The sequence below is a fragment of the Streptomyces sp. NPDC050619 genome (assembly GCF_040654815.1).
Classification (GTDB): domain Bacteria; phylum Actinomycetota; class Actinomycetes; order Streptomycetales; family Streptomycetaceae; genus Streptomyces.
The window spans coordinates 1-56460 of the sequence record NZ_JBFAIR010000015.1; the positions used below are offsets into that span (position 1 = coordinate 1).

Consider the following 56460-nt stretch of genomic DNA (forward strand, 5'->3'; position numbering starts at 1 on the left):
GGTGACCTGCTGGCCACCGGCACCACCGGGGAGCAGGGGGAGTTCTCCTTCGCCGAGTTGGTGCCGGGGGCGGTGACCCTCGCGGTGAACGCCGCCGGATACCGGCCGCGCGCGCTGCCCGTCGAGGTCGGCGGCGCGGGGGTGACGCGGATCGAGGTCGACCTCGATGCCGGAGCCCAGCTTGAGGGCGTCGTCCGCGCTCCGCACGGTCCTCTCGCCGATGCTCGCGTGACGCTGGTCGACGCGGCGGGCAACGTGGTCGCCACCGCCACGACCGGGACGGACGGGGCGTACGCCTTCACCGACCTGGACGGCGGCGAGTACACCGTCATCGCCACGGGGTACCCGCCGCGGGCCACCGCACTGACCCTCAACGGCCACGGCGTCGACGGCCACGACATCGAACTCGCCCACCCCAGTGAGTAGTTGAGTCCGGCCCGTGATGGGCACGCTCTGAACGGAGGCGTGCCTGTCACGGGCCGGTCTCGTGATGACCAGCGTTATGACCAGTGTTTTGACCAGTGTTTTGACCAGTTCGCAAGGCTTTTGCAGGGAGAAAACGGGATGGGACTGACCGCGAGGATTCGTACGCGGGACGGATGGGCCGTGTCGCACGCGGTGGTCACGGTGACCGACATGACCGGCTCACAGGTGCTGCGCGCCGAGGCCGACCACGAGGGTGCCGTACGGGACGCGACCGAGCTCGCGCCGGGGGCGTACACCGTCATCGTCACGGCCGTCGGGTACGCGCCCGCCGCCGCCAGCGCCCTCGTCACCGCCAGTGGGCGGGCCGAGGTCGGCACGGTGACGCTGGCCCGGCAGGGCGGGACCGAGCTGCCGCCGCCCGGGCCGTGGACGATCGACCCGGCGCACTCCAGCGTGGCCGCCGTCGCCCAGCACCTGGGGATCTCCAGCGTGCACGGCCGGTTCACCCAGTTCACGGGGGCGATAGAGATCGCCCCCGACGACGTGACCAAGTCCCGCGTGGAGGCGGTCATCCGGGCCGCGTCCATCGACACCGGCAACGACATGCGCGACACGCATCTGAGGTCCGCGGACTTTCTCGACATCGAGCGGTTCCCGGAGATCACGTACCACTCGACCGGGCTGACGACGGCCGGTTCGGACCGCTGGACCGTGCACGGCGAACTGACCCTGCACGGCATCGCCCGGCCGGTCGACCTGGACCTGGCCTACCTCGGCACGGGCGCGGACCCGTGGGGCGGCACACGGGCGGCGTTCCGGGCGACGACCCAGCTGCGGCGCGAGGACTTCGCCATCGACTACAACCAGGTCGTCCAGGCGGGCATCGCCGCGATCGGTACGACGCTGAGAGTGGAGCTGGACGTCCAGGCGGTGCAGGGGGAGTCGCTGCCGCAGGGCTGACCGTTATTACATGAGGCCGACGATGCGGGGCGGGGCGAACAGGTGGCGGGCCCGGTGCTCCTCGGCCGCCATGACCGCGCCCGGCAGTAGGTCCGGTGCCTTCTTCTCCCACTTGGCCAGGGTGTCCCGGTGACCGGCGCAGGTCCCGCAGGCGAGGTCCCAGTCGGGCAGCGCCTCGCGGTGGGCGTCGGCCAGATGACGGCTCAGGCTGATCTGCGTCCCGACGATGCTGTCCGTGACGTCCCAGTCGACACCGGGGTCCTCCACAGTCAGCCCGGCGATGACGGCCTGCACATGCTTCATCGCCTCGTAGCGGCGGACGCACTCGACGCAGTCCCACATCCAGGCGGGCGGCAGCGGCCACTGGTCCTCGGGGCTGAGGTCTTCCGCGCTCATGCCGGTCACGGTAGGCGCTCGGGGCACGGCCTCGCAGCCGTCCGCACGAACTGAGCGCCCGCCTCGGGAGTCGTGGACCGGTGTGCGGTCGGTGGACCGGTGTGCGGTCGGTGTCCGGTCGGTGTCCCGCGCCGGACTCCGGGGCCGGGGGTCCTAGGCTGACCCCCATGGCACCGAACATCGCGACCAATACCGCCGTATCCCTGGACGAGTTGCTGGACTTCGTACGGCCCCGGCACCATGCGATCCTGCTGACCCGGCGGGCCGACGGCGGCCCTCAGGGATCGCCGCTGACCTGCGGGGTCGACGACTCCGGACGGATCGTCGTCTCCACCTATCCCGAGCGGGCCAAGACCCGCAACGCCAAGCGGGATCCCCGGGTCAGCCTGATCGTGCTGAGCGACGACTGGAACGGGCCGTGGGTGCAGATCGACGGCACCGCCGAGGTCATCGACCCGCCGGACTCCGTCGAGCCGCTGGTGGAGTACTACCGGAACATCGCCGGTGAGCACCCGGACTGGGACGAGTACCGGGCGGCCATGACGAAGCAGGGCAAGTCGATCATCCGGGTCACGCCTCAGCGGTGGGGGCCGGTGGCGACGGGAGGCTTTCCGGCGCGGCTGGTGGAGGGCTGAGCGTACGGCCTGCTCCTAGGCCAGGCCCCGTAAGGCAACGGCATTGGGCCTAGGGCCGCTCCCTCTCCACCATCGCCTCGATTCCCGCCACCAGCAGCTCCAGCGCGAACTCGAAGTCGCGCTCCATCATCTCCTCGACCGTGTCGCCGCCGCGGGCCTCCATGATCTCCGTGGACTCCTGGATGACCTCGGCGGCCTCCGGGGACTGCGTGACCGCGCTCATGGCGTGCCGGAAGTAGTCGTCCTGGCTCATGCCGGCCTCGGCGCAGCGCGCGATGAAGTGGCCCTCGATCGTGCCGTAGCCGTAGACGAACTGGAAGACGGCCGAGATGGCGCTGGTCAGACGGCGCACGGGCAGGCCGGTCCGGCGCATGACCTGCTGGACGGCACGGGAGAAGGCGAGGTAGTTCGGGCCGATGTTGAGGTAGGTGCCCGCGAGCGGCGACAGCCAGGGGTGGCGGATCAGCAGGGCACGGTATCCCCGGGCCAGGGCGCGCAGCTGGTCCCGCCAGTCCTCGTCGGCGGCGGCCGGGTCGGGCAGGCTCAGTTCGCCGAAGGCCGCGTCCAGGGCGAGCTCGAGGAGGTCGTCCTTGGTGTCGACGTACCAGTAGACGGACATCGCCGTGACGTTCAGCTCGGCGGCGAGCCGGCGCATGGAGAACTTGGCCAGCCCCTCGGCGTCCAGCAGCCGGACGGTGACCTCGGTGATCCGGTCCCGGTCGAGCCCCGACGGCTGCCCGCCCCCACGCCCGCTCCGCCGCGCCTTGCCCTCCAGCCACACACTGGTCCGCCCCGCCCGCTGGGCCGCTTTCACCATGGCGCACCTTCCTCAACTTTCAAACGCCGACCAGCTTAGGCGCCCCTTTTAGGGGCGCGGGGAACTGCGCGATCAACCACACACGACGTGCAGTCGCGCATCCACCACGCCCCCCGAGCTCTTAGGCGAAGTCTGCCCGCTCAGCCCGACGCAACAACGCCGCAGCAACCAACCCCCCAAGCAACACAGCCACAGCCCCCACCAACTGACTCGTCTCCAACCCAGAGGCAAACGCGTCAGTGATACGCCCTCGCTCCTCCGCCGACGACGCCGAAGCCAACGCAGCCGGCAACGAAGAAACCCCCACCGGAATCAACGCCGCGAACCGCGAGTTCAGCACAGCCCCGAGCACCGCGACCCCCAGCCCCTGCCCGAACTCCGTCACCGTGCCGTTGATCCCCGCGCCGACCCCGGCCTTCTCCGGCGGGATCGCGCTCATGATGGCGTGCGCCATCGCCGGGCTGGCGACCGCGGTCCCCGCACCGATGAGCAGCAGCCCCAGCAGCGTGCCGCCGTAACCGCCGGAGGAAACCGTGGCGATCGAGGCGAGGCCCGCTGCCATCACCGTCATGCCCAGGCCGATGGAGACGGGAGTCCCGAGCCTGGTCGACCACTTCGCCGCCAGACCGGTGAAGTTCAGCGCCACGATCATCAGGGCGAGCGGTGCCGTACGCAGCCCCGCCTCCAGGGGGCCGTAACCGAGCACGAACTGCATGTGCTGGGTGAGCAGGAAGAGCGACCCGCCCATCCCGAAGGCGATCAGTACCGCGCCGCCGACCGCTCCCGTGAATCGCCGGTTGCTGAAGAAGTGCATGTCGAGCATGGGGTAGGGGATCCGGCTCTCCCAGTAACCGAAGGCGGCCAGTACCACGACCGCGACGGCCGCCGGAGCCATCACCCGGCCGGAGGTCCAGCCGTGCTCCGGCCCGGAGATGATCGCGAACACCAGGGAGGCCATCCCTATCGTGGACAGCACGGCACCGAGCAGATCGGGCCGGTCGCCCTGGGGGTTCTTGGACTCGGGGACGAGTGCCACGACCGCCACCAGGCCCAGCGCCGCGACCGGCAGGTTGATCAGGAAGATCGCTCCCCACCAGAAGTGGTCCAGCATGAAGCCGCCGATGAGCGGTCCGGTCGCGAAGCCCAGCGAGTTCACCGCGGCCCAGATGCCGATCGCCTTCGCCTGCTCCTCGGGCGCGAAGATCTGCATCGCCACGGCGAGCGTGGTGGTCATCAGCAGCGCGCCGCCGATGCCCATGCCGGCCCGTGCGGCGATCAACTGGGCGGTGGAGTCCGCGAGGCCGGCCACCAACGAGCCCACACCGAACAGGACCAGCCCCGCCGCCAGCATCTTCTTACGGCCGTAGCGGTCGGCGGCGCTGCCCGCGGTGAGCAGCAGGCCGGACTGCACCAGCGAGTACGCGTTGATCATCCACTGGATGTCGGACGTGGCCGCGTCCAGCTCCCGGGTGAGCGAGGGGATCGCGACGTTCAGGACGGTGTTGTCGAGCAGCACGGTGAGCTGTGCGAGGCAGATGACACCGAGGATCAGCCAGCGTTGGGGATGGCCGCCTGTCTGAGTCTGCGCAGAGGCTTGTTCCTGGGGAGACGTCGTCATGCTGTACACCGTAGAACAGTTCCCATACGGCGTACAACAGAGATACGGAGATACGAGGAAGGGCGGTGGCCGTGGCCACCGCCCTTCTGTTTTCCCGTCAGCCCGTTACGCCTTCTGCGTCAGGTCGTAGAAGGTGGCCGAACCGACCGTCACCTTCTTGAAGTTGGCCTCGATCCAGGAGGTGATCTGCGAGGACGTGCCGCTGTCGCTGCCGCCCATGCCGCCGCCGCTGGTGCCGGAGGAGATGAAGTAGTGGATCTTTCCGTCCGCCACGTACTTCTTGAACTGGGCCAGCGTCGGGGACGGGTCGGTGCCGTTGAAGCCGCCGATCGCCATCACCGGGTCGCCGGTGGCGAGTTGGTAGCTCGCGGCGTTCTGGGAGCCGATCGCGGCGGCGGCCCAGGTGTACTGGTCGGCGTCCGTCTCCAGCAGCTTCTTGGCCTCGGAGGTGACGGTGGCGCCGTTGAGCAGACCGCCCATGCCCGCGCCGCCGCCCATCCGGCCGCCCTCGCCGGTCTGACCGCCGCCGGGAACGCCGTTGCCCTGCTGGTTCTGGCCGGGCATACCGGGGAGGGTGCCGGTGCCGCCGCCCGGGAAGCCGTTGCCCTGCGTGTTCCCGTTGCCGTTCTGCTGGTTCTGGCCGCCGCCCGGCATTCCACCGCCGAAGCCGCCACCGCCACCGGCACCGCCGGGACCGCCGCCCCGCCCGCCGCCGAAGCCCATCATGCTCGCCCGCGCCGGACCCGCCGTCGGAATGGACCCGGTGTGCGCGGAGTTCACCGTGCTCAGCGTGAACGCCGTCGGACCGGCCAGCGAGGCCACGATGCCCAGGCCCACCGCGGCGAGCGCGAGCTGCCGGCCGAGCCGGGCCACGAAGATCAGGCCGAGCGCGGCGACCAGGCCGCCGATCAGGACCAGCCACTTCAGCCAGGGCAGGTAGTCCGGGGTGCGGTTGAGCAGGACGTAGCCCCAGCCGGCCCTCGCCACGACCGCGGCCGCGAGGGTGAGCGACGCCCAGATCGCGGCCCGCTTCTCCCACAGGGTCGCCGCGCCCATGCCGATCACGGCGGCCATGTAGGGGGCGAGGGCGATCGTGTAGTACTGGTGGAAGATGCCCGCCATGTAGCTGAAGACGATCAGAGTGATCAGCAGCGAGCCGCCCCACACCAGGAACGAACCGCGGGTCGCCGACGTCCGCTTGAGCTTGCCGGTGGCCACCAGGCCCGCGACGAGCAGGATCAGCGCCGCCGGCAGCAGCCACGAGACCTGGCTGCCGATCTCGGAGTTGAACATCCGGTCCCAGCCGGTCTCGCCCCACTGCCCGGTGCCGCCACCCGCGCCGCCGCCACCGCCGCCGACGCTGCCGGTCTCGTCGCCGCTGAGGCGCCCGAAGCCGTTGTAGCCGAAGGTCAGTTCAAGGAAGCTGTTGTTCTGCGAACCGCCGATGTAGGGGCGGGAGGAGGCGGGCCACAGCTCGACGATCGCGACCCACCAGCCGCCGGAGACGACCAGCGCGGCCGTCGCCAGGGCCAGTTGCCCGAACCGCTTCTTCAGCTTCACCGGCGCGCACACCGCGTACACGATCGCCAGCGGCGGCAGGATCAGGAAGGCCTGGAGGGTCTTGGCGAGGAACGCGAAACCGATCGCGACACCGGCCCACACCAGCCACTTCGTACGGCCGTCCTCCACCGCCCGGGCGACGAAGTAGCAGGCGAGCGCCATCAGCAGCGCCAGCATCGCGTCCGGGTTGTTGAACCGGAACATCAGCGCCGCGACGGGGGTGAGCGCGAGCACGGCGCCCGCGATCAGACCGGCCGCGGGGCTGAACCGGCGGCGCACCGACGCGTAGACGACGGCGACCGTGCCGACCCCCATGAGGACCTCGGGGGCGAGGATCGCCCACGAGTTGAGGCCGAAGATCCTCACCGACAGCTCCATCGGCCACAGCGAGGCCGGCGGCTTGTCGACGGTGATGGCGTTGCCCGCGTCCAGCGAGCCGAAGAAGAAGGCCTTCCAACTGTCGCTGCCGGCCTGGACGGCCGCGGAGTAGAAGGAGTTGGCCCAGCCGGAGGCGCTCAGGTTGTACAGGTAGAGCACGGCCGTCGCGAGGAGCAGACCGAGGAACGCGGGGCGCGCCCAGCGGGGGTCCTCGGGCCGGCCCCGCCACAGTCTCCGTACGAAGGGCTGCTGGGGCTCGCCGGATTCGGGCGCCGTCGGCGGAACCACCGGCTCCTGTACGGCCGTATCCGTACTGGCCTTGTCCGTACCGGCTGTCGGTGGGCCCCACGCCGAGGGACCCTGCTGGGTCGGCTGGTCGGTGTGCGTGGTCATCGGGAGTCCCTGGAGTAGGTGGGCGAGGACGGGACGGGCGTGCGCGAGGTGACCATGGCCGGCTCACGCTGGTCCGGGAACACCCACGCGCGGAAGAGCAGGAAGCGCAGCACCGTCGCCGCGAGGTTGGCGGCGATGAGGACCGCCAGTTCGGTGGAGTGCGCGGGGTCGGAGGTCGCCGCGCCCAGGGCCGCGAGGGAGCCGCTGGTCAGCACGAGGCCGATGCCGAAGACGACCAGACCCTGCGCCTGGTGTCGGACGGCGCCGCTCCGCCCGCTCACCCCGAAGGTCAGTCGTCGGTTGGCCGCCGTGTTCGCGACCGCCGAGACGAGCAGCGCGAGCGCGTTGGCCAGCTGTGAGCCGCCGAACTGGCGGAAGACGCTGTACAGCAGCAGGTAGAAGAGCGTGGACAGACCGCCGACCACACAGAAGCCGACGAGCTGGCGGGCCAGCCCCTTCGGTACGTCCTGGATCTCGCGGTCGCGCGGATCGTCGCCGAACGGCCGGGTGATCCGGTCCAGCGGCAGCGAGCCGCTGGCCAGGGCCTTGCCCACGCGCCACACCCCCTTGAGGTCCTCGGTCGCGGTCTTCACGATGTGGACGGTGGATTCCGGGTCGTCGACCCAGTCCACCGGCACCTCATGGATCCGCAGCCCGGCCCGCTCGGCGATCACCAGCATCTCGGTGTCGAAGAACCAGCCGGTGTCCTCCACGAGCGGGAGCAGCACCTGCGCCACGTCCCGGCGAATCGCCTTGAAGCCGCACTGCGCGTCCGAGAAGCGGGCCTGGAGCGAGCCGCGCAGGATGAGGTTGTAGGCGCGGCTGATGAACTCCCGCTTCGGCCCGCGCACCACCCGCGAGCTGCGGGCGAGCCGGGAGCCGATCGCCAGGTCGGAGTGGCCCGAGATCAGCGGCGCCACCAGCGGCAGCAGGGCGTTGAGGTCGGTGGACAGGTCCACGTCCATGTAGGCGAGGACCGGGGCATCCGAGGAGGACCAGACGGTCCGCAAGGCCCGGCCGCGGCCCTTCTGTTCAAGGCGGTAGGCCCGGACCTCGGGAAGCTCCGCCGCCAGCCGCGCGGACACCTGGGGGGTGGTGTCCGTCGACGCGTTGTCCGCGATCGTGATCCGAAACGCGTACGGGAACGTGCGCTGGAGATGGTCGTGCAGTCTCAGCACACACGGCTGGAGGTCCTTCTCCTCGTTGTAGACGGGGATCACTACGTCCAGGACAGGCGTACCGGCGTCTGTGGCCGGGAGGTGCTCCCGCGCCGGCAGCGGGCCGGGAGAAGTGTCGGTTCGCATGGAAGCGACTCAACTCAAGCCCGCTGTCGCACCCATATGGCGGCGCTGTGCTGTGCCTGTGAGTGCGATTGCCAGTTGGTTTCGGGCGCCGGATGGGGCGTCGAAGGGCCCAGTGCGGGCAGGTGAACGGTGAAGACGGTGCGACCCGGAACGCTGTCCACAGTCACCGCTCCGTCGTGCGCGGTCGCGACCGCCTGCACGATCGCGAGGCCCAGACCGGTGGACCCGGAGGCACGCGAGCGCGAGGAGTCGCCGCGCGCGAACCGTTCGAAAACCCGCGGGAGCAGCTCGGGCGGGATGCCCTGGCCGTCGTCCTCGACGTCCACGCACAGCCACGTCCCGCTCCGCCGCACGCGCGCGGTGACGGTCGTACCGGGCGGTGTGTGCTTGCTGGCGTTGGCCAGCAGGTTGACGAGCACCTGCTGCAAGCGGGCCGCGTCCGCGGACACGAGGGCCGGTTCGTCGGGCAGGTCGAGCCGCCAGGTGTGGTCCGGTCCGGCCGCGCGCGCGTCGCTGATGGTGTCCACGACGAGCGGTACGAGGTCGGTCTGCTCGAACTGGAGCGGCCGCCCGGCGTCCAGGCGCGCGAGCAGCAGCAGGTCCTCGACGAGGAAGGTCATCCGCCCGGCCTCGGACTCGATACGGCCCAGGGCGTGCCGGGTGTCGGGCCCGATCTGCTCCCTGCCGCGCCGGGTCAGCTCGGCGTACCCGCGGATCGAGGCGAGCGGCGTTCTCAGCTCGTGGCTGGCGTCAGCGACGAACTGCCGTACCCGCATCTCGCTCTGCTGACGTGCGTGCAGCGCGCCGTGGACGTGGTTCAGCATCCGGTTGAGCGCGGCGCCGACCTGGCCGACCTCGGTGTGCGGGTCGGTCTCGGACTCGGGGACGCGCTCGCTGAGGTTGACCTCGCCGGTGTGCAGCGGGAGTTCGGAGACCCGGGTGGCGGTGGCGGCGACCTTGCGGAGGGGGCGGGTGGCGACGCCGACCAGCACATAACCGGCGATGCCGGCGGCGACCAGGCCCGCGGCGGTGACGCTCAGCTCGACGAGGATCAGCGTGTTGACGGTGCTGTCCGTGTCGGCGGTGGGGATGGCGACGTAGTAGGCGCCGTTGGGGCCGTCCGCGTACATGACGCGGTAGTCACCGAGCCCGGGGATCTCCACGGTGTGCGCGGCGGCGTCCTTGGGGTTCGTGGCGACCTTGGGGACGGAGTCGAGCGCCTTGAGCTGGGCCGCGGTCAGCCGCACCGCGTTCATCTCGTAGTTGTCGTTGGACTTCTCGCCGACCCTGCCCTCGGTGACGGCGCCGTTCTTGACCTCTGCCGCGACGGTGCCGATCGGTTGCGGGCCCTTCTCGACGAAATCGTCGAGGCTGCCCATGAGCTTCGGCTGGACGCGGCCGGCATTCGCATCGGCATCGGCATCGGCATCGCCGGGCGGCTTGAACTGGCCCGACGCCCGCGCCGCGACCTCGCGCACCTGCCCGTCGAGCTGCTCGTACAGATGCGAGCGCAGCGCCAGTGTCGTCACGGTGCCGATCACCGCGCAGACCACCGCGATCAGCACGAGCGAGGCGACGACGAGCCGGCTCCGCAGGGTGCGCGGCTTACCCGCTCGCTTCTTCTGCGTACGCGGCCGTCGTCGCCCGCTCATGAGGCGGCGGGCTTGATCAGGTAGCCGGCGCCGCGCCGGGTGTGGATCATCGGCTCACGACCGGCGTCGATCTTGCGGCGCAGGTAGGAGATGTAGAGCTCGACCACATTGGCCTGGCCACCGAAGTCGTACGACCACACACGGTCGAGGATCTGCGCCTTGCTGAGCACGCGGCGCGGGTTGCGCATGAGGAAGCGCAGCAGCTCGAACTCGGTGGCGGTGAGGTGGATGTTGTCCCCGGCCCGCGACACCTCGTGGCTGTCCTCGTCCAGCGTGAGGTCACCGACGACCAGCACGGACTCCGAGCGCCGGTCGGCGGCACCGGCGCGCCGGATGAGCCCGCGCAGCCGGGCGACCACCTCTTCGAGACTGAACGGCTTGGTGACGTAGTCGTCACCACCGGCCGTCAGGCCCGCGATACGGTCCTCGACGGCGTCCTTCGCGGTCAGGAAGAGGACGGGCACGTCCGGCAGGTCACGGCGCAGCCGGCCGAGGACGGCCAGCCCGTCCATGTCGGGCAGCATCATGTCCAGCACGACGGCGTCGGGCCGGAACTCACGGGCGGTCTGGACCGCCCCAGTCCCGTCACCCGCGCTTCGAATCTGCCATCCCTCGTAGCGAAGGGCCATGGACAGCAGTTCGGTGATCGACAACTCGTCGTCCACCACAAGCACTCGGACGGGGCTCCCGTCCGGCCTGAGCAGTTCGGTGCGCCCCTGGGGCGAGGTCGTGGTCATGATGAACACCTTGTCGGCGCCCCCTGAGAACACCCTTTCGGCAGTCTGTGATTTTCCTGAGAAACGCACAGGGGACTCTCAGGGAACGCCTGGGTGACCCATGACTAGGGCCTGTCGTTTGGATCAGGTCGCAGGAAATCGACAGCGCTGTTCAGTGCCGGTGAGCGGGGTCTGGTGCGTGCAGCTGCAAGGCGGAGGAGGGCGTCGACGCGGAGCGTCGGCAACCGACGACAACGCGGCAGATGCGCGTGCCAGACCCCGCGTCTGCGGCGTGATCCAAACGACAGGCCCTAGGGACCGGTGGCCTTACGGCCCGTCCACCGCCGCGGCGGGCGCGAAGTGGACCGGGATGTACTGGTCGTACAGCCGCTCGTTGGTGGCCGTGAAGTCGGCACGGGTGACGACCGCGCACTCCACGGTCTTGTCGCAGACGACCCCGTCCGCGATCTCGGGCCGCACGTTCTCCAGCGTCGTGCTGAACCGGCCGCCGTCCTCGTACGGGAGCGTGATCCCGGGCGTGCCCGTGCCGGTGTCGGTGATCCAGCGCGAGGATCCGTCCTTGGTCTCCCGGCCGGGGAGACAGGGACCGGGCAGGGAGGTGTACGTCGTCGGGTCACCGACGACCACGCCCTTGGGTATCGCACAGAACGCGAGGAAGACGCCCTGCGCCCGGTTGTACCCGGCGGCCTTGACCTTGACCGTGCCGCCGGAGGCGGGCAGGACGGTCGGGCCGGCGGCCAGCCGCAGGTCGAAGGTCGCGCCGTCGGCGGTGGTGACGGTGCGGTGCGCGTATCCGCCGAAGGGTGTCGCACTCGCGGTCCCGGCCAGGGGGAGTATCGCGGCGAGCCCGGCGGCAGCAGCAGCGGCGAGGGTGGGGAGTTTCGTCTTGCGGGTGGGGGGTTTCATGACGCGGAGGTCGTCCTCTTCCTTATGCGTTCCTTGTGAACGCCCTTGATCACCCATGCCTAGGACACGACTGACCAGTAGGCAACAGTGGCCGCATTCCTTCACATCCATCCCGCTACATCCCTACACCCCTCCTGATGAACATCGGAAAAGCCCGGCCGAACGTCAGAAAAGCCCGGCCTGCACACTCGGCGGCACCTTGAACTGCCGTACCGGCACGGTGACTTCCCCACCCCCGGCCGGAACCAGCTCCCATCCCGTCATCAACCGCGTGTCGAGGACGACCACCCCGGCATCCGTCTCCAGGTGCAGGTCCGGCCCGGCGGCCGCCACCAGCCGACCGCTCACCGCGCCACCGGCGACGAGCTCACCCACTGCCCCGACAGCGGCCGACAGCCCACCGAGACCGAACACCCGGGCGTGATCGACCGGTTGGCACAGCGCCGGGACGAGCGACTCCGGCCACCCGCCGAGCGCCACGGCCCGCGCGTGCAACTCCGCGATCTCAGCCGCCCGTTCGGCCTCCGTCTCCGGCAACGCGGCCCGCACCGCGCGCTTGTCGAGGTACGGAATCCGATCGGGCACCCCGAGCGCGGCGCGCAGCAACTCCTCGGTGCGCCGCGCGGCCATGAGCGGACCGGTGCCCAGCCAGCTGAAGCAGACGGCCCCCTGCTCAAGCAGCCGCGCGGAGCCCCGCTCTTCGGCGGTGATCCCGACCTTGACCATGCCGGGCCCGAACCACGCCAGATATACGCGGTACGGCCGCGGATCGTCCGCGAAGGTGTCGGCGGCGACGGAGTGCGCCCGGTCCAGCCGCGCGCACTCCTCGCAGCGCGCTCCCGTACTCCGCCCCGGCACGGCCGCCCGCACCGGACACGCATGCCCCCGCGCTCCCACACATGTCCGCCCGCCCCCTTCCGCGACCCCGAAGGCCACCCGCTTCCCCCAGGTCAGCGCACTGCGCCGCCCGCTGTCCCACACCAGCACGGGACCGTCCGCCGACCACCGCAGTCCCGAGCACTTCCATGCCTGTGCCATCGCTCTCGAGAGTAGAGGGCGGCACTGACAATGGCGGTTTCGGTGCTGGTCAGCTCCCGGCGTCGGCGGTGGCGGAGGCAGTAGCGGTGGCATCGGTGGTGGCTGTGGTGGTGGCCGTGGGTGTCGACTCACCGCCCGCGGGGACGGCGACCTCGCCCACCGCCGCCGTACGCCGGCCCCCCCGCCCCGCCAGCCGGCACCCGACACACCCGGGATGCCCGGCCCGCGCCCCCGGATCCTTCACCCGCATCCCCCACTGCTCCCTGGGCCGCCGCCCCGGTGGCTTGCCCCAGCCGGTGAGGTGGAGCGCCCAGGTGACGAGGACGCTCACGACCGCGATCCCGAGCCCGGCGGCCAGGATCGGCACCGACACCATGCACACCCCCAGTCCCAGCACCGCGGTTCCGACGGTCGCGATGCCGAAACCGGTCCAGCCTGCGACCGTGTGCCCCTCGTCATACTGGTGTGCGCTCATGTGCCCGCCCCTCTCCCGTACGGATATCTCCCGGGTATCTCACGGCGTAAGTAATTTACTACAATATCTCTCACGAGCTAAGGGAAACAGAGGAAACGCAATGCAAGCCAAGCCGCGCCCCGCCGCCACCGCGGAACAGGCGCTGTCGGCGATGGACTTCTTCATCGCCACCGCCCACCTCGGCCAGCAGGAGATGGCCCAGCGGCTGGGCCTGAACGTCACCGACCTCCTGTGCTTCGCCTGCGTCCTGAAGGCGGGCGAGAACCTGCTCACGGCCGGCGACCTCGCGGAGCACGCCCACGTCACGACGGGCGCGGTGACCGGCATCCTCAACCGCCTCGAAGGCAGGGGCTTCGTCACCCGCGTCCCCGACCCCACGGACCGCCGCCGCGTCCGCGTGGCCGCCCAGCCGGACGCGGTCGCCCGCGTGTACGCCCTCTACGGCCCCTACTACGCCCGCCTGGACGAGATCTTCGCCGACTACTCCGCCGACGAAATCGCCGTACTCACCGACTGGTTCGCCCGCACGACCACCCTCGCCCTCGACTACATCGAGGAACTCCGCACCCGGGACGCCGAAGGCAACTGACGCGCCCTCGGGGGATACCTGCCTGGGCACGGTATAGCCAGCCCTACCTCCAGTTCGGTAGGGCACTCCATCGTTCCCGCGACCGTACGACGGCATCGTTGATCCCAGCCGATCCCAGCCGATCTCGACTGATCCGAACACATCCGAGCGAATCCGAGCGGATCCGAGCGGACGCTCGGCTGAAGCCCGCTGTGAAGCCCGGCTGAAGCCGGGTTGAAGCCCGGGAGGGGTCAACTGATCCCCCTGGTTCAGGGATTGAAGCCGTCGCCCGGAAGGAAACGCCATGGAGTCGCTGGTCGCCTCGAAGCCGCAGTCGACGGCGCCGGGTCCCCTCTCCTCCTTCGTCCGCTTCGTGGTCTGCGGCGGCGGCATCGGTGTCCTGTCCAGCCTCGCCGTACCGCTGGTGGCCATGACGATGCCCTGGGCGGTCGCGAACGCGGTGATCACCGTCGTGTCGACCCTCCTCTGCACCGAACTGCACGCCCTCTTCACCTTCGGCACGGGCCGCCGCCCCGCCTGGCGCCAGCACCTTCAGTCCGCGGGCTCGGCCACCGCCGCGTACGTGGTGACCAGCGCGGCGGTGTTCATCCTGCACGCGGTGCAGTCGTCGCCCGGGATGCTCACCGAGCAGATCGTCTACCTCGGCGCGTCGGGCCTGGCCGGGGCCGGCCGCTTCCTGGTCCTGCGTCTGGTCGTCTTCTCGGTCGGCGGCCAGAAGCAGGTTGTGGCGACGGCGCCGACGACGACGAAGCAGCGGACGTCGAGCGAGTGGAACGTTCCGTTCGTGCGGGCTGAGGCGTTCGCCGGATGAGGGGTGAGGTGCGGGCTAACGTGCCCATGTCATTGACTGGCCCTCGCACCCGCGATGACGGTCCGAGAGGAGAAGCCGGAGAGATGAGATGACCTCAGTCGCCGAATTGACCTACTACCCCATCAAGGGATGCGCCGGCACCTCCCCGAGCGAAGCGATGCTGACACCCGCCGGCCTCGCACACGACCGCAGCTTCATGGTCGTCAGCAGGGAGGGTGTGTACCGGACACAGCGCAAGGATCCACGCCTCGCACTGATCCGGCCGCACATGAGCCCCGACGGCGATCAACTCACGCTCACCGCACCGGACTCGGGCATGGGCACGGGCACGGGCACGATGACCATCGACGTCGACACGACCGGCGCCAGACGGGAAGTGGACCTGTTCGGGACGCCGTACAAGGGGATCGACCAGGGCGACACGGCGGCCGCATGGCTGTCGGACACGCTCGGCACACCCAGCAGACTCGTCCGCGTGCCACCGGAACACGACCGAGTGACCGACGGCAGCACCCCGGGCACCTCCGCCTACGCCGACAGCAGTGCCCTGCTCGTCCTCTCCCTGAGCAGCCTGGACCTACTGAACCGAAAGCTGACCGAACGCGGCGCGAACCCCCTGCCGATGAACCGCTTCCGCCCGAACATCGTGGTCACCGGCTGGCCCGACCCCCACACCGAGGACCAAGCCCACCGCATCACCATCGGCGCCACGGAACTGGGTTACGCCAAGCCGGCCATCCGCTGCGTGGTCACCACGGTCGACCAGTCTTCCGGCACGAAAACGGGCCCAGAACCCCTCCGCACCCTCGCCACCTACCGCCGTTCCCCCGAGGGCGGAGTCACCTTCGGCACCAAGTTCGCCGTCCTGCGCCCGGGCAAGGTGACCGTCGGCGACGACGTGACCGTCTGGCCCGGGGCGTAGCCTTCAAGCAGCTTGAAGGTCAAAGTCGCCGCCGGTTCCGCCCAGAGGTCGGCTCAGCCAGGTACCGCTCCAGCGCCTCGACCCCGTCAGGCACGAACGGAAGACGGCTGTCGCCGTACCCGGGCGGCCAGCACGATCGGAGTGGGCTCACCGACCTCCGCGAACCTCTCGAACGTCAGGCCCGCATCGAGGAACGCGTGCATCAGTTCAGGCAGCGGATGGTGGGTGGCGCCGACCTTGTCGCGTACGCCCCCTGGCCCGTCCAGGACGCCTTCGTCCAGTGACCGTCGAGGTAGCCCGGGCGTATCACCACCGCGTCGGGATCGACGCGTTCGGCGAAGCCGCCGCAGAAGCAGGGGTGAACACCGACGTGCACGAACACCCCGCCGGGGCGCAATACCCGGGCCACCTCTCGCAGTACGACGGGGTAATCGGGCATGTCGGTGTGGACCATCATGGCGATGACGGCCGGCACGGAGCCGTCCTGAACCGGCAGCCGCTCGGCATCGGCCAGAGCGACGGGTAGGCGGCCCCGGGCATGCCGCAGCATCCCGGCGGACAGGTCGACACCGACAGGTGCCGCCGCCCTCGCCGAGGAGATCGCGCAGGACGCCGCCGAGGTTGAGGGGATTGCCGTCCGCTCTCGGCGCCATGGGCTCCTCCTCGGTCAAGGCATCGACCCTCGTCGCTCGGAATCTGCCCAATGGGGGCTGCGAGGCCCACGGGTTCACGGTCGGCGTAGTTACGACTGTTTGTGACGGTCAGGATTCTTCGGCGGGCGTCTCGGACCGCTCTGCGACGAACGAGCCGAGGCCGGGTTCGGTGTAGGTGAGCCCCTCCCTACGCAGCCCCTGGAGCACCTTCTGTGCGGTGGCCGCCGCGATTCCGAACTCGGCTGTGATCTGAACGACGGATGGCACCCGAGTCCGTGGGGGATACGTCCCGTCCTCGATACGACGGCGGATGACTTCGGCGACCTGGCGCCAGCGGGGGATGTCGGGAACGAACTGCACTGCACCACCATGCGCATGCAGAGGACACCAGTGCGAGCGGTGGCACCCCTAGTATGCCTAGGTCACTAGGGCTAGAGTGAGGCACGAAAGACCCCCGCGACGGGAGCAACCGTCCGGGGGCACGGCCACCAGCCACTAGGAGCTGATGACATGACCGACCTTATCCACCGCCTCGCCACCTGGGTGACCGTGCTGCTGAAACCGCACGGCCGGCACCGCCACCCCGCACGACCACCGCACTACACCCCGCCCCCGATCACCCCCGTACGCCCCCTCCCCACCGCCCGCAGCCCCTACGGCCTCGACACCCCCCTCGACGCGACCGCATCCCGCTCTGTACGCCCGTACCTCACCGCCCACGAACACTGGATCCACGGGCTGGAGGCCGCCTGATGAACCCGCAACCGCATCCGCAACAGCACCCACCTCACGAGCCCCGCCTCCTCCCCTGGTCCGGCCCGGACGGCAAATCCAGCTACCTGATCACCGACGCCAACGACGGCCCGGTATCCCGCCTGGCGGACACCACGGAGTCGATCCAACTCAACATGGGCACCCAACTCCTCGCCCACGCCCACGCCTTGCTCCCCGACACCCCACCCGGCGACCTCCGCTTCCTCGCCGAGCGCCTGACCGAGGCACTCCGGGACGCCCTCCGTATCGCGGAGAGCCGCGGCCGACGCCTGAGCCGGCTGAACTGACGGTCGGGGGAGGCGCCGACCACCTGGGTGGAGCAGCCTCAGCCCGAGAAGGGAACGGCATCAGCGGGGGACGTGTGCCAGTTGGTGACGATCGGCTTGTCGACGACGTACGCGTCGACGTCCACGGACACCGGGTGCGGGTCGTCGCCGGAGACGGAGAGGATGAGGCTGTCGAACTGTTTGCCGTCATTCGTGTTCGTGGTCTTCGTCTGCACACCGGTGTAGGCGGTGACCCCAGCCCTCAGCTTGATCTGCTGACCCACGGACTGCTCCGCGGGCCCGGCCTCCGTGCCATCCGATCCGAAGGCCACGACCGGCAGCGAGGCGGGCAGGAAGCAGGTGATGCCGGGCTTGGCCTTGGCCTTGATCAGGAAGTAGCCGCCCGCCTGGGTCTCGGAGCTCGCGCTCCAGGAGATGTCGTTGGAACCGCAGCTCTGCCCGACGCCGCCCCCGTCTCCGGCCGTGCCGCCGCTGTCGCCCGTACCGGTCGTGCTTCCCGGGTTCGAGCCGTCGGAAGAATCCGAAGCGCCGGAATCACCGTTCGCGCCGTTCTCGTCCCCACCCCCGCCGCCGCTGGGCCCGGTCGTGCTTTCCTGGCCGGAGGCCGCCGGGGAGTCCGAGGTGGCAGTCGCGTCAGCCGGCGCTGACGACGTGTCACTGCCCCCGCACGCGGTCATCAGCAGGCCCGCGCTGAGCGCGGCGGTGACGGCGAGGGCGGTACGCAGGCGACGGTTCATTACGGTTCTCCCATCCAAGGTGACAGATGCGGGGCACCAAGTGATCGGTACCGCGCGTTTACGATCACCAAGATGGCCACTCCTGACTGCCCGGTTCGTGCAGTCTCACGTCCATGACCCTGCTGTCACGCCCCTGTGACACCACTCGCCCCAGGTACCGCTGCGTCATCGCAACGTGATGTCCTCGCCGACGGACTGTTCGCGGGCGGCGGTGAGGACCAGGGCCGCGGCGACGGCGTCCTGTACTGCCACGCCGACTGATTTGTAGAGGGTGATCTGATCCGGCGAGGTGCGTCCAGGTCTGCTGCCCGCGACGATTTCGCCCAACTCGGCGTGGATGTGCTCAGCCGTGATGACGCCGCGCCGGATCGGCGACAGCAGATCGTTGCTCGCCGGGGAGGCCTCCAGCGCGGCCTGCCGCGACTCCACGCACACCAGCGCCTCGGCGATCGTGGCGTCATCGATCTCACGGCCGGCGGGGTTGAACCCGACCGAGGTGACATGCACCCCTGGTGTCAACCAGGGGCGGCGGACGACGGGTTCGAGCGCGTGGGTGGTCGCGGCGGCGAGGTCCGCGCCGTCCAGCGCCTCGGCGTAGGTGGACACCGCCCGGACCTCGGCCTCCAGCTCGGACGACAGTTCGCCGGCCAGGGCGGCCGCCTTCGCCGGATCCCGTCCGGCCACCCGAATCCGCCGGATCGGGCGGACCCTGCACATCGCGCGGGCATGCGAGCGGGCCTGCACACCGGTGCCCAGGACCGCCAGCACCGTCGCATCCTCGCGGGCGAGCAGCCGGGCGGACAACGCCGAACAAGCCGCGGTCCGCATCGCCGTGATGGCCGTACCGTCCAGCAACGCCGTCGGCTCGCCGGTATCCGGATCGAACACGACGATCAGCGCCTGGTGGGTCGGCAGCCGTGTCCCGGCGTTGTCCGGGAAGAGCGAGACCAGCTTGCTCATCAGCGTCCCCGCCGACGGCACATAGCCCGGCATGGCCGCCAGGAAGCCCTCCCGTTCGGGTACCAGCGCGGCTACGCGGTTCGGCGCGGAGGCAAGGCCGGCGCTGAGGTCCGCCATCGCCGGGGCCAAGGCGTCGATCAGCCGGTCAATGTCGAGGAGAGCCTCGACCTGTGAGCGTCCAAGAACAAGCATCCGCCTCAACCTCCCACGGGCAGCCCACCCATGAAAGACCGCTTGGGCTAAAACGTCACCCACGACCCTCGTCGCCCCGGACATGACGCGCCGCCCTCCCGAGAGTTCGGAAAGCTCCGCGGGCAGCCGCCGACGACACAACTCGAACCCCAACGCGAGAGGCCCCGGATCTCTCCGGGGCCAGCCCGATCAGCCCGATCAAACAGTGCCTTCAGCATGCGGGCGCTGAGGTCAGCTCTGCTACTTCAGGGCAGCAAGGCCCCTCTGCAGATCGTCGAGGTTCATGACCGGCTCAAATGTGACCTCTGCGCCCATCTCCTGGAAGAACGGATCGGCGATGGAGGGCAACTGCGAGCTGTCTTCCATGTCGAATACGAGAATCATGGAGCGCCCGCCCTCAGGGGTGAAGTAGGCGGCCTCCGGCTTCAGCTGTTCGATGGCTGACTTCAGCGAGTCGGGCATCGCTCCGCCCTTCGTCACCTGATTCGACATCTGGGTGTCCATGCGGGCCTTCATCATCATCCGCATCGCACACTCTCCTCGCGCACCGCGACCTGCGCGGTTCCGTCCGCGCTCGCTTGGATCCGGTGCATCCCGCTCAGCTTCATCTCGCCGATCACTGTCCGCAACCTTTCATACGCTCTACGTGACGCCAAAGGGGATGACAAAAGGCCCCGAAACTCTCCGGGGCCTCTCACCTTCTGCAAATGGAGCTGCGCTCAGCTCGACACTGCCCCGCCCGCGAAGCCGACTGCAAGGTCTCCCAGTACGTCACAAAGGGCGCTGCCGCTCACGTCCCCGACGGCCGCGGCTGCTCCGGCGGAACTGAGCTCTCGGCAACCGCCATCCACTGGTCCAGGTCGGTCTGGGTGAACTCTGCCCACGGTGGGATTCCGGGGAGCTGGCGGAGGAGGTCGTAGGCCTCGGGGATCTGGGCTCCGCGGAGGACCGGGCAGTGGCAGCCGGCGATGACCTCGGCGTTCAGATGTTGGAAGGCGGTGACGACCGTCCCGAACTTTTGGGCGTCCAGCAGGGCGACCCAGGGGGAGACCAGTCTTCCGCCGAAGAACTGGCCGTCGCGGAATTCGTCTGGCGACAGCGCCGCCATTTCGGGCGTAGGGGTCGGCACGTTCGTGGCGAAGGTGTCCACGGCCCACAGGACGTTGGCCTTCGCGTCGAAGAGGGCGCGGGTTGTGGGGTTGTCGTACAGGGGCGGTCGCTTGGCGACCAGGGTGCGATCGCCGACGTCGATCGTGTCGCCGTCGGTCATGAAACGGCACCGGTTGATGGGAGTCTCCCACTCCTCGGCCATGCGGCCGAGGGAGAACCATGTCGTCAGCAGGGTCGCGTTCGGGCATTCCGCGAGGACCGCCAGGAGGTTGCCGGCGTGGTCGCGGTCGTCGTGGGTGAGGAAGATCCACCGTACGTCCAGGGGATCCACGACGGACCAGGCCGCCTCCAGCCACTGGGAGCGCACTGCGGGCGCCCCGGTGTCCACGAGGATCGGTTCGGTTCCCCGGATCACCATCGAGTTCATCGGGAAGTGGCCGACCGGCGGGGCCTCGAGGGCCCACGGGATGACGAACGTCTCCTCGGCGATCTTGTACGGCTGTAGAAGGTTGAAACTCTGCATGGTTGTCATCGCTGCTCTCCCTAGGACGGAGTCGCCGCAGCGTCCATGAATCCAGTGCAGCCCCGTGCCGGGCTGTCGTCAAACGCAGAACTCGTGAGGGTCGGCTTCGGTGAGCGACGACGGGTACGCGGTCGGCCAACTGTCCGACGCCATGGGCGGTACCGGTTGACGCGGTTGCTGTACTTCGCTGCTGTACGCCCCTGAAACGCAAGAGGCCCCGGATCTCTCCGGGGCCTTTCACCTGTGTGCACTCGGCAGGATTCGAACCTGCAACCTTCTGATCCGTAGGATCGGGCAGGGTGTCCTACTCAGGGACGACAGCCACTGACCACGATCGTCTAGGTTGGCGATCGCGTGCGAGCGTGTGCCGTCGTTGCCGTCACAACTGCCGTCAGGTTGAAGCTGCGCGCCATAGCTGAATATGCGCCCCGCCCCGGTCCCAGCAGAGCCACTCCCTACCAAACGACCTCAGGGCTAACTCTCAAGATCTTCAATGTGTTCGCGTGTATGAAGTGTGTCTGGATGGTCTTCCCCCAGGTGGCGAGCTTGATCGACGTACAGTCGCTTAAACTCTTCCAAACCCCTCTCTCGATCGCCACTAAAAAGCAAATGGTAAGCAAGATAGTCCCGAGCTTTCAGCGTCCTTGGATCACCGGATCCATGGATCCTCTCTCTATCAGAGGTAAGCCGCTGGTAGGCGATCAGAGCACCCTGAAGATCACCAGCGCTACGCAATGCCGAAGCCAGGAGCATTACCATCCTGACGGTCATAGGGTGATCAGGCCCCAGGATGCCCTCACAGTCTTTGAGGAGTTGGCTGTACTCACGAACAGCCTCGCCCTTCTTGCCTGATCGGCCCTTCCAATGCGCCACCATTCCCCTGGAATCCAGCGTCTCCGGGTGCTCAGGACCTCGCTCCGATAGATGCTTATCGTAGACATCTTGGCTAATCTTCAGCGCACGATTAAAATCGCCAGCGACTCCTACGTAATCGGCGAGATGGCATTGGAGTTCTAGAACTCTTGGGTGGGTTTCTCCCAAATGCACTTTCTCATCCTGCAACAGTGACCGCATGGTTTGAATTGCTTCCTTATAGCGTTCACATTCAGCGTACCACTGCGCGAGGTGATGACGAACTGAGAAGGTTTGCTCGTGATGTTCTCCATGCCGTCGAGAAACCTGCCGCAGCATAGCTTCCAGGATTTCGATGGCACCAGTCACATCCCCGGAAGCGCCAATCTCTTCTGCTAGATGAATTTGAGTATGCCAGGTAGCCGCGTGATCCCGTCCGTTGACCCGCAGTTCGTCTTCCAGCAACTCCTGGCAGGTGGCAATTGCTCCAGCGATGTCGCCGGCATGACTTCGCGCACTTACGAGGCGGCGGCGCGTATCAAAAGTCAGTTCGTGATCAGGACCGTGAACCCGAATCCTCTCCCTCAAGAGCTCCTCAAAAGCGCGCACTGAGCCTTTTGCATCACCAGCGCGCCCCAGGCAATCAGCCAAGGAACTCCGAATATGTTGCACCCATCCATGATCGCTACCATCACGCTCTAGCTCGTCCCGAAGGAGATCCCGATATTCCTTCAACGCCTCGGCGATACGACCCGATTCTTCGAGAGCATCACCCAGGGACAGTCTCAGAAATGTGAGATCGGAGCGGGCCGAATCAGTCTCTTCGGCAGCACGACGCACCATTCTGAAATGTTCCACCGCAGCTGACGCCAAGCCAGCCGTCATAAGACTTTCTCCGTGCCTGTCGAGCAGCTCGTGAGAATAATCGGACAGCAACTGAGGCAAGGAATTATCTCGTATGAATTCCGCGTTCCACCTCAAGGCTCGTACATAGTCCGACTGAATCGGACTATTCGGCCATGCCTCGAGTAGGCCATCTGCGGCCGCCTGAACAATACGCTCGTAGGCTTCTTCGCTCAGCCCCTCAACGACTGCCCGTTGTACAAGCGCGTGCATCCGTACTTCCGCGCCTGGCGCTGCTCCGGCATCGTCGTCGATCAGGCTTAGTCGGTGGAGGTTACGCAAAGCGGACTTCACATGAGCCTCAGATAGCGCCCGTTGCACCTTCTCGTCCGTGAAACTCCCTACATATTCCGCGACAGCGTCCGTCGCAAAGATTCCCCTTGGGATGCCGTTGGGATTGAGGACCGCCGCGATCTCAAGTACTGGGCGAGCCGATCCACGCGGCGTAAGTGAATTCGCTTGATCCATGGACAGTGACCAAGTGGCCGTCACGATATCGTGGTGATCGTCAGGCAGGCTCTCCACGTCCGGTAGCAACTCTGTCAGCGAACTACGTCTATCCGCCAGCAACTCTCTATACCGGGAGCACTCCATACCGGAATCGACCAGGTATGCAGCTGACTGAGCCAGCGCTAGGGGCAAATGATCGAGATCTTCTGCAAGGTTTCCCAGTTCTTGGGAATCTACGTGAAGCCCGAAATTCGAAAGTTTTTCCGTGAGGTACTTAACGGAATCATACGCAGCGAAAATTTCTACGGATATGCGACGCCATCGAGCACCAGCGAGTGCGGCATCTCTGCGGCGAGTCGTTACCAAGACCCCGCCACTTCCAACTAATGGCGGACAAAGTCCCCTCAATGCAGACGGTGTGGACAGGTCGTCCAGCACCACCAACCACTTCAGGTCAGTGGTGTGGGTCCAGGATAGAAAGTTGGCCGCAGCGCTTTCCGTGTCACTGACATCAGCCCCCGTAAGCGCGTTGATCGCCTTAGCGTAGGAGGACTGTATTGACTCCCTGCTGCTCGCTGAGGTCCAGACCACCACATCGACTGATCGATCACTTAAGCGCTTTCGAACATAGCGTGCGGCAATTTGCGTTTTTCCTACTCCGCCAGCTCCCACCAGTAAACTTACTTCTGGTTCCGCGTCTACCGATTCAAAAGCCTGGGCTAGCTGTCGGCTTGCGCTCCGTTCCTGAAAACAGTCAGCCTCTCTGGGCGGACTGCCAATCAAGATCGGCGCATTCTCCACTTTTCGCGACTGTGGCGACACAACCAACTGGCCAATGTACCCGGCTGCGAGCCCACCATTACTCGCAAGCACGGAATTTTCTGCCGCAATGTGAGAGGCTTGTGAGTTACCGGAAACAGTCAGCCCCGACCCGTCTCCGGAAAGGGAGGGTTTGCAAGGCTCAAGCCGCCTTCCACGTTCAGTACGCCGCTGGCCACTGAGCCTCGCTCAGCTTGCACATGAAGGTCTCCCCCAACTGCCAGCCCTCGATCACCAGCAGACGTGTTACTTTCACCCAAAGCTCCCAGTGCAGCGATGTCTCGTAGTGCCTGTGCTGCGTTCTCCCGGTCCTCGGTAGGAAGGTCTTCGAGAAAGTCTTCGAATCGCGTGCGCCACACCCCTACGAGTCGGGCTCGCTGGACATCGTCAGGCCGGTGACTCTCTTGGATTTCAACGAGAGTCCGATCCAATCGGGCCAGTGCCGTCTGTTCAGCCGCGTCGTCGCGGCCCAGCAATGCCGCTACCCGGCTTCGAATAACCGTCCAGACGTCTGTTCCGGCCGCTTGCACTACGGCCGTTCCTCCCGCCGCAGCCACGGCTGTCAAGGCCTCGTTCAGCATCCCTACCCCCTAGTCGACGCCTGGGGCATCACGATAGAGCAGGGCAGAGCAATACGGACTCCAAGTTGAGAACAGATGACCAGGCGTACACCAGCGTCACTGCTTGGCCATCGCGCCAGTGGTCGACAGCGGCCGGAGGGGGCACGGACGGAGACACAGCGGGAGGGGTTCTGCCGTCCGCAGGTTGGAGATGCGGCTGTACCAGCAGTTCAGAGATACTCGCCGGCGGTTGCTGTACTGCAGTGAGGTACAGCAACCGCCGCAGGCGACCGGCAGAAAGTCCCTCACCATCCCCACGACCAGCGTCCCGGGCCGCAATGGTGTCCAGCCGACAGTTCGGGACCAAGCGGTCCGTGCCGGACTCGTGCCAGATCCACCGGGGAAACACGTGCGAACACTGGGGTATCGAACCGGTGGCACGCCATAGGGCCAGGGCCCATAGCCCCAGGTCAGCGCGCCAGCCCAGGCAAAGAACCTAAGCTTCCCAAGCTGAGGTCTCGGTGGAATCCCCGGCCGTCGTAAGGGGATTCGTCCACCCGACACTCGGTCCTAGTCGGGAGTGGCCCTGCACAGCGATCTCGTCAAAGTGACGCTAAAAGAGGGGAACTTGCTACCTCCTCCAGATCGGTCTGAGATCCTGTAGACCGATCGAGAGGGGCCGCAGGTATGGAGTGGAAGACCCACGGTGAGCGACAGATCTACACCAACAAGTGGGTGAATCTGTGTCTGGTCGACGTCCAGCAGCCTGATGGACGCAGGTGGGAGTACCACGTCGTCCGCCTCCGGCACCTGGCCGTGGCCGCTGTGGTCAACGAGCGCCAAGAGGTCCTGATGATGTGGCGACACCGCTTCATCACGGACTCATGGGCCTGGGAACTGCCCATGGGCCTGGTCGAGGACGGCGAGACCCCGGAGGAAGCAGCTGCTCGCGAGGTCCTGGAAGAGACCGGCTGGCGCCCCGGCCCGATCAAGCCCCTGATCTACGCCGAGCCGGCGAACGGCATCACCGACTCCCAGCACCACGTCTTCCGCATCGACGGCGCTACCTACGCCGGGCCGCCCACGGAGAAGAACGAATCCGACCGCATCGAGTGGATCCCACTCTCAGAGATCCGCGGGATGATAGACCGCCGCGAAATCGTGAGCAGCGGGTCACTCGTGGGTCTGCTCTACCTGCTCATGGACGAAGCGATCCGCTGACCGGCGGGAGGAGTTCCCGTAGCCGCGCCTCGAAGGCCAGGGCTACGGGCTCCTGCCTGTGTGGGGCCAACTGGTCGTAGAACTCCCTGAGCTGCCCTGACACTCGCTCCGAGGCCACCGCCGCCGCGGGCTCAAGGGCCTGCGTGGCGGTGTGGCACGCCTGGTCAAGCTTGCCCTCGTCAAGCTGCGTACGAGCCAGCCAGAACGAGTGAAACGCGCGGCCTCGCTGGTTCGTGTGGTGCTCCCGCCGCAGGGCATCGGCGATCAAGGGTTCGGCAGTCGCCGCTTCGCCCAGTCGGCCATGGGCGATGCCCGTGTCCACGATGAGCTTCGGCTCATCGAAGTAGGTCACCCATGAGGGGTCCGGATCGCTCGCCCCGATCTGCTCGAATTGGCTGTGTGCTTCCCCGATCGCCCGGTGCGTGTCATCACGGTTGCCGAGGGTGGCATGGGCGAATGCTTCCCGCATGGCCAGCATCGACATAACGCGCGGCGTGCTGCCGAGTGCTGACCGAGCCTGGTCCTGGGCGGCGGTCACGAGTGCCAACGAGTCCGCGGGCTTGTCCTGGTAGGTCGCCTGCAAGCTCATGCAGGCGAGGACGTTGGCCATGAACTGCCGGTCGTCGATCTCCTTCGCCAGTTGCAGGGCCTCGGTGAAGTACGCGCGGGCTTGGTTGTACTGCCGGGCGTCGAAGTAGGTCCAACCTGTCAGGCGTGCCAGCTCGGCCGCGATGCCGTACAGGCCGTTCTGGATCGACGGCGGTCGGCTCTCCTTCAGGAGCCCCACGACATAACGGAGCTGGCCGACGATGGCGGGCCGCAGTGCTTCGCCACGGTGCTGGTCGTCTCGTCGCCAGTAGTCCTCGATGGAGGAGCGGAAGGCTTCAAGCGTCGCCGCGTTCAGGCTCGTTCGAGTGGCCAGTGCCAAGATGCTGTCCACATCGGGACCTGGCAGAGACGCGGGGGCAGGATGCTCGGCTTCCGGTATCTGAGGCGCCTCGCGCTCGTCGACCACCAGGGCCTGGGGCGTCTCCCACGCTCGGCGCGCAAGCCCGAGCATGTCTCCTGGGATGCGCAAGCCGTCTGAAATTCGCTCGATGACGTCCATGTGCAGCAAGTGGCGTCGGCCTGCGATGACTTCGCCCACTCGGCTCGGCGTCAGGTCACAACGCCGGGCGATCATCGACGGGTAGATCCCCGCTCTGACCTTCACCAGCCGGAAGGCTCTGGCGAAGTCCCGGACCCGGCACGCATCGATCATCTCGGGATCGGTGAGCAGCCTTGCCGGCAGTTCCTGCGGCCGGTCCGGGTCGGGCATCGGCAAGCTCCCACACTGCGAGGGCTACGCAACGTCGCTGGTTCCCTACTTCCCGCGATGTTACCCAAGTTGGGTAATCAGCCTGACCTTTTAACGACCGCCCTCCGATCGCGATGCTCCCTTGCATGGCGAGCAACCAGCAGACCAGACCAGGCATCGGTGAACTGGCGAAGGACACCGCCAAGGGACGTATCGGCATCGTCATGGGTGAGCTCGGCGGCCGAGTGCAGATACGGCCCATCGGCGGCGGCCGGGAGTGGGATGCCATGCCGGACAAGGTGGTGCAGCCGAGTGCTCGGGAGGAATTGAGCGCCCGCCTGGCCGTCAAGAACGGCAACAGCAGGGACGGCCTGTGATGCGCGTCATCGGCCGATACGCGGGAGCCCTCTTCATCATCATGATCAGCGGGTCGTGCGGCCTGGTGATCGGCATGGCTCTCGCTGTCAGCCAGTAGACCGGCCGCCCCGGACGGGTGCTTATTCCCCGGTTCCCCCACCCCCGTTTGGGGCGGCCTCCCAACTCCGTAAGTGCCACGCTCCACTACCCAGAAGGAGTTCTCGCATGACGGCAACGGCGAACGACCAGAGGTCCGGCCGCGCGGTGGCTGGCGAGGAACTGTTCCAGAGCCTCGCCCACTTCGTGGTCGTCCACAGCGGGCAGTCACCCGAGCGTGCCGAGCGGATCGCGGACCAGGCGGTCGCCTTCGTGGTCACCGCAGCCACCGCGATCGTCCCCATGGTCCCGTCGGACGACGTGGACCTGGGCCTTCACGCGCTCATCCTGCACACGAAGGAGTACGCCGATCTGTGCGAGCGGTACGCGGGCCGCTTCCTGCACCACAACCCGAAGCCCGGTGGTGGCGCCCGTGATCCGAAGCAGGTCGCCACTTCGGCACGCGCCATGAAGACGGCGGGCTTCATGGTCTTCGACGACCTGTGGACCGTGAACGGCACGAACCTTGCCCAGTGCGACTCCGACTGCGGCCGCCCGTACGGCCAGGCGTAGCACAAGACAGCAGCGACGCGGCCGGCCTCGACCCGTGGTCGGCCGCGTTCGCCCGGAAGGAGAACAGACGTTGTCCGGCTCACCCACTGAACTGCCGATCGTGGTGCTCGACGCCCTCATGCCCACGTCTCAGCGCCTCGTCCTGAACCGCCGGGGCTCCATGGTCTGGGAGGTGCAGAGCCATCGAGGTCACTACGCCGTCAAGGTCGGCTATCCGATCCAGGCTACGGCCGACTGGTCCGCCCAGCCCTGGACCGCCCTCGCGCCCGCACGCGAGGGTGCCGTGCTGCATCGCCTCGGATTCGACGACTTCGCGTACGGAGAATGGGAGCACGGGACGTGGAACTTCCAGCCGTGGCATGAAGGGCCGGACCTGTACCGCCTGTGGGAGCCCTGCCGTAGCAAAGGCCCGTCCGTCACACCGCACGCCAGCGTGGCGCTGGGCTGTGTCGAGGCGCTGGCCGAACTGCACGCCAAGGGCTGGGCCCACGGCGACGTACAGCCCGCCCACTTCATCGTCGGGCCGGAGCGGACGCATCTCATCGATCTGGCTCTAGCCCGCGGTGGGCACGTCCCCGAGGGGTACGACTTCCCGTTCCGCGGCTGCCTCGTCCACTACGAAGCACCGGAGATTGCCCGCAACGTGCTCGCCACAGGGAAGGCCGAGGCCACCCCGGAAGGCGACATCTACGCCCTCGGCGCCTCACTGCTCATCTCGGCCACCGGCTGGCGGGCTGTCGAGTACCCGGACGACGCTCCACGCCCCGTCCAAAGAGAGGCCGTGGCCAACGGCAGACGCCGCCCCGTGAAGGCGCCTGGTGGGCTGGGCGAGTTGGTCGAGGCGATGCTCAGCCATGCTCCCGAAGACCGGCCGACCATCTACGAGGTGGGTAAGGCCCTGAGCTGCCTCTAGAGCCCGGTTCGCCCGGCGGCGCTGGCATAACCAAGACCAACACAGACAAGGAGCGGCGGCGGCCACGGGCCGCCAGCGCGCGCGGCCCGCCGTAGGCGGGCCACCTTGATCCGGTAAAGAAACTCTGAACAGCTCCGCAGGGCAGGGAGATGGCAGATCAGCGAAAGAGCCGCTCAACGCCGTGGGGACGCTCAGCGGCTGGGAGGAAGCGCGAAACGCATCGACGGCACGGGCGGCAAGCGGGAGACATGGCCGAGCACATAGCGGACTACGAGATGAGGTTGACCAGCATTCACGTCGAAGACGCGGATCAAGTGGCCGCGCTGATCCAAGAGATGCGGGCAATCGTCGGTCGCCTCAGCAAGGAGACCAGAGCACTGCGTGAGGAAGTGGCTCAGCTCAGGACTGCGACTTCGATTGCTGAGACTTCAGCTCCTCGACCTCACGCCGCAGCTCCTGATGATCAGCGCTGACACGGAGCTCGTCACGTAGAGCAGTGAGCATTTCAGTGAGGGTGGCCCCCGAAGCGAGAGATCGAACCGCTCACGGCCAAGGAGGGGCGTCAGCTCCTGGCGGCTGCCCGTGACAACCGGCACTGGGCCGCGTATGAGCTGGCGGTCCGCATCGGCCTGCGGCGCGGTGAGCTGCTGGGGCTGCGCTGGTCGGATGTGGATCTCCACGAAGGTGTCCTCACCGTCCGGCAGGCCCTACAGCGGGTCGCCGGCGAACTGCTGATCGTCGCGCCGAAAACGCAGCGCTCGGCCCGCCGCGTGGCCCTGCCAGCCGAGTGCATGACCGCGCTCCGTGCCCAGCGCGCGCAGCAGATAGCCGACCGGAAGGCGGTCGGTACCAACTGGAAGGGGACGGGGCAGGGCCTCGTCTTCACCACGAAGAACGGGACCCCATTGAGCCGCGCAACCTGAACCGTTCCTTTGAGACGCTGTGCGCCCGCGTGGGAGTCCGTAAGGTCCGCTTTCATGACCTGCGCCACACCTGCGCGTCCCTGCTCCACGAACAGGGCGCCGACGCCCGAATGATCATGGAAGTCCTGGGACACAGCTCCATCCGCGTGACCATGGACATCTACACCTTCGTACGGCTCGACTCGCAGCGCTCGGCGTTCGATCGCGTCGGGGATGCCCTGAGGGGTGACGGCAATGACCCAGACGATGAGGACGGCGCGGCCGGTGTCCCGGTAGCCGTCTGATCCTCGGAGCGATGGCGACACAAGGGGGAATGAGAGGTCGACCATCTCAGCGGCCGACCTCTCACCATGACGCAACGCTGTCAGATCGTTCCCGAACAGATCAACGTGCCCAGTAGTCCGGCGGGAACTCACCTGGTTCAGTGGGACGGGCCCACCCTTGGACCAGTTCCTCGGCGGTCTCCTCTTCCGCTTCTGTGGCCGCCGACTCCTGCTCTTCGGGGATGAACACAGCCTCTTGCCCGCTCTTGGGGTCTGGAGGCGTGTAGCCAAAGGTGTTGTCCCACTGGTCCACAGTGTCAGCCTTCCTCAAGGCGGGGCTTAAAGGCAGCGCCGCGACTTTGCCTTCCCGTACAACAGGTCGCCACGCACCTCAGTGCCGTCCTTAGCGATGGCGTAGCCCCGTGCCTCCAGACGATGCTTGCGATCGCTGGGCACCGGGCTCTTGCAGTTCACGTAGAACGTAGTGTCGTTGTTCTGCTTGCTGGTCCTGGGACCGACGATCGATCCGGTCACCCGGTGCCAACCACCATTGTCGGTGGCGAACTGGCCGTTCGTCCATTGAGTGCGGAAGCTACCCGTGCAGTCCTGACTGGTACCACCCTTGTCCGAGCCGGTGGTGTGGGCGACGACCTGGCCCACCCACAGGGTGCATATGAAGCTGTCGCCAGCCGCCAGGGCTCTCTGAGATTCGTTGACCAGCGAGTCGGGGAGCCAGTTTGCCGGGTCCTGCGCCTTGGGATCAGCCCCGTCTAAGACCGGGCTGTTGTAGACCTGCTCGCCGTCGTACCCGAAGTGCACCAGTTCCGCCGTCGTCTGGTCGACCTCTGCGCCTTCCGACACGGAAGTCTGTGGCTCCGGGTCGTTGGCAATGGCGTTGCTGGACAGTGCTACGGGGAGAAGCAGTCCCCCCGCCAGCGCAATGGCAAGAGCGCTCTTCTTGAGTGAAGGATGCCGATAAGGGACGGCCGGAAGAGCGTCTGGAATGTCTCATTTCGCCGCAAAGGCACACCGCCCGTAGCCCAAGAGACCCGCGCGCCCGCATCACCGGGAGATGGCAGGCACCACCTGCCGGAGCCGGGTAGCCGCATAGGTGGTTGCCGTCAATCACTGCCGTCAATGCAAAAACCAGAGGCCCCGTGGATTCCTCCATGGGGCCTCTGGCCTGCTGTGCACTCGGCAGGATTCGAACCTGCAACCTTCTGATCCGTAGTCAGATGCTCTATCCGTTAAGCTACGAGTGCTTGTTTTGTTTCCCTGTCGGCCCCGGCCCTGGCCTTGCGGGCCCGCTCGCGGCGACAGGAAGAACATTACATGACTGCCGTCGCCATGTGAAATCCGTTTGCCATACCCATTGTGACCTGGGGAAACGGCTCAAACGGCGCCCCAACCCGTCGTACGGACGCCGTGCGCACGACGAAGCCCCGATCTTGTGGACCGGGGCTTCGTGATCAGGTGCGGAGGCGGAGGGATTTGAACCCTCGATGGGATTGAAGTCCCAAACCGCATTAGCAGTGCGGCGCCATAGACCGGACTAGGCGACGCCTCCAGCACAACCGCCCGCGCGAGCGCGAATGGTGCGTGCAGATGATGACACAGACGAGCGCGGTGTCACCAATCGCCTCCCACGGTACTAGGCAGGCGGGCCGCAGGGCAAAGCACTAGAACGGCACCGTCGGCGCCTTTCGGATGGGCGGGAGGAGGGCGCGCAACGTCCGGGGGGCCGGCGGCGTTAGTCAGGTCATGTCGCAGGTCAGCCGGCTCGGCCGGTTCACACAGTTCGCACGGTCCGCAGAGTTCGCATGGTCCGCACAGTTCACTCGGTCCGCACAGTTCACTCGGCTCGTCGCCGTCGTCGGCGCCGTCGGCTCTGTCGTATCGGTCTCCGCGGTGCCCGCAGCCGCCGTCTCCCCCCTCGCGCCCGCGGTCGGCGGCGATCACCTCACCGTCACCGTGCGGAACTCGGGCGGTGGTCCCGACAGGGCGTACGAGCTGGACTGTCATCCCGGTGGGGGCAGCCACCCGGACGTGAGCGGCGCGTGTGGCGTCGTCGATCGGAACACGCGGTGGGGGAAGGACGCCTTCGCTCCCGTGCCGAGGGACAGCTTCTGCACCATGCAGTACGGCGGGCCGGCCACCGCGCATGTCACCGGGACCTGGGCCGGGCGGCCCGTCGACGCGACGTTCGACCGAAGCAACGGCTGTCAGATCGGCCGCTGGGATCGATTCGTACCGCTTCTGCCGAAAATGGGCGGTTAGGAGGGAGCAGTGAGGCCGGGCCCGACCAGCACGGGGCCCGCCCGTACCGGCCTTCGCGCGCGCTCTCCGTGGCGGATGCCCCGACTCCGTAAAGGTCGCGCGAAGGTCCTGCGCAGGCAGATGCGCAGGGTGAGGCGACAGCGGAACATGCGGTCACACGTTCTACGTCACTTCGTCGTGCGACCTCCCTCTCATCCGGCGTCGCGAGCGCAACCGCTGCCCTTAGACTCCCTCGCGTGACACGTTGCGGGCAGGTTGGCAAGATGGCCCGAGCGGTCGGCAAGGTGCGGTAACAGGGAGGAAGCGTCTCGTGAGCAGCAGGCCATCCCGAGGCGCTGCTCGCCTCGCAGCCATACTCGACGCGCTTCCCGATGCGTTGGTCCTGGTCAACGCCAATGGAACGGTCGTCAACGCCAACACCATCGCCCTCGAGGCCTTCGAGGCGCCGGGGACGGCTCTGGTGGGGCGGGGGCTTCTCGATCTGCTGCCGCAGTTCGACTCCAAGCTCATCCCTGGCTCGATGCGGCGGCCCGACCACATGGATCCGCGCGGGCGGACCAAGCCGACCCGGATGGTCGCCCGGCGGACCGACGGGACCGAGTTCCCGGTCGAGGTCACCAGCGCGAATCTGGAAAACGGCCAGCAGGCCTACGACAACCACGGCTACACCAGCGACGAACTGCTGATGCTCGTCGTACGGGACCTGTCCGGGACCGTGGACACCGAGGCAGAGCTGGCGCGCTCGCAGCGGCAGACCGAGATGATTCTGCGGGCCGCGTCCGAGGGTGTCGTGGGCACCGACACCGACGGGCGGATCGTGCTCGTCAACCCGGCCGCCGCTCAGATACTGGGTTATCGGGCCAGTGATCTTGGCGGGCGTGAGCTGCACGACCTCATCCTCCACTCCCGCGCCGACGGCACACCCTTCCCTTTCGAGGAGTCTCCGCTCGCCGACACCCTGCGCTCCGGGCGCAAGCACCGGGTGCGCGGGCAGGTGCTGTGGTCGAAGAAGGGCGACAAGGTTCCGGTCGACCTGACGACCGCGCCCGTCCGCGACGGCGACCAGCTCGTCGGCGCCGTGCTGACCTTCGCCGACCGGCGGCCGTACGACGCGCTCGCCCAGGAGAAGACCGTCGCCGAGCGGCACCACGAGGAGGAGCTGGAGCGGCTCTCCGAAGAGCACGCCTCCGAACTCACCGCGTTGCGCCAGAAGCACGTGACCGAGGTGGAGGAGCTCCAGGAACAGCACGATGAGGAACTCGCCGCGAACGAGGAGCGCTACGCCGCCCTCGGCGAACGGGAGAAGGACCGGTTCGAGGCCCTGGCCGCGCGGCACGAGCAGTTGCTGACGCTGCTCGCGGGCTCGCTGCGCGGGCCCCTCGACGAGCTGCGCCGCGAACTGGCCGCGCTGGCCGCCGACGACGCCGGGCAGCTGTGGCCCGAGGCCAATCAGGTGCTGCACCACCTCTCGGCCGGCTATTCGCGGATCACCACGCTCATTGACAACGTCCTCGGTTATCAGCGGCTCGACACGGGGGCCGACGGCATCACGCGTACGAAAGTGATGCTGGACTCGGTTGTGGCAGCGGGTGTCGACGGGGCCGTGGAACTCATCGGGCCCGGACGCGTGCAGTTCGCCGTGCACGCGCCGCCCATCGAGGCCGAGGTCGACTCCCGGCTCCTCGCCACGGCCCTCGCGCACCTCATCGCGGACGTCGCCGGTGTCGACGCGACCGGCAACTCGCCCGTCTCGGCGGGCGGTTACCTGGACAGCACCGTCGTCGTCGCGGCGGCGCAGCGCGGTGAGGTCGTACGGATCGAGGTGCGCGGGCCGTATGCCGGGGGAGACCCGGTGCACGAGCCGATCGTGCGCGGGATCGTGCGGGCGCACGGCGGAGTGCTCCAGACGCACGAGGTGCCGGGCATGAGCGGCAGTGCGTACGTCCTCGAAGTGCCGATCGGCGGGGGAGCGGGGGCCGTCGCGGCTCCGGGTCCGGCCGCTCTGGAGGCCGCGCCCGGTGGACAGACCGCCGCCGTGCCTGAGCAGGCCACCTCCGGCGGTGGGCGGCGGCGGGCCCGGCGGGCCTCCGTGGACGCCTTCCTGGAGAGCGACGTGCCGGGCGCAGCCGACGGCGACGGTCCCGAGACTGAGGCCTCGGCGCCCACCGGACGGCGTCGGCGGCGGGCCGCGGCCGCGCAGGAGACCCCGCAGGTTCCGGCGCTGGAATCGGGTGACACCGGGGAGGTTTCCGGCGGTACCGGGCGGCGGCGGGGGCGGCCGGCCGAGCATGCGGGCGAAGCCTCGGCCTCGGAGGAGGCTTCGGAGGCGGGCGTGTCCGAGGGTGCCGTCGTCATGTCCGCCGAGCATGCCGCCGAGACCGCGGCCACGGGCAGCGGTCTGGGCGGGACCGTGCCGCCGCAAGGTGTGCCCGCGCCCGGCGGAGGCGGACGGCGCGACAACGGCGAACAGCACGCCTTGCCGCCGGCATTGCCCGCGGCTGCCTCCGGCGATCCGGGGCGGGGTGCCGGCGCGGCCGGCGCCGGGAATCCTCCGCACGGGAATCCTCCGCACGGGAATCCCCAGCAGCCGACCGGACGACGTCGGCGGGCGCTGGCCGCCGCGTCGGAGCGGGCCGCCGCGCAAGAGGCGGGCCCGCGTACGGTGTTCGCCCTGCCGCCCGCCGACGCGGACCGTCCGGCCGACGGGGCGGGGCAGGTGTCTGGGCAGGGGCAGGGGCAGGGGCAGGTTGCCGCTGCGGCTCCGGCTCCGGCTCCGGGGCATGTGCAGGTTCCTGGTCAGGGTGTCGCGGGGGACGGCCTCGTCGACGACGGCCGGCACGATGCCGTGCCGCACAGTCAGGCCGACGACCACACTCCGCCGCAGCCGCATCCCACGAACGCGCCGACGGGGCGTCGCCGACGGGCGGTTGGCCAGCGGGCGGAGGCGGAAGGCGCCGGGGCACCCGCGCAGGAGGGTCCGGGAGTTCAGGAGGTTCCGGCGGTTCCGGCCCGGGGGGCCGCTGGGCAGGTCGCCCCTGCGCAGACGGCTCCGGTCCAGGGAGCGCCGGCCCAGGCGGCCGTGCCGGTTCAGGGCGGGGCGGCAGGTCAGTCAGTGCCGGCGGGTCACCCGGTACAGGCCGCCGACCAGCCGGTGCAGGCCAGTGGGCCGGTGCCGCCCGGCGCCCCCGTGTCCGCGCCGGGCGCCGCCGTTCACGGTGTCCAGGTGGCCCCCGGCCAGCCCGTCCCGGCGCAGGGCACCCCGGCCCCAGCCCCGGCCCCAGCCCCGGCGCCGTCGGCACAGGGATCGGGTGTCCCGGCCCCCGTCCCCGCGCAGAACGCATCCGTGCCCAACCAGACCCCGCCCGCACAGAGTGCCCCTGCCCAAGGCGTACCCAACCCCGCCGGTGCCGGCCAGCCACTCCCGGCCGAAGACATGCACGGCCAGAGCGCTCCCGGTCAGGCTGTTGCTGGTCAGGCTGTTGCTGGTCAGCCTGTTCCCGGTCAACCTGTTCCCGGTCAAGGCATCCCTGCTCAGAACGCCCCTGTCGAGAACACCCTCGCCCAAGGCGCCTCCCGAACCCCGGCACAGGGCACCCCCTCCCCCCAGCCCTGGCCCGGTGCCGAGGGCACCACCGGTGCCGGCGTGCCCGTATCGGCGAACGGCGCCGCCACCCCCGTACCGCCGAACCCGACGCAGCACCCCCAGAACCCCCAGAACCCGCAGACCACCCAAACCCCACAGCAACAGCAACAGCAACAACCACAACCTCCGCACCCCAGACACCCCACCCCTCTCCCCCCAGAAGCCACCACCCCGCAGCCCCGCGCAGCGCAGCCCTTGCCCGCGGAAGCCGTCGAAGCGCCGTCGGTCGACCCGAACTCCACGCAGGGGCGGGCGATCAGTGTGCGGACGCTGGGGCAGGGTGTGCCGTTCAACCGGCAGGCGGCACAGGCCCAGCAGCAGCCGGCGACGGCAGCAGCAGCGCCTGGTTCGCACGCGCCCGCCCCGCCCCTCCCCTCGGCCACGCCTCCCCCGCATCAGACGGGCGGTTCGGGCCGGCGCCGCAAGCTCGGTACGCGGCCCGACCCCGCCGACGGGCGACCGGAGCAGGGAGCCCGCCCGCACCCGACGGCCGACCAGCCCGCCGTACCGTCGCAGGCCCAGCCGCAGAACCAGCCCCAGCCCTCGCTGGCCGGGCAGTCGCGGCTGGCGCAGATGACCGAGGGCACCGGGCGGTCGTACGCCATAGGCGCGCCGGACGTGAACGCGGCCGAGGGGCCCGAGCCGCTGGACGGTCCGGGCGGGGCCGTCGAGGTGGCGGACACCCCGCGCCCGCAGCCGATGGACGACGAGCTGCCGCCGGAGCCGCTCGACAATCCGCGTCGGCTGCTGGTGTGGCCGGCGCCGGACGTCGCGACCCAGCAGGAGTTGAGCGACCGCGGCTACCGGCCGGTGATCGTGCACTCGCGCGAGGAGGTCGACGCGCAGATCGCGGCCTTCCCCGCCGCGCTGTTCGTGGACCCGCTGACCGGGCCGATCACGCGTACCGCCTTGCAGTCGCTGCGGCAGGCGGCCGTCGCGGCCGAGGTGCCGGTGCTCGTCACGGCCGGGCTCGGGCAGGCGTCGCGCGAGGCGGCGTACGGCGCCGATCCCGCCGTACTGCTGAAGGCGCTCGCGCCGCGCGACAGCGAGCAGCATCCGCCGCGCGTGCTGCTCATCGAGGAGCACGCGGAGATCGCGCTCGCGCTGACGGCGACGCTCGAGCGGCGCGGGATGCAGGTCGCGCGGGCCGCGAGTGATGCGGATGCCGTGACACTGGCGGGCCAGCTCAGGCCGAACCTGGTCGTGATGGACCTGATGCAGGTGCACAAGCGGCGGGCCGGGATCGTGGACTGGCTGCGGGCGAACGGGCAGCTCAACCGCACCCCGCTCGTCGTCTACACGGCCGCCGTCGACCAAGCCGACCTGCCGCGGCTGGCCTCCGGCGAGACCGTGCTGTTCCTCGCCGAGCGCTCCACGAGCACCGAGGTGCAGAGCCGGATCGTCGACCTGCTCGCACGGATCGGGACCAATTAACGGGACCAATTAAGGCGAAGGCGCGATGAGTCTGCGCGCCGCCTCCTTGATCGAGGCGCGCAGGCGGGCGCGGTCGGTGTCGTCCGCGCCCGTGAGGATGCGGCGCATCTGCGGTACGGCGGCCGACCAGTTGGCCAGTGCCGTCAGCAGGAAGAGGAGGTCGCGGGGCGGGATCGCGTCGGTGATGACGCCCCGGGCCTGGCCGTCCTCGATGGCGGCGGCCTTGCGCGTGTAGTGGTCCTGGCGCGCGGTCTCGTCGGGCAGTTCGTCGCTGCCGTACTCGATGCCCTCCCAGAACAGCAGGCGCAGCAGTGCGGGGTGGGCGGCGTGGTAGTCCAGCAACCGGTCGATCCAGCCCTCGATGTCGTCCGGGTCGACCGGGACGGAGGCGGCGAGGTCGACCATCACCTTGCCGAGGACGTGCGTGAACAGTTCGGCCTTGTTGCCGAAGTAGGCGTAGATCAGCTGCTTGTTCGCCTTGGCCTGGGCGGCGATGCGGTCGATGCGGGCGCCCGCGATGCCGTAGCGGGCGAACTCGGCGACCGCCGCCTCGAAGATCCGGGCCTTGGTGGCCTCGGGGTCTCTCACTGCCATGAGGGCAGGGTACCGCGCTTGTAACCAACCATTTGGTTGACGGGAATGCGGGGCGTGGTGCACGCTGTTGGGCCTATCAGCCAACCAACCAGTTAGTTGTTAGAGTCGGCTCGAAGGAGTCCACCGCTCATGCAGTCCGCCACCACGACCCCGCCCGACGCCCGGACTCCCACCGGGAAGACCACCGGGAAGACCACCGGGAAGACCACCGGCAGGGCGGCGGCCCCCGCCCTGCTCCTCCCCCTGATCGCCCTGTGCACCGCGGTCACGGCCGCCAACATCTACCTCGCGGCCCCGCTGCTCCCCCTCATCGCCCGCGACTTCGGCTCGACCTCCTCGGCCGTGGCCTGGGTCGCCTCGGTCGCGCAGTTCGGCTACGCCGCCGGTCTGCTCGTCTTCGCCCCGCTCGGCGACAGCGTGAACCGGCGCCGACTGGTCGCCGCCTTGTCCCTCGTCGCCGCCGCGGCCCTGATCGCGGGCGCCCTGGCCGCCGGCACCACCGCGCTCGCCGCGGCCGTCCTCGTCGCCTCCGCCGCGACCGTCGTCCCGCAGCTGCTCGTCCCGCTGGTCGCCCAGCGCGCCCCCGCCGACCGCCGGGCCCGCCATGTCGCGGCCGTCATCGCCGGCCTGTTCACCGGCGTCGTGGCGGCCCGCGTGCTCGGCGGACTGGTCGGACAGGCCTTCGGCTGGCGAGTGGTGTTCGTGGGCGCGGCCGTACTGACGGCCGTACTGGGACTGGTCACGGCGTACGCCCTGCCCGCCGAGAAGCGTCACCGCTCCGGTCCGCTGTTCGCGGGGCTCGCCGCGCTGCCGTCCGTCGTCCGCCGCTCGCCCGACCTGTGGCGCGCGTGCGTGCGCCAGGCCGGGATGTACGGCGCCTGGAGCGCCCTGTGGACCTCGCTCGCGCTGCTGCTGACGCAGAACGACACTGCGGGCTACGGCATGTCCACCGCCACCGCCGGGCTCTTCGGCCTCTTCGGGCTGGCGGCGAGCGTGGTGGCTCCGCTGGCCGGCGGGTTCGTGGACCGCTTCGGCGCCGCCAAGGTCGTACGGTCCGCGTATCTGCTCGCCGCCGTGTCCGTGCCGCTGTTCTGGCTGGGCGGGCGGGCGATGTGGGCCCTGTTCGTGGCCGCGATCGCGGTCCACGCGGCCCTGGTGGCCTCCCACATCGCCAACCAGACGCTGGCCCTGACCACCACCTCCACCCCGGCAACCGCCAACACCGCCTACGTGGTGGCCGGCTTCGCGGGCGGCGCCCTCGCCTCCGCCCTGGCCGGACCCGCCTTCAGCCACTGGGGCTGGGACGGGGTCTGCGCGGTGGCGGCGGTGTGGCTGGTGCTGGGGTGGGTGACTACTTCGGTACGGCGGTGAGGATTTCGTCGGGTACGGCGGTGAGGGTTTCGTCGAGTACGGCGGTGAGGGTTTCGTCGAGTACGCCGGGGAGGATCTCGTCGAGTACGCCGGAGAGGATCTCGTCGAGTACGCCGGAGAGGATCTCGTCGAGTACGCCGGGGAGGCAAAGCCCGCTGAGGGCCGCTGCCTGCCCGGCGCGCGCCGGCAGGAGTGGATCAGAGCTGGGTGACGTCCAACTCCCCCTCCGCGTACCGCCTGCGCAGCACCTTCTTGTCGAACTTGCCGACGCTCGTCTTCGGCAGCGCCTCGATGATCGTCCAGCGCTCCGGGAGCTGCCACTTGGCGATGTGGCCCGAGTGGGCGAGGAAGTCGCGCAGGGAGCCGAAGTCGGCGGTGGCGCCCTCCTTGAGGACGACCGTGGCCAGCGGGCGCTCGCCCCATCTCTCGTCGGGGACGGCGACAACGGCCGCTTCGGCGATGTCGGGGTGGGACATCAGCGCGTTCTCCAGCTCCACCGACGAGATCCACTCGCCGCCGGACTTGATGACGTCCTTGGCGCGGTCGGTGAGCGCGAGGTAGCCGTCGGGGGTGATGGTGCCGACGTCGCCGGTCTTCAGCCAGCCGTCCTCGCTGAACTTGTCGGCGGGGCGCAGCGGTTCGGCGTCGAGGCCGTTGTAGTAGGCGGCCGCGATCCAGGGGCCGCGCACCTCCAACTCGCCGGCCGACTCGCCGTCCCAGGGGAGGCGTTCGCCGCCGGGGCCGGTGAGGCGGGCCTCGACACCCGCTGTGAAGCGGCCCTGGGTCAGCCGGTAGCCGAACTCCGCCTCGGTGCCCACCGCGTGGGCCGGCGGGCGGGCCACCGTGCCGATCGGGGAGGTCTCCGTCATGCCCCAGGCGTGATAGACCCGCATGCCCAGCTTGTCGAACGCCTCCATGAGCGAGGGCGGACAGGACGAGCCGCCGATGGTGACGTGGGTGAGGGACGTGACGTCCCGGGGCTTCGCGGTCAGCTCGCCGAGCAGACCCTGCCAGAGGGTGGGCACGGCGGCCGCGTGCGTCGGCTTCTCGCGCTCGATCATCTCGGCGAGCGGAGCGGGCTGGAGGAAGCGGTCCGGCATCAGCAGGTTCACGCCGGTCATGAAGGTCGCGTGCGGCAGGCCCCAGGCATTCACATGGAACTGGGGCACCACGACCAGCGAGGTGTCGCGGTCGGTCAGGCCCATGGACTGGGCCATGTTGACCTGCATGGAGTGCAGGTAGACCGAACGGTGGGAGTAGACGACACCCTTGGGGTCGCCCGTCGTCCCCGAGGTGTAACACATGGCGGCGGCCCGGCGTTCGTCCAGCTCCGGCCAGTCGTATGTGGTCGGCTTCCCGGCGATCAGGTCCTCGTACTCGTGCACCTGGACCTCGTGCGCCTGGACGGGGGCGGCGTTCGCGAGCGGGGAACGGTCGCCCGGCCCCGATACCACCACGTGCTCGACCGTCTTGAGGTGCGGGAGCAGCGGGGCGAGCAGGGGGAGCAGCGAACCGTTGACGATCACGACCTTGTCGGCCGCGTGGTTGACGATCCAGGCCAGTTGTTCGGCGGGGAGACGGAGGTTGAGTGTGTGCAGGATCGCGCCCATGGAGGGGATCGCGAAGTAGGCCTCGACGTGGTCCGAGTTGTTCCACATCAGAGTGCCGACCCGGGCGTCGTCGACGACTCCGAGGTCCTCGCGCAGAGCGTGCGCCAGCTGAGCGGCGCGGGCGCCGACCTCGGCGAAGGAGCGGCGGTTCGGCTCACCTTCACCGGTCCACGTGGTGACTTGCGATGTTCCATGGACCGTCGACCCGTGGGTCAGGATCCTGGAGATCAGCAACGGTACGTCCTGCATGGTGCTCAGCACGGCGTCCTCCCGGGGGCGACATTGCCAACGCGGTAGTAAAGGTTGCGCAGATTCTGCGCACATACCACACGGTATGTCACTAGGAAAGGGTGATCGATCGCGCATGTTGGGCTCATTGCGGGAAATCGGTACCGGAAATCGCGTTCTCGCGAGGTCTTGGAGGCTCTGGCGGTCTTGGAGCCTCGGGCGGCCTTGGAGCTCGGGCGGCCTTGGAGGGTGGTGTCAGAGCGCGGTGCCGGTGACCGGCGCTATCGGGCCAGCACCAGCTCGGGGTCCTCGCGCAGCTTGCCCAGCGCCCGGGACACCGCCGACTTCACCGTGCCCACGGAGACCTGGAGCACCTCGGCCGTCTGCACCTCGCTGAGGTCCTCGTAGTACCTGAGGACGACCATCGCCCGCTGCCTGGCGGGCAGTTTCATGATCGCCCGCCACATCGCGTCGTGCAGCGCCTGCTGCTCGGCCGGGTCGTCGCCGCCGGGCACGGGCTCCGGCTCGGGCAGCTCGTCGCACGCGAACTCGTCGACCTTGCGCTTGCGCCACTGCGACGTCCGCGTGTTCAGCAGCGCCCGGCGGACATAGCCGTCCAGCGCACGGTGGTCCTCTATGCGTTCCCAGGCGACGTAGGTCTTGGCGAGCGCGGTCTGGAGCAGGTCCTCCGCGTCGCTCGGGTTCGCGGTCAGCGACCGGGCGGTACGCAGCAGCACCGGCTGGCGGGCCTTCACGTACGACGAGAACGAGGGGTACGGAAGGGTCTGCGTCGCCGGTGCGGCGGCCTTCGAAGCGCTGGTGCAGACGAGTGTGGTCATGGCTCCACGCTATGAGCGGGGCCGCCTCCCGCGGATCGGCCGCAGGTCCCGAAGACGAGTCCGCCTCAGGTTGTAGGGGTAGGGCTGCCTGCACCTCCTGAAGGTGGACGAGCAGCCGGGGACTACTGCGGGATAACCCCTGGGGGTCATCGGGGAGAGGGCCGGGAGCGGGCAGGGAGAGGGCCGAGAGCCGGCAGGGAGTGGGCCCAGAGCCGGCAGGGAGTGGGCCGGGAGTTGGCAGGGAGTGGGCCGAGAGCCGGCAGGGAGTTGGCAGGGGAAAAGACACATGGATCTCACCCGTCGCCGGTCAGCACCAGCCCCGACGTCGGCACCCCCGTCCCCGCCGTCACCAGGATCCGCGCGGCGGCCGGTATCTGGTTCACCGAGGTGCCCCGCAGCTGCCGCACTCCTTCCGCGATGCCGTTCATACCGTGCAGGTAGGCCTCCCCGAGCTGTCCGCCGTGCGTGTTCAGGGGCAACTCCGCACGGCGTACGAAGTCGGCCGCCTCCCCCTTGCCGCAGAATCCGAACTCCTCCAGCTGCATCAGCACGAACGGCGTGAAGTGGTCGTACAGGATTCCCACGTCGATGTCGGCGGGCGTGAGTCCGGAGGTCCGCCACAGCTGCCGCGCCACCACGCCCATCTCCGGCAGGCCGGTCAGGTCGTCGCGGTAGAAACTGGTCATCTGCTCCTGGGCCCGGCCCGCGCCCTGGGCGGCCGCCGCCAGGACGGCGGGCGGGTGGGGCAGATCGCGGGCCCGCTCCACGGAGGTGACGACCAACGCCTGGCCGCCGTCCGTTTCCTGGCAGCAGTCCAGCAGCCGCAGCGGCTCGGCGATCCAGCGGGAGGCCGCGTGGTCGGCGAGGGTGATGGGCCGGCCGTGGAAGTACGCCGACGGATTGGTCGCCGCGTATCCGCGGTCCGTCACGGCCACATGACCGAACGCCTCCGGGGTCAGGCCGTAGGTGTGCAGGTATCGCTGGGCCGCCATCGCCACCCAGGAGGCCGGGGTGAGCAGCCCGAAGGGGAGGGACCAGCCGAGCGCGACCCCCTCGGCCGACGGCTCTCTGTGCTGCACGCCCGAGCCGAATCTCCGCCCCGACCGCTCGTTGAACGCGCGGTAGCAGACCACCACTTCCGCCACTCCCGCGGCGATGGCGAGCGCCGCCTGCTGGACGGTGGCGCAGGCCGCTCCGCCGCCGTAGTGGACGCGGGAGAAGAAGGACAGCTCGCCCATCCCGCAGGCCTGGGCGACGGTGATCTCCGGGCTGGTGTCCATCGTGAACGTGACCACCCCGTCCACGTCGGCCGGCCGCAGCCCCGCGTCGTCCAGGGCCGCCCGCACCGCCTCCGCCGCCAGCCGCAGCTCGCTGCGCCCCGAGTCCTTGGAGAACTCGGTGGCCCCGATGCCGACGATCGCCGCCCGTCCGCCGAGGGTGTCCCGGGTGCGTACGCTCATCCCGCCTCCCCCGCCGGAAGGGTGACCGTCACGGTGCCGGTCACATGTCGGCCGAGGGCGTTGGCTCCGGCCACCCGGACGGTCGCGGTGTCGCCGTCGACCTTCTCGACCGTGCCCGTCAACACCATCGTGTCTCCCGGGTAGTTGGGCGTGCCCAGTCTGATGGCCACCTTGCGGAGTACGGCGCGCGGACCGAAGTGGTCCGTGACATACCGGCCGACCAGGCCGTTCGTCGTGAGGATGTTCATGAAGATGTCGGGGGAGCCCTTCTGCCGGGCCAGTTCCGCGTCATGGTGGACGTCCTGGTAGTCGCGCGAGGCGATCGCCCCGGCGACGATCAGCGTGCGGGTGACCGGGATCTCCAGCGGCGGCAGCACGTCACCGGCCGTGGCACGGGTTTCGCCGACCGTCATGCGACCTCCTCCTGTCCGGCGCGGAAGACCGGCAGCACCAACTCGTCGTCGTACGTCCGGAATTCGAGCCGGACCGGCAGGCCGATCCGCACCTTGTCGTACGGCACCCCGACCACGTTGCTGATCATCCGCACGCCCTCCGCGAGCTCGATCAGGGCGACGGCGTGGGGAGGGTCGAAGGCGGGGAAGGGCGGGTGGTGCAGGACGACGTACGAATAGACCGTGCCCGCGCCGCTCGCCTCGACCGTGTCCCAGTCGGGGCCGCCGCAGGTGGCGCAGCCGGGGAGCCAGGGGTGGCGGAGGGTGCCACAGCCCGTGCAGCGCTGGATCAGCAGCCGGTGTTGTCGCACGCCTTCCCAGAAACCGGCGTTGTCGCGGTTGACGACGGGGCGGGGACGGAGGCGGGGACCAGGGCGGGCGGCTTGGGGTTTCTCGCGGGGGCGTGCGGGGGCGTACTTGAGGATGCGGAAGCGGTGGGTGCCCGCAAGGTCGGTGCCCACCCGGACGTCCATGCGGGTGGTGACGAAGTACCCCGTGCCCAGCTTGGTCGTCTTGCGCTCCGACACCGACTCGATCACCGCGTCGAAGGTGATCTCGTCGCCGGGCCGCAGGGGCCGTACGTACTCCTGCTCGCAGTCGGTGGCGACCACGGCGGTGCAGCCCGCCTCGTCCAGGAGGGCGAGCAGTTCGTCGTACGCCTGGGTCCGCCCGGTGTGGCCGGAGAGGCCGCCCATGGTCCAGGTCTGGAGCATGGTGGGCGGGGCGACGGAATCCGGGCCGTTGTACGCCGGGTTGGTGTCGCCCATCGCCTCGCACCAGTGCCGGATCATGGGCAGGTTGACGGGATCCTTGGCGACACCGGCGACGGCGGACGGCCGCCCCTCGTAGGACTTCAGCCGCTTCTCCAGGTGCCCCAGGTTCTCCAGGTATTCCTGGTTGTCGCTCACTTCGCCCCCTCGTCGTCCGCCGTCCGCCGTCCTCCATGCGAGATTTTCTGACTGTCCGTCAGATACGGCGGAGTGTCAAGGTCACCAAGGTCGTCAAGGTCGTCGATCCGCACGCGAAAACGTCTGCGCGGCGGTGCCGTAGCACCGCCGCGCAGACGTTTTGTCACCCCACAAAGCACCCCACACACGGGAGTTCAGGGGGCTGATGCCGGAGCACCCGCCCCCTCAGATCACCACCACAGCGGGGTGAAGTTGACGGACGTGTTGTCGTTCCCCTGGTTCACGGCCGTGAACGCGGAGCCGTTGACCTGGGCGGTGTTGCTCTGGTTCGAGGCACCGGAGCCGACCGCCTGCTGCTGCGTGGTGGACGAGTTGCCGTTGTTGTCACCGCCGACGCCGCTGCCGACGACGCCCGCCACGGCGTTCGTCACGGACGCGCTCGATCCGTTGTCCGCGATCGCACCGTTGTCCGCCGTCGCGACGCCGGTGAAGAGCGCGGCTGCGAGCGGGAGGGCGGAAACGGCGGCGATGACGCGGGCGGTACGGATGCTTGCCATGTTGTTCCTCCAGAACATGTACGCGCCGGCTGAAGTGCCGGACGTACGCGAAGTACAAGAAGTACGGCTTCTACCAGGGAAGTTGGCCGACCGCCCCGGTGGTGGTGCACGACGTCGCGAGATCAGAGTTGCCCACCGAATCCCCGGCGAACCACCCCGGAAGGCGTTATTCCCCCTCAAGCGTGATGACAAGTCGATAAACCCCTTTCGCTACCTCCAGTCCCAGCTCAAGGCAGCGCCAACATCCCCACCCCAAGCGCCACAAGGGCTGAAGCGTTCCGGCATATTTCCAGCCAATCCGTCCCGCCCGGCGAGTCGCGCTCGCTCCCCCTTCCCTTTTTCGAACATACGTACGAACATGGAGGCATGGCCACCACCGACCGGCAGGCCACGACGCTGGCCCTCGCACACGCCCTGTCAGCCGCCGAACGCGGACTGGCCGTCATCCCCCTGTCCCGGACGAAGCTCCCGGCCCTGCGCTCCCCCCACCGCGACGACCCCTCAACCCCGGTCTGCCACGGCGAGTGCGGCCGCTTCGGACACGGGGTCTACGACGCCGCCACCGACCCGGCCCACATCCGAGAACTGTTCGCCGCGGCGCCCTGGGCGACGGGGTACGGCATCGCGTGCGGCCTCCCGCCGCACCACCTCATCGGCATCGACCTCGACACGAAGTCCGGCACGAACTCCTCAGCCGCCCTGCGCGAGCTCGCCCTGCGCCATCTGTTCACGATCCCCGACACGGTCGTCGTCCTGACGCCCAGCGGCGGCCGCCACCTCTGGCTGAGCGGCCCGCCGGATGTCGTCATCCCCAATTCGGCGGGGAGGTTGGCACCCGGCATCGACATCCGGGGCGCCGGCGGCTACCTCGTCGGCCCCGGCTCCCGCACGGAGCACGGCGAGTACGTCACCGCCCCCGGCACCGCCCACCTCGCCCCCGCGGCCTGCCCGCCCGCACTGCTGCGCCTCCTGCTCCCGCCGCCCCGCACCCACCACCCCACGCCCGCGTCGACCGGCGGGCACGGCCAGGGCCTCGTCCAGTTCGTCCTCGCCGCCCACGAGGGCCAACGCAACACCCGCCTGTTCTGGGCGGCCTGCCGCGCCTACGAGGACGGCATCGGCCCCGCCCTCGTCGACCCCCTGGTCGACGCGGCCCTGAACACGGGCCTCACCGAACGCGAGGCCCGCGCGACGATCGCGTCGGCGGCGCGGATGACGGGGCATCGGCCTTGAAGATCAGGAGGTCGGTGAGGTGCGGCTCGGCAGAAGAAATCGGGGGCGGGAAATTCACAGGAGCACCATGCAGCGCCGCCCTAAAGTGCCGACCATGTCCCTCAGCCGTGTCGTCCTCACGTCCGGCCGCTCGCTCGACCTCTCCGAGCTGCGGTTCTCCTCGACGTACGGCGGGATGCTGGAGGGCTACCCGTGCAAGCCGGTCAACGACATGAAGATCAAGGGCCTGTTGCGGGCGGCCGAGCACGCCTTCCCCACCACTCCGGTGCACCTCGTCCCGCCCCCGCGCGAGCACCCGGACCAGTACACCGGGGCGTTCGGGCCGGTCGAGGTGCTGCCGGCCGTGTCGTGCGTCGGGTCCTTCCGCTCGACGGCCCTGGACCCGAACCATGATCCGATCCTCTCCCGCTCGGCCCTCACCGTGATCTGGTTCCAGCCCACCACCCACGTGCCCTCGGACTGCGACGCCGAGCCCGCGCTCCGGGACATCGCCTGGGAGGAACTGGCCCGGGACTACGAGCTATAGCCCCGGAGATCCGTTCGGGGGGCTTCGGGGGGCTTCGGGGACTTCGGGGACTTCGGGGGACTTCGAGTGACAGAGACCGCTGCTGTGCCAGGGTCGGACGATGACCGTTTCCCGATCAGACCTGCTGCGCCGGCAGTTCGACCTGACCTGGTCCCTGTTCGAATACCACCTCGACCGACTGGAGCCCGAGGACTTCCTGTGGGAACCGGTGCCCCACTGCTGGACGGTCCACCGCACCGCCGACGGCACCTGGGCACCGGACTGGTCGGACACCGAACCCGATCCGGTCCCCGTCCCCACCATCGCCTGGCTGAGCTGGCACATCGGCTGGTGGTGGAGCGTCACCCTCGACCACGTGGAGGGACGACCGCCCCGGGAACGCACCGACGTCACCTGGCCCGGCCCCGGGAAGCCGACCATCGAGTGGCTATGGGGTTTGCGTACGGCCTGGCTACCCGCCGTGAACCGCCTCACCGACACCGACCTGGACGCCACGGCCCGTTTCCCTTCACCGAACGACCCCGCCTACACCGTCGCCGACATGCTCGCCTGGGCGAACGCCGAGCTGATGAAGAACGTTGCGGAGATCGGGCAGGTGCGGATGTTGCGGGCGGCGGGCGGCGGTGCCGGGATCGACTGACAAGTGAATCGGCCGACAAGTGAAGGGATGAAGGGATGCCGCGAAAGTGATGGGGTGCCGGACCAAGTCCGGCACCCCATCACTTCACTTCTCGTCGCGTTCCGCGGAGGCGGTGAGATTCGAACTCACGGTGACATCGCTGCCACGACGGTTTTCAAGACCGTTCCCTTAGGCCGCTCGGGCACGCCTCCCCGCGCTGCCGGTACCGGCAGCGCGGGGACAAGAGTAACGGTTGGCACGCGTGCGTGTCGGTCAGCTGTCGCCCGTGCGGGAGCCCAGGGTGAGTTCGACCGTGTGGGTCTTGCCGTCTCGCTGGTAGGTGATCGTGACCTTGTCGCCGGGCTTGTGGGTCCAGATCTCGCCGATCAGGGTGGGGCCGGAGTCGATCACGTGGTCGTCGAGCTTGGTGATGACATCGCCGGGCTTGAGGCCGGCCTTGTCGGCGGGGCCGCCCGCCTCGACCGCCTCGGAGCCGCTGGCGCCCTGTTCGGTGATCTGGGCGCCGCCCGTGCCGTCCTCCAGGGAGACGGACGCACCGATCTTCGCGTAGACCGGCTTGCCGGTCTTGATCAGCTGCTGGGCGACGTACTTGGCCTGGTTGATCGGGATGGCGAAGCCGAGGCCGATCGAGCCGGACTGGCTGGTGCCGCCCAGGCCGCCGTTGCTGGAGGACTGGATCGCGGAGTTGATGCCGATGACGTTGCCCAGGGCGTCCAGGAGCGGCCCGCCGGAGTTGCCGGGGTTGATCGAGGCGTCGGTCTGGAGGGCGTTCATGTAGGAGGCGTTGTTGCTGGTGCCGTCGCTGGACGCCACCGGGCGGTCCTTGGCGCTGATGATGCCCGTCGTCACCGTGTTGGACAGGCCGAAGGGGGCGCCGATCGCGATCGTCGAGTCGCCGACCGCGATCTTGTCGGAGTCGCCGAGGGGCAGGGGCTTGAGGTCGCTCGGGGCGTTCTTGAGCTTGATGACCGCCACGTCGTAGCCCTGCGCGTGGCCCACGACCTCCGCGTCGTACTTCTTTCCGTTCGGGAAGGTCGCCGTGAGCTTGCCGCCGTCGACCGCGTCCGCCACCACGTGGTTGTTGGTGACGATGTGGCCCTCGGTGTCGAAGACGAAGCCGGTACCGGTGCCGCCCTCGCCGCTGGTGGACTCGGCCTCGATGGTGACCGTGCTCGGCAGCGACTTGGCCGCCACGCCCGCGACCGTGTCCGGGGCGCGTTTGACGGAGCCGGCGCTGTCGGGGGCGGAGACGGTCGTGGAGGAGCTGCTGTCGTTGTCCTTGGCCAGGGTGTAGCCGAGGCCGCCACCCGCGCCACCCGCGACCAGCGCCGCCACCAGGACCGCGGCGACCAGACCACCGCGCCCGCTACGGGGCTTCGGCGCGGGCTGCGGGTAGGAGGCGCCCCACTCGGGTCCCGCGCCGCCGGAGCCGCCGTCGGCGTACGACGCACCGCCGGAGCCGCCGTCCGCGTACGACGGGGTGGCCGGCGGCGGAGGCGGCGGCCAGGCGCCCTGCGGGGCGGAGCCTTCGGGGCCCTGTCCCTGCGGGGCGGAGCCGGAGCCCGCCGTCGCGTAGGCAGGGGAGGGGGCGGGAGCCTGTCCCGCGTGCGCCCGTTCCCGCTCCTGGGCGCCGGGGGTGCCCGACGGCACCGGCGGGATCGGAGTCGTCGGGGCGCCCGGTCCGGGAGCGGGGTGCTCCTGGGGTGCCGACGCAGCGGGAGCATCCACCGGCACGGGGGGTGCGGAGGGGGCCGGGGGTACCGCGGTGCCCTCGTTCTCGGTGCTCACAGCTTGTCTCCTCGGTCCACGGCTGTTGTTGTCGGTCGCACTCGGTCACGTTCTTCGTGTTTGTCGAAGGTCCGGCGCGATGCGATTGTGCAGGTCGTGCGTATCTGTTTGTATGCCGTCAGCTTTTCCCACAGGCCGTCAGAGCACCATAAGCGGTGGCTGTGGGTCTGCGGCCATTCTTTATATAGGGCACTTCAGGCATATGAGGCGCAATTCCAGAGCCTCCGTTCGCCCGCGTACCCGCGGACGGTGGCACCATGACGCGGTGACCCACGCACGGCAGCACCACCCCCAAGTCGTCGCCCACCGCGGAGCCTCCGACGACGCTCCCGAGCACACCCTGGCCGCGTACAAGAAGGCGATCGAAGACGGTGCCGACGCCCTCGAATGCGATGTACGGCTGACCGCGGACGGCCATCTGGTCTGCGTCCACGACCGCCGCGTCAACCGTACGTCCAACGGCCGCGGCGCGGTGTCGGCGCTGGAGCTCGCCGATCTCGCCGCCCTGGATTTCGGCTCCCGGAAGACGCGCGACTCCTGGCGGACCCGGGACGAGGAGCCGGACTGGGAGCATCGGCCCGAGGACCGGGAGGAGACCTCCGTCCTGACCCTGGAGCGGCTGCTGGAGCTCGTCGCCGACGCCGGACGCCGGGTGGAGCTGGCCATCGAGACCAAGCACCCCACGCGCTGGGCGGGGCAGGTCGAGGACCGGCTGCTGCTGCTCCTGAAGCGGTTCGGGCTCGACGATCCGGCCTCGGCCGCCGAGTCCCCGGTGCGCGTGATGAGCTTCTCGGCCCGCTCGCTGCACCGGGTGCGGGCCGCCTCGCCGATGCTGCCGACTGTCTACCTGATGCAGTTCGTCTCGCCCCGGCTGCGCGACGGACGGCTGCCCGCGGGTGTCCGGATCGCCGGCCCCTCGATCCGGATCGTGCGCAATCACCCCGCGTACATCGAGCGTCTGAAGCAGGCCGGCCACCAGGTGCACGTGTGGACCGTGAACGAGCCGGAGGACGTCGACCTCTGCCTCGGCCTGGGCATCGACGCCATCATCACCAACCGCCCGCGCGCGGTACTGGGCCGCCTCGGCCGCTGACCACTAAACGCCTGAAAGGCCTGAAAGGCTTGAAGGCCTGAAAGGCCTGAAGGACCTCAAAGAGCTCAAAGAGCTCAAAGACCCTAAAGGCCCGTAAGGACCTGTCAAGAAGCCTTGACCCGCGTCCCCGTCCGCCTGAAGCATGCTCCGGGATCGGCCGCAGCGTCGAAATCCAGCCGCTCGATTACAGGGAGTGCTCCGGCGCGTTCGGTTCGTATTCGATCGTTGCGAATGCGTCACGGGACAGGGATTGGCCGGTTTCCGGTACAGGCCAATGGGGCATCCACACCGTGGCGTGGGGCAAAGGAGGTCTCGGGGGTGGCGTTTGTGGTGGCACAGGAGGTGCCCACGTCGTCGAGCATGGCCGTACCCCATGGCCCTGCGGGCGTGGGGAAAGCCAGACACCGTATGCGTACTCAGTTGCGCAGGGGTGGCGTGGCGGAATCGGTCATCGACGACGCCGTACTGATTCTTTCCGAACTTTTGAGCAATGCGTGCAAGCACGGCCGGCCACTGGGCGACGCCCTGGCCGGGGACGGCGATGTCCGCGCCGCCTGGCGAGTGGACGCGGGCGGGAGGCTCACGGTCGAGGTGACGGACGGCGGCGGGCCCACCCGCCCGGCTCCGGCCACGCCCTCGGTCACCGCACACGGCGGCCGCGGGCTCAACATCATCACGGCGCTGGCCGACGACTGGGGCGTACGGGACGACGCCCGGGGCGAGGTCACGGTGTGGGTCGTCGTCCACGACGACGTTCACGATCCGGACGCCGGGCACCGTCGCGACGACTTCGCTACGCGCATCACGGCTCGGTCGGTGTCCGCACTGCCCCACCTGGATTTCGCGGACGCCTTCGACGACCTGGACTGAGACGGCTTGGGCTGCGACGGCCCGGACCTGTGACGACCTGGACTGAGACGGCCCGGACCAAGACCACCTGGGCCGGGACGACCTGGGCCGCAGCGACCGGCTCACCAGGCCCGGAGCCGCTGTCCACAGGTCGGCACGTCACCCGACGTTGTCCACAGGCACCCGTCGGTCGAGTCGTGAACGGCTAGGCTCGCGCCCGTACGAGACGAGCCGTAACCGGGAGACACCCACCATGGCCAAGAAGCGACCCCAGACGAAGGCCAAGCGGCCGCAGATCACGGGCGGTGCCCGTGCCGCAGGCGCTGATGGACATGTTCCGGTCGTCGGCGCCCGCGAGCCCTGCCCCTGTGGCAGCGGCCGTCGTTACAAGGCCTGCCACGGCCGGGCCGCCGCACACGCCTCGACCGAGCTGGTGCAGCGTCCCTTCGAAGGGCTGCCCGGCGAGTGCGACTGGGTGGCGCTGCGCGAGCTGGTCCCGGCCGCCACGGTCGCGCTGACGCTGAAGGGCGGCCTCCCCGAGGGCGTGCCGTCGGTCACACTGGCCACCGTCCTGCCGATGGCCTGGCCCGCGCTGCGCCGCGACGACGGCTCGGTGCTGCTCGGCCTCCAGAACGACACGGCGTCGGGCGACATCAGCCGCGATCTCGCCGACACCCTCCAGCGCGCGCTCACCGCGGAGCCGGGCACTCCGGTCCAGAGCCGCCGCGCCCCGGCCGACGGTCCGCGGTTGCAGGAACTGCTCGATTCCGAAGGCGCGTTCGAGCCAGTTGTGCACCCGGGCTTCGAATTCTGGGTTCCGGACGCGGAGAACGCCACACCGGAGGTGACCGCCTCCCTGGAGCGGGCCAACGCCGCCGCCATCCCGACCGTGCGGCTGACGGGCGTGGACGCCGCGTACTGGTGCGAGACCCCGGAGAAGAACCACCTGCGCTGGGTCATGCCGTATCCGGAGGAGCAACTTCTGGACGCCCTCGCGCGGCTGCACGCCGCGGGCCGCTCCAGCCTCGGCGGGGGCACCCGTCTCGTGGGCTCCTTCCGCGCTCACGGGCTCACCGTGCCGGTCTGGGACCTGCCGAGCGGGGTCGGCGCGGACGACGTGGAGAAGCCGGCCGCCGAGTTCGCCGAGCGCCTCGCCGACGCCCTGGCCGCCGACGCACCGCTGACCGCCGACGAGCGTCGCGCGCGCGGCGGCCTGACCAACCGGCAGGTCACGCTCAGTTGACGGAGTCCGTGCGGCTGACTGGTCGGTCAGCCGCATAGGAGATCGCGGAGTTGACGGCTCCGCTTCACAACTCCCGGCCAGGACAAGCCAATCGGTGTCCGAATAGCTCAGCAAGAAGCCGGATCGAATTTGCGAACAGCCGATCTCTTGTTACCGTTCCAGTAGCCCGGTTGCTGGTGCATCCCCCGTCGCCAGCAACCGGGTCTTTCCATGTCCAAGCGCCTTTACGGAACGGCGCCAGGCGTCAACTCCCCGTAGGCGCACCGGAGTTGCTCCCGGATCGCAGCAGCAGCGGCCCGTCCCCGGTCTCGGTCCGCGCCGCGAATTCCGCGACCGCCGTGTATCCGTCCAGGTCGCCCCGCGTGCGTTCCCGGGGCGTTTCGCAACTTCCCGGCTCGTCCTCGGCGCCCACCTCGCAGCGCATCTGTACGGTCCGGCCGCCGGGTCCCATGAGACTCAGTACGGAGTCCAGCGCGCCGCCGGTGGCGTTGCGGTAGTAGGTGCGCGCCCAGGTCGCCTCACCCTGCGTAAGGACACAGGTCTGCGCCTCGACGCCGTCGGGGGAGGTGAGGTCGGGACCGCAGCGGGCCGCGGTGGCCAGCCCCAGGCCGAGCAGCAGCGGGGAGCCGGTGGGCCGGGCGACGGGGACCTTGTGATCGTCGCGCGCGGACAAACGTACGGAATCAGCTGACGGAGACGGACGTACGAGATCGGCGGAAGGACGTACGGGATCATGGCGGGCGCCGCCGCCCTCGACATGGCGGGCGGCGCGGCCCTCGTGATCGCGGGCGGCGCGGGTCTCGTCGCCCACCTGTCCCGCGGACGCCATGGCCAGCGGTAGCACGACCGCGCACACCACGACGCCCACGAGGGCGAGCAGACGAATTCTTCGGGGGTCTGGGGGTCGCCCCCCAGAATGACGCAGCATGTACCGGAATGTAACGAGCGGCGGCGGGCGTCCGGTTCCGCCCGCGCCCGACACCCTTACAACTCGGGTGCGCTCACACCCGTACGAGTGAGGGCCTCGACCACCGCGTCCACCACGGCCTCCACGTCGGGCACCCACGGGGCAGCCGAGCCGGGCAGTGGTGCGCGCTCCCAGCGGATGTCGCCCTGGCCGGTCCCGGAGGGGGGCAGGGCCAGGTAGCCGCCCTCGCCGTGGAAGCGGAGCGAGCCGGGGACGTAGTCCTTGGCGTACAGGAGTTCGCCCAACTGCTCCATGGAGTACGGCTTCACCAGGATCGCCCAGCGGGTGGGCGCGGCCACGACCGGGCCGAGGCGCATGCCCTTGCGGTCGAGTGCGTCGAGGGCCCAGGCGGCCGGCACGGCGGGCAGGCTGACCGCGCAGGGAGCCTTGTCGCCGGTGGCCATGACGATCGGCGCGGCGGGCCGGTTGGTCCACCACCAGCGCACCATGCGCTCGTCGGTGGTGGCCGCGAGGAGGCCGGGGTCGAAGGGGTGGGCACCTGGCACCGTGCACTCGGGGTCGGGGCAGCCGCAGCGGGCCCGCAACTGCGGGTCCGGTGCCACGCCGGGGAGTACGGGCCACTGCCATTCCGTCGCGAAGGCCAGGGCCGCGCTGATCAACTCAGGCCTCCCGTCGTTGCGCTGGGACAGGAGCCTGCGTCGCCTTCCGAGGATCTCGCGCATGAGCGCTCGTTCCTTTCCGTTGCACCGCTGGCAACACCGTGGGCTACATCACACCATGTGTCGATCACTTCACTGTGCGTACCTGTTGGCGCATCACACCCCTGCCGGAGACAAGGGGAACCCCTATGGGTCGAGCGTTGGCTGCTTCCGCGACAGCCTCACCCATACTGCGTCTATCAAAAGCATGAGCGTGGCGCGGGGTGGCGAAGTCTGGCGTTTTGCGGTCCCGCGTATTTCTCTTCGCCTCCGCCACGGGAGGATGGGGCGCGGTCGTCGGTGGTTAAGACGCCCGAGTCCGTCGCCAGGTTCCGGGCGGTTCCCAACCGCCCCTGGCCTTCTCCGAGTACGTACCCATCACGACCACTGTGACGCTCTGTGGAGCAAGCCCAGTCGACCGCAATAAGCGCTTACCTGGGGCAGTTTTAGGCCAACTTCGATTTTTGGCAAGTGCGGCGCCGGTTCCCCACGGACACCAGGAATCCCAGCAGGACAATGCTGGACATCCCCTCACGAGTGCGTGTACATGTGGAGACACTGCTAGCGGCGCAGAATGACATGGGGGTTTGCGATGCTTTTGAGCAATACGCACCGGTCGGAAAGCCGAACGCCATGAACGCCCCGCATCCTTCGAAAGTGGCTGGAATCGATTCAACGCTTCCCTCGCCGGCACACACTGTCGCGCCCGCGCCTGCCGCCTCGGGTACCTCGGCTGTGCTCTCGCCAAACGCGCCGGGCGCCCTGCTCCAGGACCGTCTCGCCGGCTGGGTCTCGGATCTCACCACCCTCCATGAGCTCACCGAACGCCTGGTCCGCACGGACGCGCTGGCCGAGGGCATGGAGGAGCTGCTGCACGCCGGAGCCGCCCTCGTGGGCGCCCGCCGCGGACTCGTCGTGCTGGAACCGGGCGACGGTCTCGGCCCCGACACCACCATCGGCCTGGGCCTCGCCCGCGCCGACCTCGGTCACATCGAAACCGTCCCGCGCAGTTCCCTGTCGTACGGCCGCATCCTCGACGGACTGCCGGGCGGCGACGGCGAGATCGCCGAGCCCGACCTGTTCGCCGAGGAGGGGCTCGACCCCCGGCATCGCGAGGTGGCCGCCCGCCTCGGCTACGCGGCGAGCTACGCGCTCCCGCTGTCCGCGGAAGGCACCACCGCAGGCACTACCGGGCGCACCACGGAAGGCACTACCGGGCGCACCACGGAAGGCACCTCCAGGCTCACCACCGAAGGCGCGGCCGGACGCACCACCGGGTGCGCCATCGACGCCGCCGACCGTCTCGGCGCCGCCGTGTGGCTCTACGACGAGCCCGCCGAGCCGACCGAGCGCCAGCGCCACCTCGTCGGCCTCTACGCCCGCTACGCCGGCGAGCACCTGGCCCGGCTCATCGAGGTCGAGCGCACGCGCGCGTGCCTGGCGACGATCTCCGAGGAACTGCTGCCCTCGCGGCTGCCCCGCGTCTTTGGCGTCCGGCTCGCCGCCCGGCACCGCACCGGTCCACGCGGCGGCGGCGACTGGTACGACGCACTGCCCCTGCCGGACGCGGCGCTCGGCCTCGCGGTGGGTTCGGTGACCGGCTCCGGCCCCAGCGCCATCGCCGCGATGGGGCGGCTGCGGGCCTCCCTGCGGGCGTACGCCGTGATGGAGGGCGAGGACCCGGTCGCCGTCCTGTCCGACCTGGAGCTGCTGCTCAGGCTCACCGAGCCCGCCCGCTCGGCCACCGCCCTGTTCGCCTACTGCGAGCCCGCGCTGCGCAAGATCACCCTCGCCGGTGCCGGGCACAGCCCGCCCCTGCTGATCGGCGAGCGGCGCACGGAGTTCGTGGAGACCTCCGTGTCGGCGCCGCTGGGGATGCTCGCCTGCTGGGAGGCGCCCAGCGTGGAGCTCCTGGCCGAGGCGGGAGACACGGTTCTGCTCTACACCGACGGGCTGCTGCACCGCACCGGCGAGGCGACCGACCGCGCGTTCGCCCGGTTGCACGCGGC

Annotated in this window: 51 protein-coding genes, 3 tRNA genes and 1 pseudogene (1 of these 55 only partly in view); 23 read left to right on the plus strand and 32 right to left on the minus strand. The window is 69.1% G+C overall.

Going from position 1 to position 56460, the window contains the following annotated elements; all coding sequences use genetic code 11:
* Together AB0I77_RS24200 and AB0I77_RS24205 are read left to right on the plus strand one after the other, a co-directional pair.
* Window positions 1–426: carboxypeptidase regulatory-like domain-containing protein (locus tag AB0I77_RS24200; protein WP_363284748.1), on the plus strand; the 426-nt coding region annotated here is incomplete at its 5' end.
* A gap of 138 nt (window positions 427–564) precedes the next feature.
* The gene (locus tag AB0I77_RS24205; protein ID WP_363284749.1) at window positions 565–1386 is read left to right on the plus strand and encodes a YceI family protein; all 822 of its coding nucleotides are present in this window, start codon (window positions 565–567) and stop codon (window positions 1384–1386) included.
* Window positions 1387–1392: 6 nt separating this feature from the next.
* Here the strand turns inward: AB0I77_RS24205 and AB0I77_RS24210 are convergent, their stop codons facing one another.
* Complete coding sequence (locus AB0I77_RS24210) at window positions 1393–1782, minus strand: hypothetical protein (protein ID WP_363284750.1); 390 nt, start codon at window positions 1780–1782, stop codon at window positions 1393–1395.
* 167 nt (window positions 1783–1949) lie between these two features.
* Here AB0I77_RS24210 and AB0I77_RS24215 point away from each other — a divergent pair, with 167 nt between their 5' ends.
* Window positions 1950–2417, plus strand: coding sequence for a PPOX class F420-dependent oxidoreductase (locus AB0I77_RS24215; RefSeq protein WP_363284751.1), 468 nt, complete (start codon window positions 1950–1952; stop codon window positions 2415–2417).
* A 49-nt stretch (window positions 2418–2466) separates the two neighbouring features.
* On the opposite strand, the gene AB0I77_RS24220 is transcribed toward AB0I77_RS24215, so the two are convergent.
* The 9 genes from AB0I77_RS24220 to AB0I77_RS24260 all read right to left on the minus strand — a co-directional run bounded on the left by AB0I77_RS24220 (window position 2467) and on the right by AB0I77_RS24260 (window position 13295).
* On the minus strand, window positions 2467–3234 hold the full coding sequence (locus AB0I77_RS24220; protein WP_363284752.1) for a TetR/AcrR family transcriptional regulator: 768 nt from the start codon (window positions 3232–3234) through the stop codon (window positions 2467–2469).
* A gap of 121 nt (window positions 3235–3355) precedes the next feature.
* A complete protein-coding gene (locus tag AB0I77_RS24225) occupies window positions 3356–4852 on the minus strand; it encodes an MFS transporter (RefSeq protein WP_363284753.1) in 1497 nt (498 codons plus the stop codon).
* A 105-nt stretch (window positions 4853–4957) separates the two neighbouring features.
* Window positions 4958–7183 (minus strand): glycosyltransferase family 39 protein, encoded by a 2226-nt coding sequence (locus AB0I77_RS24230; protein WP_363284754.1) that lies wholly within the window; start codon window positions 7181–7183, stop codon window positions 4958–4960.
* Window positions 7180–8487, minus strand: a complete 1308-nt coding sequence (locus tag AB0I77_RS24235) for a bifunctional glycosyltransferase family 2/GtrA family protein (protein ID WP_363284755.1) — start codon at window positions 8485–8487, stop codon at window positions 7180–7182. Before AB0I77_RS24235 ends, AB0I77_RS24230 begins: the two co-directional genes overlap by 4 nt.
* Before the next feature lie 14 nt (window positions 8488–8501).
* The gene (locus AB0I77_RS24240; RefSeq protein WP_363284756.1) at window positions 8502–10139 is read right to left on the minus strand and encodes a HAMP domain-containing sensor histidine kinase; all 1638 of its coding nucleotides are present in this window, start codon (window positions 10137–10139) and stop codon (window positions 8502–8504) included.
* Window positions 10136–10876: a response regulator transcription factor gene (locus tag AB0I77_RS24245; RefSeq protein WP_363284757.1), complete on the minus strand. Its 741-nt coding sequence runs from the start codon at window positions 10874–10876 to the stop codon at window positions 10136–10138. The genes AB0I77_RS24240 and AB0I77_RS24245 overlap by 4 nt, the downstream gene beginning before the upstream one ends.
* Before the next feature lie 306 nt (window positions 10877–11182).
* Entirely contained in the window at window positions 11183–11782 is a 600-nt protein-coding gene (locus AB0I77_RS24250) for a hypothetical protein (RefSeq protein ID WP_363284758.1), read from the minus strand.
* Between the two features lie 165 nt (window positions 11783–11947).
* On the minus strand, window positions 11948–12820 hold the full coding sequence (locus AB0I77_RS24255; RefSeq protein WP_363284759.1) for a DUF2797 domain-containing protein: 873 nt from the start codon (window positions 12818–12820) through the stop codon (window positions 11948–11950).
* 49 nt (window positions 12821–12869) lie between these two features.
* The gene (locus tag AB0I77_RS24260) at window positions 12870–13295 is read right to left on the minus strand and encodes an HGxxPAAW family protein (protein ID WP_363284760.1); all 426 of its coding nucleotides are present in this window, start codon (window positions 13293–13295) and stop codon (window positions 12870–12872) included.
* A 100-nt stretch (window positions 13296–13395) separates the two neighbouring features.
* Between AB0I77_RS24260 and AB0I77_RS24265 the strand changes: the two genes are divergently transcribed.
* The 3 genes from AB0I77_RS24265 to AB0I77_RS24275 all read left to right on the plus strand — a co-directional run bounded on the left by AB0I77_RS24265 (window position 13396) and on the right by AB0I77_RS24275 (window position 15617).
* Window positions 13396–13884: a MarR family transcriptional regulator gene (locus AB0I77_RS24265; protein ID WP_363284761.1), complete on the plus strand. Its 489-nt coding sequence runs from the start codon at window positions 13396–13398 to the stop codon at window positions 13882–13884.
* A 283-nt stretch (window positions 13885–14167) separates the two neighbouring features.
* Window positions 14168–14695 carry a GtrA family protein gene (locus AB0I77_RS24270; protein ID WP_363284762.1) on the plus strand — a complete coding sequence of 176 codons (528 nt, stop codon included), beginning with the start codon at window positions 14168–14170 and terminating at the stop codon, window positions 14693–14695.
* 88 nt (window positions 14696–14783) lie between these two features.
* On the plus strand, window positions 14784–15617 hold the full coding sequence (locus AB0I77_RS24275; protein WP_363284763.1) for an MOSC N-terminal beta barrel domain-containing protein: 834 nt from the start codon (window positions 14784–14786) through the stop codon (window positions 15615–15617).
* 202 nt (window positions 15618–15819) lie between these two features.
* Here the strand turns inward: AB0I77_RS24275 and AB0I77_RS24280 are convergent, their stop codons facing one another.
* Together AB0I77_RS24280 and AB0I77_RS24285 are read right to left on the minus strand one after the other, a co-directional pair.
* On the minus strand, window positions 15820–16248 hold the full coding sequence (locus AB0I77_RS24280; protein ID WP_363284950.1) for a class I SAM-dependent methyltransferase: 429 nt from the start codon (window positions 16246–16248) through the stop codon (window positions 15820–15822).
* Between the two features lie 130 nt (window positions 16249–16378).
* Entirely contained in the window at window positions 16379–16630 is a 252-nt protein-coding gene (locus AB0I77_RS24285) for a winged helix-turn-helix domain-containing protein (protein WP_363284764.1), read from the minus strand.
* 150 nt (window positions 16631–16780) lie between these two features.
* Here AB0I77_RS24285 and AB0I77_RS24290 point away from each other — a divergent pair, with 150 nt between their 5' ends.
* Both AB0I77_RS24290 and AB0I77_RS24295 read left to right on the plus strand, forming a co-directional pair.
* The gene (locus tag AB0I77_RS24290; RefSeq protein WP_363284765.1) at window positions 16781–17023 is read left to right on the plus strand and encodes a hypothetical protein; all 243 of its coding nucleotides are present in this window, start codon (window positions 16781–16783) and stop codon (window positions 17021–17023) included.
* Complete coding sequence (locus AB0I77_RS24295; RefSeq protein ID WP_363284766.1) at window positions 17023–17331, plus strand: hypothetical protein; 309 nt, start codon at window positions 17023–17025, stop codon at window positions 17329–17331. Before AB0I77_RS24290 ends, AB0I77_RS24295 begins: the two co-directional genes overlap by 1 nt.
* A gap of 38 nt (window positions 17332–17369) precedes the next feature.
* On the opposite strand, the gene AB0I77_RS24300 is transcribed toward AB0I77_RS24295, so the two are convergent.
* The 5 genes from AB0I77_RS24300 to AB0I77_RS24320 form a co-directional block, all read right to left on the minus strand.
* A complete protein-coding gene (locus AB0I77_RS24300) occupies window positions 17370–18068 on the minus strand; it encodes a DUF4232 domain-containing protein (RefSeq protein ID WP_363284767.1) in 699 nt (232 codons plus the stop codon).
* 165 nt (window positions 18069–18233) lie between these two features.
* Entirely contained in the window at window positions 18234–19220 is a 987-nt protein-coding gene (locus AB0I77_RS24305) for an ornithine cyclodeaminase family protein (protein WP_363284768.1), read from the minus strand.
* A gap of 240 nt (window positions 19221–19460) precedes the next feature.
* Window positions 19461–19748, minus strand: coding sequence for a DUF3303 family protein (locus tag AB0I77_RS24310; RefSeq protein WP_363284769.1), 288 nt, complete (start codon window positions 19746–19748; stop codon window positions 19461–19463).
* A 262-nt stretch (window positions 19749–20010) separates the two neighbouring features.
* Entirely contained in the window at window positions 20011–20862 is an 852-nt protein-coding gene (locus AB0I77_RS24315) for an MBL fold metallo-hydrolase (protein WP_363284770.1), read from the minus strand.
* 465 nt (window positions 20863–21327) lie between these two features.
* Complete coding sequence (locus AB0I77_RS24320) at window positions 21328–23859, minus strand: NB-ARC domain-containing protein (RefSeq protein ID WP_363284771.1); 2532 nt, start codon at window positions 23857–23859, stop codon at window positions 21328–21330.
* Window positions 23860–25124: 1265 nt separating this feature from the next.
* On the opposite strand from AB0I77_RS24320, the gene AB0I77_RS24325 reads away from it, so the two are divergent.
* Window positions 25125–25658: an NUDIX hydrolase gene (locus AB0I77_RS24325; protein ID WP_363284772.1), complete on the plus strand. Its 534-nt coding sequence runs from the start codon at window positions 25125–25127 to the stop codon at window positions 25656–25658.
* On the opposite strand, the gene AB0I77_RS24330 is transcribed toward AB0I77_RS24325, so the two are convergent.
* Complete coding sequence (locus AB0I77_RS24330) at window positions 25636–26976, minus strand: hypothetical protein (protein WP_363284773.1); 1341 nt, start codon at window positions 26974–26976, stop codon at window positions 25636–25638. The two genes, AB0I77_RS24325 and AB0I77_RS24330, sit on opposite strands and share 23 nt — an antisense overlap.
* 113 nt (window positions 26977–27089) lie before the next feature.
* On the opposite strand from AB0I77_RS24330, the gene AB0I77_RS24335 reads away from it, so the two are divergent.
* The 4 genes and pseudogenes from AB0I77_RS24335 (at window position 27090) to AB0I77_RS24350 (ending at window position 30101) form a co-directional block, all read left to right on the plus strand.
* Complete coding sequence (locus tag AB0I77_RS24335) at window positions 27090–27332, plus strand: hypothetical protein (protein WP_053670064.1); 243 nt, start codon at window positions 27090–27092, stop codon at window positions 27330–27332.
* A gap of 205 nt (window positions 27333–27537) precedes the next feature.
* Entirely contained in the window at window positions 27538–27981 is a 444-nt protein-coding gene (locus AB0I77_RS24340; protein WP_363284774.1) for a hypothetical protein, read from the plus strand.
* A 70-nt stretch (window positions 27982–28051) separates the two neighbouring features.
* A complete protein-coding gene (locus AB0I77_RS24345) occupies window positions 28052–28894 on the plus strand; it encodes a protein kinase (protein ID WP_363284775.1) in 843 nt (280 codons plus the stop codon).
* Window positions 28895–29463: 569 nt separating this feature from the next.
* Window positions 29464–30101: pseudogene (locus AB0I77_RS24350) on the plus strand (site-specific integrase).
* Between the two features lie 318 nt (window positions 30102–30419).
* Here AB0I77_RS24350 and AB0I77_RS24355 read toward each other — a convergent pair.
* From AB0I77_RS24355 to AB0I77_RS24365, 3 genes are all read right to left on the minus strand, one after another.
* Window positions 30420–30941 (minus strand): hypothetical protein, encoded by a 522-nt coding sequence (locus AB0I77_RS24355; protein ID WP_363284776.1) that lies wholly within the window; start codon window positions 30939–30941, stop codon window positions 30420–30422.
* A gap of 328 nt (window positions 30942–31269) precedes the next feature.
* A tRNA-Arg gene (locus tag AB0I77_RS24360) sits at window positions 31270–31342 on the minus strand.
* 214 nt (window positions 31343–31556) lie between these two features.
* Window positions 31557–31647, minus strand: a tRNA-Ser gene (locus tag AB0I77_RS24365).
* A 194-nt stretch (window positions 31648–31841) separates the two neighbouring features.
* Here AB0I77_RS24365 and AB0I77_RS24370 point away from each other — a divergent pair.
* Window positions 31842–32357: an SSI family serine proteinase inhibitor gene (locus tag AB0I77_RS24370; protein ID WP_363284777.1), complete on the plus strand. Its 516-nt coding sequence runs from the start codon at window positions 31842–31844 to the stop codon at window positions 32355–32357.
* Between the two features lie 310 nt (window positions 32358–32667).
* Window positions 32668–37434 carry a PAS domain-containing protein gene (locus AB0I77_RS24375; protein ID WP_363284778.1) on the plus strand — a complete coding sequence of 1589 codons (4767 nt, stop codon included), beginning with the start codon at window positions 32668–32670 and terminating at the stop codon, window positions 37432–37434.
* A 9-nt stretch (window positions 37435–37443) separates the two neighbouring features.
* On the opposite strand, the gene AB0I77_RS24380 is transcribed toward AB0I77_RS24375, so the two are convergent.
* Window positions 37444–38028, minus strand: coding sequence for a TetR family transcriptional regulator (locus AB0I77_RS24380; RefSeq protein WP_363284779.1), 585 nt, complete (start codon window positions 38026–38028; stop codon window positions 37444–37446).
* Window positions 38029–38157: 129 nt separating this feature from the next.
* Here AB0I77_RS24380 and AB0I77_RS24385 point away from each other — a divergent pair, with 129 nt between their 5' ends.
* Window positions 38158–39399, plus strand: coding sequence for an MFS transporter (locus tag AB0I77_RS24385; protein ID WP_363284780.1), 1242 nt, complete (start codon window positions 38158–38160; stop codon window positions 39397–39399).
* Window positions 39400–39596: 197 nt separating this feature from the next.
* Here AB0I77_RS24385 and AB0I77_RS24390 read toward each other — a convergent pair whose 3' ends face one another.
* From AB0I77_RS24390 to AB0I77_RS24415, 6 genes are all read right to left on the minus strand, one after another.
* Entirely contained in the window at window positions 39597–41270 is a 1674-nt protein-coding gene (locus AB0I77_RS24390) for a long-chain fatty acid--CoA ligase (RefSeq protein ID WP_363284781.1), read from the minus strand.
* Between the two features lie 248 nt (window positions 41271–41518).
* Window positions 41519–42076: a SigE family RNA polymerase sigma factor gene (locus tag AB0I77_RS24395; RefSeq protein WP_363284782.1), complete on the minus strand. Its 558-nt coding sequence runs from the start codon at window positions 42074–42076 to the stop codon at window positions 41519–41521.
* A gap of 293 nt (window positions 42077–42369) precedes the next feature.
* Window positions 42370–43536 (minus strand): lipid-transfer protein, encoded by a 1167-nt coding sequence (locus AB0I77_RS24400; RefSeq protein WP_363284783.1) that lies wholly within the window; start codon window positions 43534–43536, stop codon window positions 42370–42372.
* The gene (locus AB0I77_RS24405) at window positions 43533–43949 is read right to left on the minus strand and encodes a MaoC family dehydratase (protein ID WP_363284784.1); all 417 of its coding nucleotides are present in this window, start codon (window positions 43947–43949) and stop codon (window positions 43533–43535) included. The genes AB0I77_RS24400 and AB0I77_RS24405 overlap by 4 nt, the downstream gene beginning before the upstream one ends.
* A complete protein-coding gene (locus tag AB0I77_RS24410) occupies window positions 43946–44896 on the minus strand; it encodes a bifunctional MaoC family dehydratase N-terminal/OB-fold nucleic acid binding domain-containing protein (RefSeq protein WP_363284785.1) in 951 nt (316 codons plus the stop codon). The genes AB0I77_RS24405 and AB0I77_RS24410 overlap by 4 nt, the downstream gene beginning before the upstream one ends.
* Before the next feature lie 230 nt (window positions 44897–45126).
* Window positions 45127–45453 carry a hypothetical protein gene (locus tag AB0I77_RS24415; RefSeq protein ID WP_363284786.1) on the minus strand — a complete coding sequence of 109 codons (327 nt, stop codon included), beginning with the start codon at window positions 45451–45453 and terminating at the stop codon, window positions 45127–45129.
* Between the two features lie 366 nt (window positions 45454–45819).
* Here AB0I77_RS24415 and AB0I77_RS24420 point away from each other — a divergent pair, with 366 nt between their 5' ends.
* From AB0I77_RS24420 to AB0I77_RS24430, 3 genes are all read left to right on the plus strand, one after another.
* On the plus strand, window positions 45820–46686 hold the full coding sequence (locus tag AB0I77_RS24420) for a bifunctional DNA primase/polymerase (protein WP_363284787.1): 867 nt from the start codon (window positions 45820–45822) through the stop codon (window positions 46684–46686).
* Window positions 46687–46780: 94 nt separating this feature from the next.
* Complete coding sequence (locus tag AB0I77_RS24425) at window positions 46781–47212, plus strand: hypothetical protein (protein WP_363284788.1); 432 nt, start codon at window positions 46781–46783, stop codon at window positions 47210–47212.
* Window positions 47213–47312: 100 nt separating this feature from the next.
* Complete coding sequence (locus tag AB0I77_RS24430) at window positions 47313–47852, plus strand: DinB family protein (RefSeq protein ID WP_363284789.1); 540 nt, start codon at window positions 47313–47315, stop codon at window positions 47850–47852.
* Window positions 47853–47956: 104 nt separating this feature from the next.
* Here AB0I77_RS24430 and AB0I77_RS24435 read toward each other — a convergent pair.
* Window positions 47957–48043: transfer RNA gene (locus tag AB0I77_RS24435), tRNA-Ser, on the minus strand.
* Window positions 48044–48104: 61 nt separating this feature from the next.
* Window positions 48105–49640: a trypsin-like peptidase domain-containing protein gene (locus tag AB0I77_RS24440; RefSeq protein ID WP_363284790.1), complete on the minus strand. Its 1536-nt coding sequence runs from the start codon at window positions 49638–49640 to the stop codon at window positions 48105–48107.
* Between the two features lie 265 nt (window positions 49641–49905).
* Between AB0I77_RS24440 and AB0I77_RS24445 the strand changes: the two genes are divergently transcribed.
* The 3 genes from AB0I77_RS24445 (at window position 49906) to AB0I77_RS24455 (ending at window position 52825) form a co-directional block, all read left to right on the plus strand.
* Entirely contained in the window at window positions 49906–50733 is an 828-nt protein-coding gene (locus tag AB0I77_RS24445) for a glycerophosphodiester phosphodiesterase (protein WP_363284791.1), read from the plus strand.
* Between the two features lie 231 nt (window positions 50734–50964).
* Complete coding sequence (locus tag AB0I77_RS24450) at window positions 50965–51603, plus strand: ATP-binding protein (protein ID WP_363284792.1); 639 nt, start codon at window positions 50965–50967, stop codon at window positions 51601–51603.
* Between the two features lie 232 nt (window positions 51604–51835).
* Complete coding sequence (locus AB0I77_RS24455; RefSeq protein ID WP_363284793.1) at window positions 51836–52825, plus strand: DUF5926 family protein; 990 nt, start codon at window positions 51836–51838, stop codon at window positions 52823–52825.
* Between the two features lie 244 nt (window positions 52826–53069).
* Here the strand turns inward: AB0I77_RS24455 and AB0I77_RS24460 are convergent, their stop codons facing one another.
* Entirely contained in the window at window positions 53070–53753 is a 684-nt protein-coding gene (locus AB0I77_RS24460; RefSeq protein WP_363284794.1) for a hypothetical protein, read from the minus strand.
* A gap of 56 nt (window positions 53754–53809) precedes the next feature.
* Entirely contained in the window at window positions 53810–54475 is a 666-nt protein-coding gene (locus tag AB0I77_RS24465) for a bifunctional DNA primase/polymerase (protein ID WP_363284795.1), read from the minus strand.
* Window positions 54476–54967: 492 nt separating this feature from the next.
* Between AB0I77_RS24465 and AB0I77_RS24470 the strand changes: the two genes are divergently transcribed.
* Window positions 54968–56460 carry the 5' portion of a PP2C family protein-serine/threonine phosphatase gene (locus tag AB0I77_RS24470; protein WP_363284796.1) on the plus strand. It continues 139 nt past the right edge of the window, so 1493 of the gene's 1632 nt are visible here — the first part of the coding sequence; its start codon is at window positions 54968–54970; the stop codon falls past the right edge of the window.

Coding starts and splice junctions, on each gene's coding strand:
- AB0I77_RS24250 (WP_363284758.1), bottom strand. CDS start 11,782: ATGAAACCCCCCACCCGCAAGACGAAACTCCCCACCCTCGCCGCTGCT.
- AB0I77_RS24455 (WP_363284793.1), top strand. CDS start 51,836: ATGGCCAAGAAGCGACCCCAGACGAAGGCCAAGCGGCCGCAGATCACG.
- AB0I77_RS24425 (WP_363284788.1), top strand. CDS start 46,781: ATGTCCCTCAGCCGTGTCGTCCTCACGTCCGGCCGCTCGCTCGACCTC.
- AB0I77_RS24420 (WP_363284787.1), top strand. CDS start 45,820: ATGGCCACCACCGACCGGCAGGCCACGACGCTGGCCCTCGCACACGCC.
- AB0I77_RS24370 (WP_363284777.1), top strand. CDS start 31,842: ATGTCGCAGGTCAGCCGGCTCGGCCGGTTCACACAGTTCGCACGGTCC.
- AB0I77_RS24400 (WP_363284783.1), bottom strand. CDS start 43,536: ATGAGCGTACGCACCCGGGACACCCTCGGCGGACGGGCGGCGATCGTC.
- AB0I77_RS24240 (WP_363284756.1), bottom strand. CDS start 10,139: ATGAGCGGGCGACGACGGCCGCGTACGCAGAAGAAGCGAGCGGGTAAG.
- AB0I77_RS24270 (WP_363284762.1), top strand. CDS start 14,168: ATGGAGTCGCTGGTCGCCTCGAAGCCGCAGTCGACGGCGCCGGGTCCC.
- AB0I77_RS24330 (WP_363284773.1), bottom strand. CDS start 26,976: ATGCCCGACCCGGACCGGCCGCAGGAACTGCCGGCAAGGCTGCTCACC.
- AB0I77_RS24380 (WP_363284779.1), bottom strand. CDS start 38,028: ATGGCAGTGAGAGACCCCGAGGCCACCAAGGCCCGGATCTTCGAGGCG.
- AB0I77_RS24395 (WP_363284782.1), bottom strand. CDS start 42,076: ATGACCACACTCGTCTGCACCAGCGCTTCGAAGGCCGCCGCACCGGCG.
- AB0I77_RS24305 (WP_363284768.1), bottom strand. CDS start 19,220: ATGCTTGTTCTTGGACGCTCACAGGTCGAGGCTCTCCTCGACATTGAC.
- AB0I77_RS24325 (WP_363284772.1), top strand. CDS start 25,125: ATGGAGTGGAAGACCCACGGTGAGCGACAGATCTACACCAACAAGTGG.
- AB0I77_RS24295 (WP_363284766.1), top strand. CDS start 17,023: ATGAACCCGCAACCGCATCCGCAACAGCACCCACCTCACGAGCCCCGC.
- AB0I77_RS24220 (WP_363284752.1), bottom strand. CDS start 3,234: ATGGTGAAAGCGGCCCAGCGGGCGGGGCGGACCAGTGTGTGGCTGGAG.
- AB0I77_RS24415 (WP_363284786.1), bottom strand. CDS start 45,453: ATGGCAAGCATCCGTACCGCCCGCGTCATCGCCGCCGTTTCCGCCCTC.
- AB0I77_RS24260 (WP_363284760.1), bottom strand. CDS start 13,295: ATGAGCGCACACCAGTATGACGAGGGGCACACGGTCGCAGGCTGGACC.
- AB0I77_RS24465 (WP_363284795.1), bottom strand. CDS start 54,475: ATGCGCGAGATCCTCGGAAGGCGACGCAGGCTCCTGTCCCAGCGCAAC.
- AB0I77_RS24255 (WP_363284759.1), bottom strand. CDS start 12,820: ATGGCACAGGCATGGAAGTGCTCGGGACTGCGGTGGTCGGCGGACGGT.
- AB0I77_RS24210 (WP_363284750.1), bottom strand. CDS start 1,782: ATGAGCGCGGAAGACCTCAGCCCCGAGGACCAGTGGCCGCTGCCGCCC.
- AB0I77_RS24340 (WP_363284774.1), top strand. CDS start 27,538: ATGACGGCAACGGCGAACGACCAGAGGTCCGGCCGCGCGGTGGCTGGC.
- AB0I77_RS24265 (WP_363284761.1), top strand. CDS start 13,396: ATGCAAGCCAAGCCGCGCCCCGCCGCCACCGCGGAACAGGCGCTGTCG.
- AB0I77_RS24230 (WP_363284754.1), bottom strand. CDS start 7,183: ATGACCACGCACACCGACCAGCCGACCCAGCAGGGTCCCTCGGCGTGG.
- AB0I77_RS24450 (WP_363284792.1), top strand. CDS start 50,965: ATGCGTCACGGGACAGGGATTGGCCGGTTTCCGGTACAGGCCAATGGG.
- AB0I77_RS24275 (WP_363284763.1), top strand. CDS start 14,784: ATGACCTCAGTCGCCGAATTGACCTACTACCCCATCAAGGGATGCGCC.
- AB0I77_RS24385 (WP_363284780.1), top strand. CDS start 38,158: ATGCAGTCCGCCACCACGACCCCGCCCGACGCCCGGACTCCCACCGGG.
- AB0I77_RS24300 (WP_363284767.1), bottom strand. CDS start 18,068: ATGAACCGTCGCCTGCGTACCGCCCTCGCCGTCACCGCCGCGCTCAGC.
- AB0I77_RS24315 (WP_363284770.1), bottom strand. CDS start 20,862: ATGACAACCATGCAGAGTTTCAACCTTCTACAGCCGTACAAGATCGCC.
- AB0I77_RS24460 (WP_363284794.1), bottom strand. CDS start 53,753: ATGCTGCGTCATTCTGGGGGGCGACCCCCAGACCCCCGAAGAATTCGT.
- AB0I77_RS24235 (WP_363284755.1), bottom strand. CDS start 8,487: ATGCGAACCGACACTTCTCCCGGCCCGCTGCCGGCGCGGGAGCACCTC.
- AB0I77_RS24245 (WP_363284757.1), bottom strand. CDS start 10,876: ATGACCACGACCTCGCCCCAGGGGCGCACCGAACTGCTCAGGCCGGAC.
- AB0I77_RS24405 (WP_363284784.1), bottom strand. CDS start 43,949: ATGACGGTCGGCGAAACCCGTGCCACGGCCGGTGACGTGCTGCCGCCG.
- AB0I77_RS24310 (WP_363284769.1), bottom strand. CDS start 19,748: ATGCGGATGATGATGAAGGCCCGCATGGACACCCAGATGTCGAATCAG.
- AB0I77_RS24335 (WP_053670064.1), top strand. CDS start 27,090: ATGCTCCCTTGCATGGCGAGCAACCAGCAGACCAGACCAGGCATCGGT.
- AB0I77_RS24215 (WP_363284751.1), top strand. CDS start 1,950: ATGGCACCGAACATCGCGACCAATACCGCCGTATCCCTGGACGAGTTG.
- AB0I77_RS24430 (WP_363284789.1), top strand. CDS start 47,313: ATGACCGTTTCCCGATCAGACCTGCTGCGCCGGCAGTTCGACCTGACC.
- AB0I77_RS24290 (WP_363284765.1), top strand. CDS start 16,781: ATGACCGACCTTATCCACCGCCTCGCCACCTGGGTGACCGTGCTGCTG.
- AB0I77_RS24205 (WP_363284749.1), top strand. CDS start 565: ATGGGACTGACCGCGAGGATTCGTACGCGGGACGGATGGGCCGTGTCG.
- AB0I77_RS24225 (WP_363284753.1), bottom strand. CDS start 4,852: ATGACGACGTCTCCCCAGGAACAAGCCTCTGCGCAGACTCAGACAGGC.